Raw genomic sequence first — 56,688 nt, 5'->3', positions numbered from 1 at the left:
ACCACCGGCACGCACGTCGAGCGGTCCGAGGACGTGACCGCCGCGCTGAAGACCGCGTTCGAGGCCACCGGCCGGATCGACCACGTGGTGGTCACCGCCGGCATCCTGGAGAAGGGCGCGCTGGCCGAGATGGACTCCGAGACGATGGACCGTCTCCTGCACGTCAACTTCGTCGGCCCGGTCACCATCGCGCGCCAGTCCCTGCCGTACCTCCAGCAGACCAAGGGTCAGCTGCTGCTCTACACGTCCAGCTCCTACACCCGGGGCCGGGCCCGCTACGCGCTCTACTCGGCCACCAAGGCCGCGCTGGTCAACCTGACCCAGGCGCTCGCCGACGAGTGGGCCGAGTTCGGCGTACGCGTCAACTGCGTCAACCCGGAACGCACCGCCACCCCGATGCGGACGCGGGCGTTCGGCGAGGAGCCGGAGCACACGCTGCTCTCCTCCGAGGCGGTCGCGCAGGCGTCCCTGGACGTGCTGATCTCCGATCTGACCGGCCAGGTGGTCGACGTGCGCCGGTCCCCCGGCGAGCAGGTGGCCGCCGTACCGGCCCAGCCGGGCCCGGACCGGTCCGAGCTGTCCACCGACGCCTGAACCCGACGGGACGTACCAGATGCGTGGTGACCTGGTCCGCAAGCTGCTCGCCCGGGTGCTGACCACCGGGCTGGCGGTGCTGGCCTTCCTCGTCGTGGCGCTCACCGGGGCCACCGGCTGGGGCCTGGCCCTGGCGGTGGCGGCGCTCGCCGCCACCGCCTGGGAGCGCCGGGTCCGGCCGTCGGCCGACGGCCTCGCCGAGACGGTGCTCGTCGCCGCCGGCATCCTGGTCGGCTACGCGCGGCGCCTCGACGACGGCTTCGACCCGGCGCTGGCCGCCACCGCGCTGGTCCTGCTCGGCCTGGTGCTGCTGGTCGGCCCGCTACGGCAGGCCGGCGCGCTGGAGATCCGGGCGGCGAACCTCCCGGTCCGTACGTGGACACCTGTGGTCGCCGCCCGGCTCGGCGACGCGCTGCTGGTGCTGCTCGCCGTGGTGGCGCTCGCCGCCGCCCTGGCACTGCCCGCCTGGGCGGCGCTCGCCGCCGCGCTGCTCGTCGGCGCCGGCTGCGGTGCGGTCGCGCTGGACCTCGCCCGGCGCCGGTTCCGGCCGCCCGCCGGAGGTGGACCGGTCGGCCGGGCACTGCGCCGCCACCAGCCCGAGTTCGTGCTGCACTTCTCCGCGCCGCCCGGCTCGGAGTACCAGGTCACCATGTGGCTGCCGTACCTGGAACGGATCGGCCGCCCGTTCGTGGTGGTGCTGCGCGAGCCGGAGTTCCTGCCGGCGGTGGCCGCCGCCACCCGCGCCCCGGTGGTCCTCTGCCCCACGCTGAAGGCGCTCGACGAGGCGCTGGTGCCGAGCCTGCGGGTGGCGTTCTACGTCAACCACGGTGCGAAGAACGCCCACGTGATCCGGTTCAACCAGCTCACCCACGTGCAGTTGCACCACGGCGACAGCGACAAGGCCCCGAGCGCCAACCCGGTCTCGGCCATCTTCGACAAGATCTTCGTGGCCGGGCAGGCGGCGATCGACAGGTACGCCCGCGCCGGCGTGGAGATCCCCGCCGACAAGTTCGTCGTGGTCGGCCGTCCCCAGGTCGAGGCCATCGAGGTACGCCGGGAGCCGGTCACCCCGCCGGCGCACCCCACGGTCCTCTACACCCCGACCTGGACCGGGCACCACGCCGACGCGAACTACTGCTCGCTGCCGGTGGCCGAGACGCTGATCCGCCGGCTGATCGACAGGGGGGCCGCGGTGATCCTGCGCGCCCACCCGTACACCGACAAGAACCCGGCCTCGGCCCGCCAGCTCGCCCGGCTCACCGAACTGCTCGCCACCGACCGGGCGAAGACCGGCCGGCCGCACCTGTTCGGCGCCGCCGCGAGCCGCGAGCTGACGCTCACCGAGTGCGTCAACCGCGCCGACGCGCTGGTCTCCGACGTGTCAGGGGTCATCTCCGACTGGCTCTACTCCGGCAAGCCGTACGCGGTCACCGACACCGGCGCCGACGGCGCGCACTTCGTCGAGCGGTTCCCGCTCGCGGCGTCCGGCTACGTGCTGCGGCGTGACATGTCCAACGTGGACGAGGTGCTCACGGAACTGCTCGACGCCGACCCGAAGGCGGCGCAACGCTGGGCGGCCCGGACCCGCTACCTGGGCGATTTCCCCGCCGACGGGTACGCCGAGGCGTTCCTCACCGCCGCCCGCCACGAGCTGGAGCCCGACTGGGCGGTCCCGGCGCCGCGCGCAGCCGGCTGACACGGCGGCGGCCGGTCGTCCGGCCGTCGCGGTCGGCCCGGCCGCTCAGAGGTACGGGTCGAGCAGAGCGAGTACCGCCTCCGGGTCCTCGACGTGCGCGTTGTGGCCCAGCCCGGGCAGCGTGGCCACCGGCACGCCCAGTTCCTTGAGCTGCGCGTCGGTCACCATCGGGTCCAGCTCGCCCCGGGCCAGCAGCACCGGCACGTCGGTGGCGGCCAGCAGCACCGGCAGCCGGGGCTCCCCGACCGCGAACGCGGCCGGGTCCATGGCGAGCCGCCAGCGGCCGTCCTCCCGTCGCAGCCCCGCCTCCACCACCGGGTGGTCCGGGGCGAACAGCCCGGCGAGCCCGGACACCCGCAGGTAGCGGCGGGCCGCCTCGTCCCGGGTGGTGAACCAGGTGACCGGACGGGCCGCCAGCTCCTGCGACTTCGCCAGTTCGGCCGGGGACCAGACCGCCTTGATGCCGAGCCCGACCACCGCGTCGACCGGAAGTCCCCGCTGCCGGGCCGCGAGCGCCAGTGCTACCACCCCGCCGAGCGAGTGCCCGAGCAGCACCAGCCGGTCGTCGGGGCCGAGCCGGACCGGGCCGAGCCCGTCGGCCACGCGCTGGGCCAGGGCTTCGAACGAGTAGCCGGGCAGCGGTGGCGACCAGCCGTGACCCGCGAGGTCGGGGGCGAGCCAGCGGCCGGGCCAGCGGCGCTCCAGCAGCGGCGCCCAGGGCAGCCACACCTCGCCGGTGGCGCCCATGCCGTGCAGGAGAATCAGGTGCCGCTTCCCCGTCGCATCGCCCATTGGCGCAGTCTGCCACCGCCCGCCCCGCCCACGCGAGACCAAACCCCCGCCCCACCCCCTGACGCCCCCCTCGCCCCGGCTCCGGCCGCCCACACTCCGCCCTCCCCGTCGATCTGTGAGTGGGGTTGTCAAGGACTCCCGGCTCCGAGAGATCTTGGTACCAAACGGCCCCCATAGGGGCCCTTTCCTACCAAGATCTCCACCGATCCCACCTCGCGCGCCCGCGCCGCCCCGAACCTCTGCGATCTTGGGGCTGTGGCACCTCCCACATCGGGCGGGCCGGACATGCTGGGCGCCACAAGTCCAAGATCGCGCGCCAAGGGCGCGTGAGGGCAGCCTGAAGGCCGGCACCCCGGGGTGGAGTGCCGGCCTTCGGAGCGTGCGGGACGGTCAGGCGGAGTAGCCGCGGCTGGCGATCCAGTGCGCCAGGTCGATCGTGGTGACCCAGTACGACGGCAGCGACGGGTCGGCCGAGTCGGCGATCCGTACGGTCCGGCCGTCGTCCTTGTAGCCGACCACCGCGACGTAGTGGCCGCCCGGGAACGAGTGCCAGCCGCCGTTGGTGTCGGTGGCGGTACCGGCGACGTTCGCGACGACCCCGCGGCCGTCGTTGATCGCCTCGACCACGTCGGCCTGGAGGCGGTCCATCTGGGCCGGGGTGGCCGAGCCGGGAATCATCCGAGTCCGGTACGGGTTGCCCTTGACCTGCTGGTTGAGCACCCGGGTGGTGTCCTCGGCCGAGTTGGTGCCCATCTCGGTGGTGCCGAGAGGGCCGGCGAGCGCGTCCTGGCTGCGCTCGATGCCGGCGGCGCTGAGCGCGTTGCGCACGGCGGCCGGGCCGCAGTAGAAGTAGTTGATCTGCGCCTGGTAGTCGTAGTCGAGCGACTTGCTCGACGGCGGCTTCGGCTTGGCCTTGGGAGTGGTGTCCGGGTCTGCCGCCGCCTTCGCGGACGGCGAGGCGCTCGGCGACGCGCTGGGCGCGGCGGAGGCGCTCGGCGACGCCTGCGGCACGGCGATCCGGGCCTCGCTGCGGCTGGCGGGCTGCTCGCCGAGGCGGGCGGCGCCGAGATCGGCGACCGCTGCGGTGTTCTCCTGGACCGGGGCGTCGTCACCGGCGGTGGCGACGGTGCCGGCGCCGGCGCCGGCGGCCAGCACGAGCGCGGCGGCCGATCCGGCGATGATCCGGTACGGGCGTTCGGTGACGATCCGTCGCAGCTGACGCTTCAGGTGGTGCTTCACGAAATCCTCCACGGGGCGTGCGGCGCAGGCCGGCCCGGCACGCGGAGGAACTCACACGTGCTGAAGGGCCGGATGGCCGGGGGATCGGGAACGCCCGTGATGCCGGGCGCCCGGGGGGCGGTTTGCCGGTCGCGCGTCAGGCCAGCGCGGGCACCGCGTCGCCGTGGAGGCGGGGGGACGATCGAGGGATGGGCACGAGGGGTACTCCTTCCGTGGCCGCCGACCGGGTTAGCTGACGGATTCGGGCGGGAAGTACGCCCTACCGCGGGCCGTGGCTCGCGGATTCACCCCGATGGTGCTCATGGGTCCCCGGTTCGTGGAACACGATTAGGCGGGTCGGTGCGGCGCCGCCGTCGGCGATCGATTACCGCATCGGACCGCGCCGACACTACCGGCGGGTATGTCCGATGCCAAGCGGTCCCACCTGCGTAAACGTGATCCGCGGTAACGGATTTTCGAACACCCGGTTACTCACTTCGCTCAATGGGACAAGCAGTTTCGACGGCACCGCGCGGCGGAAAGCGGACAGACGGCGACCACCGGGCCGGCGATTGCGCGACTCGATGCCCCGTTCTGCGCACGGCGCCCGTTTCGGTAACGCGGGTGACCGGGCTCACCACATTCCGGGTAACGATTCGGCCGAGACGGCCGTCTCAGCCCACCCGGGCCGGGCGCCACCGGGCGTTGCGGACCGACGCGGGCACCGGCAGAGGGCGCGTCGTCGCGCTCGCGCACGCCGGGGCGGGCCGCAGCGCCACCGCGGCCGCGTACGCCTCGGCGGCGAGCGTCCGGGCCGCTTCGGCGGCCAGTTCCACGTCCCGCCAGGCCGCCCGTTCCCGCGCGTCAGCGATCTCCCATCCGGCGCGGCGCCCGTCCCTGACGGTGCGGGCCAGGATGATCTCCTGCTCGGCCGGGTGCCGGCGCGGATCCCACCCGTTGCGGCGCGCCAGCACGTCGGCGAGCTGACGGGCGGTCAGGTCGTCCCGCCAGTGCGCCGTCATGGCGGCGTGGTGCAGCCAGCGTTCCCGGGCCGCGTACTCCGCAGGGGTGCGTGGCGTGCGCGGGGCGGCCAGCGCGGCGGCCCCGCCCAGGCGGCGGGCCGCGGCGTCCGCCTCGTCGTACGCGGTCCAGGCCCGATCCGCCTCGTCCTGCGCGGCCAGCCACCGCTCGCGGCGGCGACGGGCCGTCTGGGTGGCCCCGGCGGCTGCTACCGCCACCTCCTCGGCGTACCGGATCAGGTCGTCGCGGCGGGCGGCGTCGGGGTCGGCCGGCTCGGGGGCGCCCTCCGGCGCGGGGTCGCGTTCGGGACGGGCGACGAGCGCGGCGAGCAGGCCGAGGGCGAGCAGCAGCAGGAAGGACCAGATGGCGGCGGCCTCGGGCACGGAGATGAGGAAGTGGTACAGAGCGGTCTGCGACATGGTCGGCACCTCACGGGAAGGACCTGGCGGGAGGGCCCGCACGACCTCGCCGGGGCGGGCCTGTGGGAACGGGCCGCCGAGGGCGGGTGCGGGGATGACGTGCGGTGGGTGCGATGAACGGGCGCGGCCCGTGGGCCGGTCAGCGGATGGGCGGGGCCCGCGGGCCGGCCGGTGCGGCGGCCCAGCCGGCCGGGACCGGCTCCGCGACGGCCGGGACGGCCACCCGGGGCGCGGGTGCCGGCGCCCCGGCGGGGCCGGCGTGCCGCTCGGCGACGCGGTCGGCCTCCGGCCGCGCGGCGGTCGAGGCGCCTGCGACGGGGTACGCCGACGCGGCGACCGCCGGAGCCGGGGCGGCAGCGGCGACGCCGGCCGGCAGCGTGGCGGCGCCGAACGAACAGGCGACGACCACGGCGAGACTGGCGAACATCCGGGCGGTCCAGCGCGCCACCCACCACACGGGGCAGGTGAGCGCGATCGGAAGCACGGGTACAAACTACCGCCGATCCCCCACGAACACACCGCCGCACGGCGTGTCGCGGATCGACCGGCAGGCGGTGGCGCGTGTCAGTCCGGGCGACGCCGCCCGGCGTACTCGATGCCCTCGGCCGGGCCGGTGACGGACGTCGCGCCGCCGACGGTGGCCCCGGTGGCGGCAGCCTCGGCGGGCCCGCGCGGAGCCGGCACCGCCGGCGCGCGCGACCCAGCGCGGGCCCGGCGGGACGGGCCGAGCAGGCGCATCATCGGCACCTCCACCCAGCGGTGCAGCGCGGCGGCCAGCGCGAGCGTGACCACCAGGAAGCCGAGCACGGCGACCGGGCCGCGCCAGCCGGGCAGCCCGGTCCCCCAGTACCCGGTGAGCCGCAGCACGGTCACCATGACCAGCACGTGCACCAGATAGAAGGCGAACGAGACCTCACCGAGCCAGACCATCGCCCGGGACCGCCAGGGAGTCGGGCGGCCGCGCACGTCGGCGTCCGCCGCGGCGGCGATGACCAGCAGGTACCCGACAGCGAGCAGGGCCGCCCAGAACTCGGCCGGGATCCACAGCGCGGCGATCACCCAGGTGGCGACGAAGATCCCGGTGGCGGCGGCGAGGTTCGGCCCGCGCCAGCGGTTCCGGCGCATCAGCTCGGCGGCGGCCACGCCCATCCAGAACTCCAGCGACCGGGTCACCGGGAAGATCTGGGTGAACCACCACCGCTGCTCCTCCGGCACCAGGTGCTGGCCGGGCCACAGCGCCAGGATGAGCAGCGGCGCCGCGACCAGCACGGTGCGCAGCACGCCGGTACGGGCCCGGCGCAGCCACGGCACCACGAGCGGCAGGCACAGGTAGAAGGCCAGCTCGCAGGAGAGCGACCAGCTCACGTTGTTGACGCTGTAGAAGTAGCCGCCCAGCGGGATCCACGCCTGGACCAGGAAGAAGTTGGCGATCGCGGCCCACGGCACGACCGGGTCGGCGAACCAGGCCGCGACCGCCAGCGCCGCGACGAACGTCACCACGTGGTTCGGGTAGATCTTGGCGAACCGGCGGCGCAGGAACGTCCACGCGCGCTCCCCGTCCCGGTACGACCAGACCAGCACGAACCCGCTGAGGACGAAGAAGAACTCGACGCCGGACAGGCCCAGGCTGAACGCCTTGTCCACCACCTTCTTCAGGTGCGGCTCGGCGACGATCCCCATGGTGCCGGCGTGGAAGGCGAAGACCAGCAGCGCGGCGACCCACCGCAATCCGGTCAGCGACGGCAGTCGCGGGGCACGGGTGACGGTCGGCGCGCTGGTCATTCCGGGCACCCTACCCCGGGGAACAGGGACGTTCCCGGCGAGCCGACGTCCGCTCGGCTCCGCCGGGGCGGCGGATAGGATTTCCGTTCTGCACGCGCGGGCACCCACCCGGCTCCCGCCCGCACGCCGTGCCGTACGGAAGGTGAGCGAACCGGATGCACCAGCGGATCCTGCTCCGCGCCCGCAAGGGCCCGTTCGACGTCCTCACGCCGGAGGAGACGTTCGCCGGCAACTGGATCGGGGACAACAGCGGCAACCTGGTCTTCAGCCACGCCGCGCACAAGCTGCTCGCCACCTCCACGGCCGAGATCACACCGACCCGTAACCCGGCCGACCCGCGTCTCGCCGACGAGATCAACGAACGGCACGACGTGTTCGTCGTACCCCTGGCGAACGCGTTCCGCCGCAGCTTCGTCCACCGCCTGGCCCCGCTGACCAAGCTGATCGAGCGGCTGAAGATCCCGGTGGTGGTGCTCGGCGTCGGCGTGCAGACGAACGTCGACGGCGACCGTGAGTACCTGCGGCCGATCGACGAGCCGGTCCGCGCGTTCTGCAAGGCCGTGCTGGACCGGTCGCACAGCATCGGCGTACGCGGCGAGGTGACCGAGAGCTACCTCAACGCGCTGGGCATCTCCGCGGTGGAGCAGATCGGCTGCCCGTCGATGTTCCTGCACGGCGAGGAGTTCCAGCTGGAGAAGACCCGGCCGGAGCTGACCGCCGACTCGAAGGTCGCGCTCACCATCTCCCCGTACGTCCGCTCGATGGCCTCGGTGGTCCGCCACCACCAGGAGCGCTACCCGAACCTCTGCTACGTGCCGCAGGACCTGCGGACGCTCGGCACGCTGCTCTACGGCGACGCGCCCGAGCACCGGGGCCAGAGCAGCGACATCCCGCTGCACACCTCGCACCCGCTGTTCGCCGAGGACAAGGTGCGCATGTTCGTCGACCCGTGGACCTGGATGTCGCACCTGTCCGGATACGACTTCGCGTTCGGCACCCGCATCCACGGCACCATCACGGCGCTCGTCGCCGGCACGCCCGGCTACCTGTTCGCCCACGACTCGCGCACGCTGGAACTGGCCCGCTACTTCGGCATCCCGCACCGGATCATGCGGGACGTGCCGGCCGACGTCGACGCCGCCGACCTCTACGCGGAGGCCGACTACACCGCGCTCAACGTCGGCCACAAGGCCCGCTTCGAGACCATCACCGCGTTCCTGGCCAAGCACGACCTCGGCACCTCGTTCGCCGACGGCGACAGCGCCGCGTGCTTCGACCGCCGGGTCGGCGAGACGGTGTTCCCGCCGGCCGTCCGGCCCGCCGCCGCCACCCCGCCGGCCGAACTGCTGACCCGCATCGAGCGGCTGCGCGACGAGAACGCCAAGCTCACCGCCACCGTCGACGCGTTGCGCTCGCAGCAGCTCCGAGAGCGGATCAAGCAGGCCGTCCCGGGCACGGTCCGCCGGATGCTGCGGCGCTGACCGTCGTACGCCTGTTCGAGAGCACGGTACGATCGGCTGCGTGTCCGACGCGTACCAGCCCTCGATGCTCGACCTGGCCGAGCAGGGCCCGGCCCTGGGCCTGCTCGCCGGGGCGCTGCGCCGGCACGAGCTGAGCCGGGGCGCCTGGGTCGACCACCTGCCCGGCTGGGTGCGCGGCTCCGACGAGGTGCTCGACACGCTGCGCCACGACGTGCCCTGGCGGGCCGAACGCCGCACCATGTACGACACCGAGGTCGACGTGCCCCGGCTGCTCTGCTGGTACGCCGCCGGCCGCCCGCTGCCGCACCCGGTGCTCACCGCGGCCCGGGACGCGCTCACCCGCCACTACGCGCCCGAGCTGGGCGAACCGTTCGTGACCGCCGGCATGTGCCTCTACCGCGACGGCCGCGACAGCGTGGCCTGGCACGGCGACACGCTGGGCCGCTCCGCGCACACCGACACCATGGTGGCGATCGTCTCGTTCGGTTCCCCGCGCGCGCTGCTGCTGCGTCCTCGCGGCGGAGGCGGCGGCAGCCTGCGGTTCCCGCTCGGCCACGGCGACCTCGTGGTGATGGGCGGCTCCTGCCAGCGCACCTGGGAGCACGCCGTGCCGAAGACCACCCGGCCGGTCGGCCCCCGGGTCAGTGTCCAGTTCCGTCCCACCGGCGTCGCCTGAGCCACGGGGGGCCCACATCCGGGCAGGGTACGTGCTAGAAACAACTCCCAGGGTCGATCACGCCCCCGTCACCCGATGACGCGAAGGGCGACCGATGACCCAGTCCCCCACCTCCCGCTGGTCCCAATGGACCGTGCACGGCGACGGCCGCCAGGTACGCCCCGGCGACGTGGTCGCGCCCGACGAACGGCTCTCCTGGCCGCGCACCGTCGGCGTGGGCGTGCAGCACGTGGTCGCCATGTTCGGCGCCACCTTCACCGTCCCGCTGATCACCGGGTTTCCGCCCGCCACCACACTGCTGTTCTCCGGGCTCGGCACGCTGCTGTTCCTGCTGATCACCGGCAACCGGCTGCCCTCGTACCTCGGTTCGTCGTTCGCGTTCATCGCGCCGGTGCTGGCGGCGAAGACCGACGGCGGCATCGGCGCGGCCCTCGGCGGCATCGTCGTCGCGGGCGCCGCGCTGGCGATCGTCGGCGTGGTGGTGCAGGTGGCCGGCTCCCGCTGGATCGACGCGCTGATGCCGCCGGTGGTCACCGGCGCGATCGTCATGCTGATCGGCCTCAACCTCGCGCCGGTCGCCTGGGACGGCGACGGCTCCGGCACCGGCGTGAAGGCGCAGCCGCTGATCGCCGTGGTCACCCTCGCCGCGATCCTGCTCACCACGGTACTGTTCCGCGGTTTCGTGGCGCGGCTGTCGATCCTCGTCGGCGTGGCGGTCGGCTGGGTGGCCGCCGCGCTCACCGGCAACCTCGACCAGCAGGCGGTCAGGGGCCTGCGCCAGGCGGCCTGGGTCGGTTTCCCCGAGTTCCACACGCCGAGCTTCGACGCGCGCGCCGTCGTGCTCGTCATCCCGGTGATCCTGGTGCTGATCGCGGAGAACGCCGGGCACGTCAAGGCGGTCGCCGCGATGACCGGCCGCAACCTGGACCGCGACATGGGCCGGGCGCTGCTCGGCGACGGCGTCGCCACCGTGCTGGCCGGGTCCGGCGGCGGTTCCGGCACCACCACGTACGCGGAGAACATCGGCGTGATGGCGGCGACCCGCGTCTACTCCACCGCCGCGTACTGGGTGGCCGGCGGCACCGCGATCCTGCTCGGGCTCTGCCCGAAGTTCGGCGCGTTGATCCTGACCGTGCCGGCCGGTGTGCTCGGTGGCGCCACCACCGCCCTGTACGGCCTGATCGCCATCCTGGGCGCCCGCATCTGGATCGAGAGCCGGGTCGACTTCCACGACCCGATCAACCTGTTCACCGCCGCGGTGGCGGTGATCATCGGCGCCGCCAACTACACGCTGGCCGCCGGTGATCTGTCGTTCAACGGCATCGCGCTGGGCACCGCTGCCGCCCTGGCGATCTACCACGGCATGCGCCTGATCGCCCGCCTGCGCGGCACCACCCCCGAGTCCCGCCAGTCCCCCACCCCCGAACTCTGACCCCTCCCCTCCCCTCCCCTCCCCTCCCCACCCCGGTCACCCGACCCCCTCACCCCGTTGATCATGAAGTTAGCGGCATGAATTGCCCGATTCACGCCCGCCAACTTCATGGTCACCGGGCGATAGGGGTGCGATCGGGGCACCCGGAGCGCCCGACGGTGTCGATCATGAGGTTGACGGCATTCGGTGTCCGTTTTGTCGCTGCCAACCTCATGATCAACCGCGCGGAGTGGGGGGCGAGTGCCCAAGCGCCCGGAACTCGTCAGCCACCCGGGGCACCCGCTGCCGTGATCAAGGAGTTGGTGGTCGGCGGGAGCCGGGAACGGCCGCAAACTCCTCGATCAACCGGGTCGGGCAGGGCCGAGACGGGTAGGGCCGGAGGACGGGTCAGGAGGGCAGGCCGGCAGGTCGGGGCCGGTGGCTGGGCCGCCCGGCCGGGTGAGGCGTGAGGCTGGCGGCCGGGTGCGGCTGCGGCTGGCGAGGCTGCCGGGCCGGGTGCGCGGGCGGGGGCGGGGGGGGCGAAAGACGAGCGGGCGCGACTGAGCGGTAGGGGCGGGGGCCAGGCGCCCGCCCCTACCCTCGTTAGTCGCGGTCGATGTGGTGGCCCACCACGGTGGGGCCGAGCATCACGGCGAAACCGGAGCCGTCGCGGCGCGGATCGGCCGGGGGCAGCTCCACCGGGTCGCCGGTGGCGGTCGCGCCCACCGGCCGCGGACCGATCCAGGCCACCGACAGCTCCACCTCACCCTTGAGGAACCGCTGCGCGCGTACGCCGCCGGTCGCCCTCCCCTTCGCCGGGTACGCCTTGAACGGCGTCACCTTCACCGTCGCGCCGGTCGAGGTGACCACCATCGGCTCACCGTGCTTCGCGTCGTCGGTGCGGATCGCGCCGAAGAAGACCACCCGCGCGTCGCCGGGCAGGTTGATGCCGGCCATGCCGCCACCCTTGAGCCCCTGCGGGCGTACCACCGATGCGGCGAAGCGCAGCAGCGACGCCTCCGAGGAGACGAAGGCCAGCGTCTCGGCGCCGTCGGTCAGCCAGGTCGCGCCGATCACCTCGTCGCCGTCGCGCAGCGAGATCACCTCGAACTCGTCGGAGCGGACCGGCCAGTCCGGGGCGCACACCTTCACCACGCCCGCCCGGGTGCCGAGCGCCAGACCGGGCGAGCCCTGCGCGGACGGACCCAGCGGGGCGAGCCCCACCACCGTCTCGCCCGGCTCCAGCGGCACCAGTTCCGCCGCCGACATGCCACCGCGCAGCGACACCGTGCCGGACTGCTCCGGCAGCACCGGCAACGGCAACACGTCGATCTTGAACGCGCGCCCGGCGCTGGTCACCAGCAGCACCCGGCCGCGGGCGGTGGAGTGGACGATCGCGCGTACCGCGTCGTGCTTGACCCGGCCGCTGCGCCGGCGCGCCTCGGCGGCCTCCTCCGACTCGGCCGCGGTCCGCGCCACGAGCCCGGTGGCGGAGAGAATCACCTGGCACGGGTCGTCGGCAACCTCCAGCGGACCGGCGGGCACCGAGGCGGCGAGCACCTCCTTGAGGTCGCCGTCGACGAGCGTGGTGCGCCGCGGCGCGCCGAACTGCTTGACCACGGCGGCCAGTTCGTCGGAGACGACCTTCCGCAGCACCTTGGAGTCGTCCAGGATCTTCGACAGCTCGGCGATCTCGCCGCGCAACTTCTCCTGCTCGGCCTCCAGTTCCAGCCGGTCGTACTTGGTCAGCCGGCGCAGCGGAGTGTCCAGAATGTAGGTCGCCTGGATCTCGGAGAGCTTGAACTTCTGCATCAGGCCGTCCTTGGCGGCCTGCGCGTCCTCGCTCGCGCGGATCAGCTTGACCACCCGGTCGATGTCGAGCAGGGCGATCAGCAGACCGTCGACCAGGTGCAGGCGTTCCTCCCGCCTGCGCTTGCGGTACGCGCTGCGCCGGGTCACCACCTCGTAGCGGTGTGCCAGGAACACGTCGAGCAGTTCCTTGAGCCCGAGCGTGCGGGGCTGGCCGTCGACGAGCACCAGGTTGTTCACGCCGAAGGACTGCTCCAGCGGGGTGAGCCGGTAGAGGTCGGCGAGCAGCGCCTGCGGGTTCACGCCGACCTTGCACTCCACCACCAGGCGGGTGCCGTTCTCCCGGTCGGTGAGGTCCTTGACGTCGGCGATCCCGGTGAGCCGCTTGGTCTTGTTCACCTCGTTGGTGATGGCCGCGATGACCTTCTCGGCGCCGACGCCGTACGGCAGCTCGGTGACCGTGATGGCCTGCCGGCCACGGCTGCCCTCCAGCGGGCCGATCTCCACCCGGCCGCGCATGCGCACCACGCCGCGCCCGGTCTCGTACGCGCGGCGCACCTCGTCCAGCCCGAGCAGCAGCCCACCGGTGGGCAGGTCGGGGCCGGGCACGAACTCCATGAGCTTGTCGAGTGTGGCGTCCGGGTGGTTGATCAGCCAGCGGGCGGCCTGGACCACCTCGCCGAGGTTGTGCGGGATCATGTTGGTGGCCATACCGACCGCGATGCCGGACGCGCCGTTGACGAGCAGGTTCGGGAATGCCGCCGGCAGCACGGTGGGCTGGGTCAGCGAGCCGTCGTAGTTCGGCTCGACGTCGACCGTGTCCTCACCCAGCTCGCCGACGAGCAGCATCGCCTCCCGGGACATCCGGGCCTCGGTGTATCGCGCCGCGGCCGGGCCGTCGTCCGGGCTGCCGAAGTTGCCGTGCCCGTCGATGAGCGGGACGTTGAGCGAGAAGTCCTGGGCCAACCGCACCATCGCGTCGTAGATGGCGGTGTCGCCGTGCGGGTGGTACTTGCCCATACAGTTGTGCACCACGCGGCCCTCCGCGACGAACGCGTGTTCGTCGGAGCCGACCTGGATATCGTACGTGGTTTCGGCAGGAATCCGCTCGACCGACACCACCCGTAGGAAGGATCGGCCCGAAAGCGCCTCGAGCCGTCTCGCGAGCGGAGACCCGATGCGCCGGAGCTTTCGGATCCATCCATCCCGCTCGGCACGCCAGAGCGGGAATGAACGCTCCGGCAGCGGCACGCCGTTACGGTCCTTGCCGTAACGGATCTGGCTACCCGCGCCCGAAAGTGATGATCGGAACGCCTTGCCGGCCTCGTCCCGGAACCAACCGCCCCCCTGGTGGGCGTCGGCGAATTCCTTGATCACCCGCGCGTACGGCAGCCGGTCGTTGCCCTGCTTGCCGCCGTACTGATAGGTCAGGTCCACCACCTTTTCCAGACCTGCGATCTTGTAACCGATCCGCACCCAGGGCAGCAGCATCTCGGCCAGAGCGGCGGCATCACGCCCGCTGAAGGACAGGCCGAGAAGGCGTTGAAAGCCGTCTCGCGCGCTGGTCCGGTAGTGCCCGTGCAAGCCCAGGTCGGCCAGCATGGAGTTGATCTGCCGCACGAGCGTCTCGCTGGTACTGACGAAGACGATCTCCCGGAAGCGCTTGCGGACATAACCGTCACCGTCGAAGAAACCGGCAAGGAAGGGGGCCCATGCCGAGCGGTTCTCGAGGACATCACTCGGCACACGCTTGGCACTGCTCAGCGGTCCCCCCGCTTCGAGCAGGCCCTCGTGCCTCGCGAACGTGACGATGTGCTGATCGCGGTGCCGCGGATCAGTCGCCGTCCTCTTGCCTCGGCTGACGTTGAGCCCGTTGGCGATCGCCCAACCATGTGCGACGTCGAGCGGTTCGACGTCACACATGTGCAGGCGCACACGACCGTCAGCCGAGCGAGCCCGGTCGACGGCGGAGCCCTCCGCCACCACCAGCCCACGGACGTAGTCGTAGGGAGTGCCGCCGGGGGCGGCGGCTTTCCTGCGGGCACCGCCGTACGCGAGCGTGAGGTGCCCGGTGAGTTCGGACGCCTCCACCCAACGAACGGACAGGTCCTCGTCGACCACGCGAAAACGCTGACCCGGCGTGACCGACATGGTGTGCCCGTTGTCCCAGGTGACCCGAACCAGCTCCGACTGCGGGTTCCGGTAGGCCGCGACGACCGGAGTGGCGACTCCGTCGCCGTCGAGCACCGTGTCGCCGACCTCGATCGACTCGATCGGCCGAAGACCGGTCGGTGTCGACACGAGCGTCCCCGCGACGAAGCAGTCGCCGACGATCCGGGCGCTCTTGACGTGGCCGCGGTCCGGGCGGTGGCCCTGCTCGTGCATCGACCACAGGATGCGCCGGTGCACCGGCTTCAGCCCGTCGCGCGCGTCGGGCAGGGCGCGGGAGTGGATGACCGAGAACGCGTACTCCAGGTAGGAGTCCGAGACCTCGGTGACCAGCGGGTTGTCGAAGACGCGGGCGCCGGCCTGGTCGAAGGCGGCGAGGTCCGCCTTCGCGCGGTCGTCCTTGCGGCGTGCCATGGTGTGCGTTTCCTTCCAGACGAACCCGTTGGTCAGGCGTCGATGGCGTCGCGGTCGACCCGGTCGGCGGAGTCGATCAGCCAGTTGCGGCGGGGCTCGACCTTCTCCCCCATGAGCAGTTCGAGGATCCGTTCGGCGGCCTCGACGTCGTCGAGCGTGATCCGGCGGACCGCGCGGGTGGCCGGGTTCATGGTGGTCTCCCACAGCTCGTCGGCGTCCATCTCACCGAGGCCCTTGAAGCGCGGGATCGGCGTGACGATCTGCTTGCCGGCCTTCTCCAGCTTGCGCACGGTCGCCTCCATCTCGGCCTGGGTGTAGGTGTAGACGGTCTGCGGGCTGCGCCCCTTCGTGGTGATCTTGTGGAGGGGCGGCATCGCCGCGTAGAGCCGCCCGGCCTCGATCAGCGGCCGCATGTAGCGGGCGAACAGCGTGATCAGCAGGGTACGGATGTGGGCGCCGTCGACGTCCGCGTCGGCCATGATGAGCACCCGGCCGTAGCGCAGGGCGGACAGGTCGAACGTCCGCCCGGAACCCGCGCCGAGCACCTGCACGATCGCCGCGCACTCGGCGTTGTCCAGCACCTGCTGGAGGTTGGCCTTCTGCACATTGAGGATCTTGCCGCGGATCGGCAGCAGCGCCTGGTATTCCGAGGAGCGCGCCATGCGGCTCGTCCCCAGCGCGCTGTCGCCCTCCACGATGAACAGCTCGCTGCGCTCCACGCCGGTGGCGCGGCAGTCGACGAGCTTGGCCGGCATGGCCGCGCCCTCCAGCGCGGTCTTGCGGCGGGCGGCGTCCTTCTGCTGCTTCTGGGTGAGCCGGACCCGGGCCGCGTCGACGATCTTCTGGAGCACGGTGCGGGCCTCGGCCTTGGTCCGGCGGTCGTCCAGCCAGCTCTTGAGGTGCGCCTCGACCAGCCCCTGGAGCACCTTGGTGATGCCGGCGGTGGACAGTTCGTCCTTGGTCTGCGAGGTGAACTGCGGCTCCGGAATGCGCACGTGCACCACGGCCGTCATGCCCTCCAGGACGTCGTCCAGGGTGGGCGCGTCCTCCTTGGGCTTGAGCAGGCCGCGGGCGTTGCGGGCGGCCTCGGCGAGGGTACGGGCCAGCGCCCGCTCGAAGCCCTTGCGGTGGGTGCCGCCGTGGGCGTTGCGGATGGTGTTGGTGAAGCACTCGACGGTGCGCTCGTAGCCGGTGCCCCAGCGGAACGCCACCTCGACCTCGGCGCGGCGCTGCACGTTGGGCTGCATGACGCCGTTGGCGTCGGCGGCGTTCTCCCGGTAGGTGCCTTCGCCGGTCACCAGCAGCGTGCCGGAGACCGGCCGGTCGCCGGCCGGGGCGAGGTATTCCACCATGTCGGTGAGGCCGTCGGGGAAGTGGAAGCGCTCCTCGACGGTCTCCTCGCCGGTCTCGTCGCGCAGGCGGTAGGCGACGCCGGGGACGAGGAACGCGGTGTTGCGCAGTTTGAGCCGGACCGCCTCGGTGTCGAGCGCGGCGCCGGTCTCGAAGTAGCGCGGGTCGTGCCACCAGCGGATCGAGGTGCCGGTGCGCTGGCCGCGCTTCATCGCGCCGACGATCTGGAGGCCGGGGCCGGGGGTGAACGGCGCGTCCGGGCCGTCGCCGTCGAAGACGCCCGGCACGCCGTGGCGGAACGACATGGCGTGGACCTTGCCGCCGCGGCGGACGGTGACGTCGAAGCGGCGGGACAGCGCGTTGACCGCTGACGCGCCGACGCCGTGCAGGCCGCCGGAGGTCTTGTAGCCGGAGCCGCCGAACTTGCCGCCGGCGTGCAGGCGGGTCAGCACCAGCTCGACGCCGGAGATGCCGGACTTGGCGTGCACGTCGGTGGGGATGCCGCGGCCGTCGTCGTCGACCTGGACCGAACCGTCGGCGTGCAGGATCACGTCGACCCTGGTGGCGTGACCGGCGACACCCTCGTCGGTCGAGTTGTCGAGGATCTCGTTGACGAGGTGACCCACGCCACGGCTGTCGGTCGAGCCGATGTACATGCCCGGGCGCTTGCGGACGGCGTCGAGGCCCTCCAGATGCGTCAGGTCGTCGGCCCCGTAGAGGGTCTCAGGCTGTGCGGTCAACTGGTCGTACTCCCAGGTCTCGGCGGTGTGGTGCCGTTCACCGTGTGATCCCCCCACGATGATCGCCGGGCGCGGCGCGCCGGAGCGAGCCTAGCCGGGTGCCCCGACAGGTCGGCGGCACCGGGGCGGTGCGTTGCGCGATCGGCCTGCCGGCCGGGTCCGCGCCGCGGCCGTGTACGGCGGCCTGGCGGGACGGGCTGGGGGTCCGGGCGGCACAACGCCCCGGACGCCGGATGTCTTCCCCGGTGCGGGGCCACTGATGTCGGACCATTGACGTCCGTCACACGCGCGTGATCTGATCGCCCCCCTGAAGAATCTTTCACATTTCGATGTCTGGGAGGTCGGGCATGTCCGTGTTCCGTCGTTCCGTGCTCGCGGCGGCGCTGGCGCTCGCCACGGTGGCGTTACCCGCCGCCGCGGCGCCCGCCCGGCCGGCCGCCGCCGCACTGCCCACCGCAGCGGTGGCGCTGGGAGACAGCTTCATCAGCGGTGAGGGCGCCGGGGCGTACGCGCCGGTGGCTGACGTCAACGGGGTGGCCCAGGGCTTCCCCGGCTGGTCCGCCGCCAACGCCAACGCCTACTTCTGCCACCGCTCGCCGAACGCCTCGCTGTTCCAGGCCGACCTGCCCGGCATCTCCGCGCGGTTCAACCTGGCCTGCTCGGGCGGTCAGCCGTACGACATCGCGAACGCCTCGTCGACGCGGGCCAAGGGGCGGCAGGTGGCCGCCCAGCTCGACCAGCTCCGGTCGGTGGCGCAGACCCACGACATCGACCTGGTGCTCGTCGGCCTCGGCTCGAACAACAGCTCGTTCACCTTCGGCAGCGTGGCGGAGAAGTGCGCCAACCGGTTCATCGCCGACGCGTGGACCGGCTGGTGGGAGTTCTGGGCGTACCTGGGCGGGCCGGTGGAGCAGAAGCCGTGCACCGACGCCGACCTGGGCACGGCCGCGCAGTTCGCCGCCGCCACCGCGGAGACCACCACGGCGCTGCGGCAGTTGCTGGCCACGCTGGACGAGATCGACGCCGACGGCCAGCACCGGGTGGTCTTCCAGGACTACACCAACCCGCTGCCGTACGAGCTGGACCAGCGCTACTGGACCGAGGACAGCCGTGACGACACCCGGGACAAGTTCCGCGCGCTGGGCGCCGAGCGGTACGCGGCCGGGTGCCCGATCCACCGGGCCAGTCTGGCGCCCGGACACCGCTTCTCGCAGGGGCTCGGCACGCTCGTCAGCTCGGTCCGTGGCACGCTCGCCGCTGAGTTCCCGCAGGACGACCTGGTCTACCTGAACGTGCAGCGCGCGTTCGACGGCGCCCGGCTCTGCGAGTCGACCGGCAGCCCGGGTAACGCCCTGGCCACGCCGATCCGGCTGATGGACGGCCCGACCGGCACGTTCGTCACCAGCCTCTCCGGGTACGACAAGCTCGACATCCAGCGGATCGCCAACGCCTGCGGCACGTACTTCCAGACCTGCCAGGAGTCGTGGCACCCGAACGCCGCCGGGCACAAGGTGCTCGGCCGGTGCCTGGCCGGGGCGGCGGCGACCGGCGCCCGTACCGTCTCCTGCGTCCGCGCCCCGGACGGCACGGTGAGTGTGAGCTGAGCGCGCCGGACCGGGCCGGGCAGAACCGGCCCGGTCCGGCGTCAGTGCCGGATCGCGGTGCCGAGGACGTGCGGCGAGGCCGGGCCCGGCAGCCCGGTCGGCGGGAAGCGGAAGCGGTCCAGCGTGGCCACCTCGAAGCCGGCGGCCCCGATCGCGGCCACCGTGTCCCGGGCGGTGTGGCACCCGGCGCAGAACAGCGGCCAGAGTGTGGCGTCGGCCAGGCGCTGGGCCCGCCGCAGGCCGGGTGTCTGGGCCACCACGTGTTCGTAGAAGCGCAGTTCGCCGCCGGTCCGCAGCACCCGGCGCGCCTCCCTCAGCGCGACCGCCTGGTCCGGCACCGAGCAGAGCACGAGCGACAGCACCACCGCGTCGGCGGCGCCGTCGGCGACCGGCAGCGCCTCGGCGAGACCGGCGGCGACGGTCACCGGTACCGGGGCGCCGGGTGCGGCGGCGCGGGCCAGGGCACGCAGGCGTGGTTCCGGTTCGACGGCGACCACCCGGGTCACCCCCGGCGGGTAGTGCGTGAGGTTGCGACCGTTGCCGGCGCCGACCTCGACCACCCGGCCGCGCAGCCCGGCGACGAGGCGGCCGCGGTGCTCGGCCATGCCGGCCTGGTCCATGGCCACGCTGGCGCGGGCGAAGAGCCGGGAGAAGATCGGATGGGAGACGGCCATCAGCGACCGGCCGGTGGCGCGCCGAGGCTGAGCAGGAGCGGGCCGGCGGATCCGTCGACCAGGTCGCCGAGGCGTACCCCGTCGAGCACGGCGAGGAAGGCGGCCTGCGCGCGGCGCAGCTCACCGCGCAGCCGGCACTCCGCGACCAGCGGGCAGACCGGCTGCGCGCAGTCGACCACCTCGCCGTCGCCCTCGAAGGCGCGGACCACCCCGCCGACGGTGATGTCCCCGGCGTGTTCGGCGAAGGCCACCCCGCCGGAGCGGCCCCGGATGGTCACCAGGACGCCGATGCGTTGCAGCCGCTGCACCACCTTGGCGACGTGGCTGCGGGGCAGCGCGAGCCGGGTGGCGAGTTCGTCGACGGTGGCCCGGACCGGGGACGCGGCGGTCAGCATGGCGATGCGCAGCGCCATGTCGGTCGACCGGTTGAGCCTCACGCACCGACCCTAGCCACTCGGCGCCGTCCGGGACACCTGCAGATTCACGGTGACCCATGCCACTGCGGCACCGGGACTTTCGGCCCTGAAAGAGGAGTCAGAGATTCCTGTTTTGTGGGATCGACCTGTTCGAGCCCCGGAAGGAGATTCGGAAGTGCTCTCGGAATCCTCAGCGGCAGTCGTGACCGCCACCCTGCCCGTCGTGCGGGCGCACGGCGAGGCCATCACCGGCCGCTTCTACCAGCGCATGTTCGACGCCCACCCGGACCTGCTGGACCTGTTCAACCGGGGCAACCAGGCCACCGGGGCGCAGAAGGCCGCGCTGGCCTCGGCGGTGGTCGCGTACGCGGCGCACCTGACCGGTGACGCCGGCATGCCGTGGGGACCGGTCCTGGACCGGATCGCGCACAAGCACGCCTCGCTCGGCATCACCGCCACCCAGTACCCGATCGTCGGCCGCCACCTGCTCGCCGCGGTCGGCGAGGTGCTCGGCGACGCGGTCACCCCGGAGGTGGCCGCCGCCTGGGACGAGGTCTACTGGCTGCTGGCCTGCGAGCTGATCGCCCGCGAGGCGCGGCTCTACGCCGGTGCCGGCGTACCCGAGGGCGGTCCGGTGTGGCGGGACTGGCGGGTGACCGGCCGGACCCGGGAGAGCACCGACATCGTCTCGCTCACCCTCGCGCCGGCCGGCGGCGGCGCCGCGCCCGGCTTCACCCCCGGCCGGTACGTCTCGGTCGCGGTCGACCTGGACGGCGGCCGGGGCCGGCAGATCCGCCAGTACAGCCTCTCCGGCCGCCCCGGCGCCGACACGTGGCGGATCACCGTGAAGCGGGTACGCGGCGAGGGCGGCGCACCCGACGGCATGGTCTCCGGTCACCTGCACGACCGGGTGGCCGTCGGTGACACGCTGCGGCTCAGCCCGGCGTTCGGCGAGGTCGACGCCACCGGCGGCGACGGGCCGCTGCTGCTGGTCAGCGCCGGCATCGGACTCACCCCGGCGATGGCGGCGCTGGCCCACCTGGCCGACCGGGATCCCGGACGCCGGGTGACGCTGGCGCACGCCGACCGGGACGCCGGGGCGCACGCGCTGCGCGCGGAACTCCCCGCGCTCCAGCAGCGGCTGCCGAACCTGGCCGTCCACCTCTGGTATCTCGACGCCGCCGGAGCCGACCTGCCCGGCCTGAAGGCGGAGGTGTCCCCCGGGCTGATCGACCCGGAGCGGCTCCCGCTGCCCGCCGGGGTGGCCGCGCACCTGTGCGGTCCGATCGCGTTCATGAATCTGGTCCGGGCCGACCTGCTGCGCCGGGGTGTACCGGCCGAGCGGATCGCCTACGAGGTGTTCGGTCCCGGGATGCTGCCAGGCTGACACCCGGGTCGATGACCTGGCCCGCGCCCGGAGCCTCCACAGCGGAGGCGGCCGGCCCGTGGAGAAGTCGGTGGTCTGCTGGTTAGGGGCGGAACCCGAGGGTAGGGGTCCACCCATGCGCGTCCTCGGCCTCAACGCGATCTTTCACGACCCGGCCGCCGCCCCGGTGGTCGGCGGCCGGGTCGTGGCCGCCGCCGAGGAGGAGCGGTTCAGCCACCGCAGGCACGGTGGACGGGCCGGTGCCGCTCGCCGCGGCGGGTTCGGGCTGGACCGGATCATGAAGGAGGAGACATGCGGATCGCGATGATCTCGGAGCACGCCAGCCCGCTCGCCGCCTTCGGCGAGGAGGACGCCGGCGGCCAGAGTACGCACGTGGCGGAACTCGCGTCCGCGATGGTCGGAGCGGGACACGACGTACGCGTCTACACCCGACGCGACGCCGCCGGACTGCCCCACGCGGTCGACTCGCCGGACGGCTACCAGGTGTGCCACGTACCGGCCGGTCCCGCCCGGCGGGTGCCGAAGGACGACCTGCTGCCGTACCTGGGGGAGTTCGGCAGCTGGCTGGCCGACGCCTGGCGGCACGGCGGCTGGACCCCGGACGTGGCGCACGCGCACTTCTGGACGAGCGGACTGGCCACCGTGCACGCGAGCCGCCGTACCGGCGTACCGACGGTGCTGACGTACCACGCGCTCGGCAGCGTCGAGCGGCGCCACCGGGGCACGCGGGACACCGGTCCACCGAGGCGCGCCGGCTACGAGCGGGCGCTCGGCCGAGCCGTGGACCGGGTCGTCGTGCAGTGCTCGGACGAGGTCGCCGAACTGGTCCGGATGGGCGTACCCCGGTCCCGGATGGCGCTGGTGCCGCCCGGCGTCAACGAGGCCGTGTTCCGCCCGGACGGTCCGGGCGCGCCCCGCGACCCGGCCCGCCCGCGCATCCTCACCGTCGGACGGATGGTCGAACGCAAGGGCTTCCTGGACGTGGTCCGGGCGCTGCCCGCGGTGCCCGACGCCGAATGCGTGGTGGTCGGCGGCCCGCCGGCCCACCTGCTGCCCGCCGACACGTTCGCCCGCCGGCTGTCCGCGCTGGCCGAATCGTGCGGCGTGGCCGACCGGGTGAGGCTGCTCGGCGGCGTGCCGCGCGAGGAGATGGGCGCCTGGTACCGGTCGGCGGACGTGCTCGTCGCCGCCCCCTGGTACGAGCCGTTCGGGCTCACCCCGCTGGAGGGCATGGCCTGCGGCGTGCCGGTGATCGGCACGAACCTGGGCGGCATCGCCGACAGCGTGGTGGACGGGCTCACCGGCGACCTGGTGCCGCCGCGTGACCCCCGCGCGCTGGGCACCGCCCTGCGCCGCCTGCTCGGCGACAACGTGCGGCGCTTCACGTACGCGACCGCCGCGCTCGACCGCATCCGCAGCAGGTACTCCTGGAAGCGGTGCGCCGAACAGCTCGGTGCGGTCTACGGCGCGCTGGCCGGCACGGCCCGGCGGACGCCGGCGGTGGCGTGACGCCCACGTCCGCGCTACCCACCCCGGCCACCCCTACTACCCGCCGGTAGCTTAGGGCCGTAACCTGATCCGGGTGAGCGGGGACTACAGCCAGGAGTTCGTGGACGTCGACGGCGCGCGCATCGGCGTGCAGGTCTACCCGGAGCCGGCCGGCCCGCCCGGCGCGCCGGTGGTGCTGATCTGGCCGGCCATGGGCGTGCGCGCCCGCTACTACCGGCCGTTCGCCGCCGCGCTGCGCGACGCCGGGCTGGCGGTGATCGTGGCCGACCTGCGCGGCACCGGTGAGAGCACACCCGCGCCGTCGCGCGCCTGCCGCTACGGCTACCAGGAGATGGCCGCCGACATCGGCGCCGTGCTCGACGCGCTCAAGCCCCGGCTGGACGGCCGGACCCGGCTGCTGCTCGGGCACTCCCTCGGCGGCCAGGTGGCGGTGCTGCACCAGGCGCTGCACGACGACGGCCGGGTGGACGGGCTGGCACTGGTGGCGGTGGGGCTGCCGTGGTGGCGGCGGTACCCGGGCCTGCGCGGGTGGGGCGTGCTGCCGTACACCCAGGCGATCGCGGCGACGGCCCGGCTGCTCGGCGTCTGGCCGGGCTGGGGTTTCGGCGGCCGGCAGGCCGCCGGCGTGATCCGGGACTGGGCGCACACGGCCCGCACCGGCCGCTTCCCCGCGCTGGACGGGGTGGATGCGGAGGCCGCCGTGCGGCGGATCCGCACACCGGTGCTCGCGGTGAGCGTCGACGACGACCAGTACACGCCGCACGAGACGCTCGACCACCTCTGCGACAAGCTGACCGCGGCGCCGGTGACGCGGCACCGCTACACGGTCGCCGAGGCAGGCGCGCCGCTCGACCACTTCACCTGGGTGCGCACGTCGGCGCCGCTGGCCGCCCGGATCGCCGCGTTCGCGGACACGCTCCCCCACCGCTGAGCCACGCCCGGGCGTGAATCGCCCGATCGTGGGTATGCCGCACCGCCCGAACACGGCGGAGGGGGATCTGATGTCAGAACGGCACACCACGCTGCGCTCGATGCACGACCTGGGCCTGGCGGCCTGGTTCGGCGGTTCCCTGATGGGAGCGCTCGGCGTCAACGGCGCGGCGGCGCGGATCAACGACACGACCGAGCGGCTGCCGGTGGCCTCGGCCGGGTGGGCGCGGTGGACGCCCGTCAACGCGGCCGCGATCGGCGCACACCTGGCCGGCGCGGTAGGTGAACTGGTCACCGAGAGCCCGCGAATGGCCCGCCAGGCGGGCGTGGGGAAGATCAGCGCGGTGAAGACCGCGCTGACGGTCGGCGCCCTGGCGGTGACCGGCTACAGCCGGCTGGTCGGCATGCGGCTGGAGAAGGCCGGCGGCCCGCCGGTCGAGGGAACCACCGAGCCCAACCACCACACCCCGGCGAACGTCGCCGCCAGCCAGCGGCAGATGAAGATGCTCCAGTGGGCGATCCCGGCGCTGACCGGCGCGCTCGTCGTGGTGTCGGCGTACATGGGCGAGCAGCAGAAGCCGGGGCAGGTGTTCCGGGGCATGCTGGACCGCGCGGGCGGGCTGATGTCCGCGCCGAAGAACATCGGCAAGGTGGCCGCCGTGGGCGCGGCCGGACGTCATCTGGTCGGGGCCCGTTGACCACCGCGCGGCCGGCGACCCACAACGGGGTGGGTCACCGGCCGCGCGGTGCCCCGGACCGGACCGTCCGTCGGCGGGCGGCACGGACATCAGCAGCCAGGCGAGGTGACCATGACCAGCAGGGACCGGCCGGGTACGGGTGACGGGCGCGGGCCGGAGTCGGCCGCGCCGTGGGGCACCACCGACGGCTTCGACGCCGACCCGCCGTGGGGCGCGGGTGACAGCGACCCGATGGGCGAGGGCAGCGAGGAGACCGCCGTACCCGAGGGACGGCTCGGCGAACGCCGGGCGGCCGGTTCCGGACCGGGCGGACCGAAGGCGGGCCGACACGGATTCGGGTCCGTGGAACCGACCCGGACGCCCGAGGCCGGGCCGGGCGCGCCGCCGGATCCGGCCCCGTCCGGACGGACGTTCCCGGACGACAGCGCGGACGGCGACCTCGGTGACAACGCGCTGGAGGAGGCGACGGGCATGCATCCGGAGACGCGTCCCTGAGAGGTCAGGAGCCGGTGCCGTCCTCACCCGGCCGGCCCGGCGCCGACGGCTCGTTGTCCGGCACCGGTGACTCGGTCACCGGGTGTCCGGTGTCGTCGACCAGGCCCGGTGCCATGCTGCCGCCGTGCGCCTCCTCGGCCTCCCGGGTCGCTCGCGGATCCCGCTCGTCCTCACCGCGCCGCTTCTCCACAGATCCCCCTTCGCAGCCGTTCCCGCACCCCGGCGGTACCCGGCCGGCGGCTGGGGAAACGTCAGGCGCGCGCGGCGACGGACGTGACGCCGAGCAGGTCGGCCAGGCGGGCGGCGTCGCGCTGCGCCTGGTCGCCGCAGCAGTTGTTCATCAGCACGTGCAGCTCGGCGCACTGGTCGGCCAGTTCACGCAGCAGCACCGACCAGTGCCGCAACTCCCGCTCGCCGTAGGCGTACCGGAACCGCTCCTGCTTGTCGCCGCTCTCCCAGGCGGTGCTGTGCCCGTGGAACCGGATCACAGCCAGGTCGGTGGTGGCGACCAGGACCGGCGGCACCGAGGAGGCGTGCCCCTGCGGCATGTCCACACAGGCGTACCCGAGGTCGTGCTCACGCAGGAACGTGACGGTGTCCGCCATCGCGTCCCCGTCGAACCAGGACGAGTGCCGCAGCTCGACGGTGACCGGCCAGGGGCGGCAGCGCCGCGCGGCGTCCAGGATCCGCCGACGGGCCGCATCGCCGCGGGCCAGCCACGGCGGGAACTGCAACAGCACGGCGCCGAGCCGGTCGGCCGCCGCGAGCGGCGCCAGGGCCGCGTGGAACCGGTCCCACAACTCGTCGTACGCCCCGGCGGGCAGGTCACGCCAGCGGATCCGGCTCGGGCCGCCGGCCGGGCGCAGGTCGCGGGGCAGCGCGTCGACCGGCGTGTGGTGGCCGGTGAACAGCCGGAACGCCTTGACGTCGAAGGTGAACCCGTCCGGGGTCGCCTCCGCCCAGGCCGCCGTGGTCTCCGGCGCCGGCACGGCGTAGTACGACGTGTCCACCTCCACCAGTCCGAACCGCTCGGCGTACCAGCCGAGCCGCCCGGCGGGGGTGTTGACCCCACGCGGATACCAGCCGGAGCGGACCAGCATCTGGTCGGCCCAGGAGGACGTGCCCACCTTGATGACACCCATGTAATTCAGTTCACCGCGACCGCCGGACATCGGCAACCGGAGATGCCGTCCCGGCCGTGACCGGCGCGGGGCGACCGGCCGCACCGGCTCCGCGGCGTGCCGCGCTGTGACGCCCGGCCGGGTGGCGGCGCTGAGGGTCACGAGATGGACGCACCCGGCCTGGACCAGGAAACCGTCGAGCGGCTGCTCGCCGGCCGCTCCGGCGACAGGTCGTCCGCTCCGCCGGGGCTGGTGGCCGTACTCGCAGCGGTCCGGACCGCGGCCGGCACGGGCGAACTCGACGGCGAGGCGGCAGCGGTCGCGGCGTTCCGGGAGGCACGGCGGGCGCGCCGTCACCGCCGCGTCCGCTTCGGCGTCCGGGTGGCCGTGGCGGCGCTGGCCGCGTCCCTCACCGGCGGCGTCGCGCTCGCCGCCACCGGGAATCTTCCGCACGCCGCACGTCCGGCAGCGCCGCCGGTCACCGCATCTCCTACCCCGTCGGCCCGGCCGAGCCCACCGGCCGGCTCGCCGGCACCCCGGACGCCGCACCCGTCGTCACCCCCCGGCCTGTGCCTCGCGTACCGGGCCGTCGCCGAGCCGCAACGGGGACGCGCCCTGTCCACACCCGCCTTCAGCGACCTCGTCGCCGCGGCCGGGGGCCGCGACCGCGTGCCGGACTACTGCGCCGGGCTCCTGGGCGGCGATCCGCCGGGGAAGGCCGACGGCACGCGGCGCGGGGGCCGGACCGAGCACCCGGCACGCCCGTCCGGCGGGCCGCCGGGCGGCACCCCGCCCGGGAACGCCGAGCCGCAGTCCGGGAGCCCGCCCGGGCGGCGTACCGCCTGACGACCGGCTGGTAACTTGCCTCCGTGATCCCCCGGCGTCGCCTACCGGCGATCCTCCTCCGCCTCGCCGTGGTGCTCGCCGTGCTGGCCGGCATCGTGCTCACCGCGCTCGGCCCGGCCACGGTGACCGGCCTGCTGCCGTACTTCACCATCCAGAGCAACGTGGCAGTCGGCGTCCTCGCCGGGTACGCCGCCTGGTGCGCGCTGCGCGACCGGCCGGAGCCGCCGAGCGTCCTCAAGGGCGCGGTGACCCTTTACATCACCATCACCGGCACGGTCTACCACCTGATCCTGGCCAACCCGGCCAGCCCGTTCGCCATGACCCAGCCGGACCGGCAACCGGGTGAGTGGTGGGGCAACCAGTTCCTGCACACGGTGGTGCCGCTGCTGGCGGTCGCCGACTGGGCGCTGTTCGACAGGCGCGGCCGGCTGCGCTTCCGGTACGCCGTCTGGTGGCTGGTGTTCCCGGTCGGATACCTCGGGTTCGCGCTGGTGCGTGGCCCGATCGTGGGCAGCTACCCGTACCCGTTCATCGACGCGGGCGAGCTGGGCTACGACGGGGTGGCGGTCAGCGCGGCCGGGTTCGCCGGGGTGTTCTGGCTGCTGGGCCTGCTGTTCGTGGGCGTGGACCGGCTGCTCGGCCGGGCCGGGCGGGCCGATGCGGTGCAGGCGCCACCCGCGGCCGGGCCGAGGGAGCCGACGACGGCAGCCGGGCCGGGCGCCGCGACGGCAGCCCAGCGGGAGACCAGCGGCTCGGCCTGAGCGGCGGGCAGGCGGCCCGGTCAGGCGGCCCGGTGGGCCGACCGGCCCGCGCGCGTCCGCCGGTCCGCGCCGCGTTCCCGGCCGTACGCGGCGGCCCGCCCCCACCGGCCCGGCACGTCGAGCAGCTCGATCCGCCCGAAGCCGGCCGGGATCGCCGGGTTCACCAGCAGGTTCTCCCCGCACGGGCGCAACCCCAGCATGGTCGCCAGCAGCATCAGCAGCCCACCCGAGGCCCACGACTGCGGTCGTCCGGCCTCCGGCAACTGGACCGGATACTTGGTCACCGCGCGGGGGTAGCCGGCGATCACCTCCGGGACCGAGCCGCCGAGCGTCTCCGCCATCGCGAACATCCCCGCGGCGATGCCGGCCGCCTCCTCGTCGAAGCCGTACCGCCGCAGGCCCGCCGCGACGATCGCGTTGTCCGACGGCCAGACCGCGCCGAGGTGCGCGCCGACCGGGTTGTACGGCCGCTGCCCCTGCGCGTAGGTGCGCACGCCCCAGCCGGAGAACAGGTCCGGCCCGCGCAGGTGCCCGGCCAGCGCGCCGGCCCGGTCCGGTTCCACGATGCCGCTCCACAGCAGGTGCCCGAGGTGGGAGGTGAGCGCGTCGACCGGCTCGCCGTCCGGGGTGAGCGCCAGCGCGTAGTAGCCCTGCTGCGGCAGCCAGAAGTCGCTGTTGAAGCGCTCCCGCAGCCGCGCCGCGTCGGCCTCCAGGCGCTCGGCGTAGCCCGGGTCGCCCCAGAACTCCCGGGCCAGCCGGGCGCCGCGGAGCCGCGCGTCGTACGCGTAGCCCTGAAGCTCGCACGTGGCCCGCGGGTACGGCGGCTCGACGTCGTACCGGTCGACGACTGCTTCCGGGGAGTTGCGCCAGGTCTGGTTGGCGACCCCGCTGTCGGTGTTGCGCGGCCGGTAGCGCAGGTAGCCGTCGCCGCACTGGTCGCCGTAGCGGGTCAGCCAGTCCAGCGCCATCCGGGCCGGGTGCCGCAACTCGTGGACCAGGTCGGCGTCACCGGTCCAGCGCTCGTACTCGTCGAGCAGGATCACGAACAGCGGGGTGGTGTCGGCGGCGCCGTAGTAGATCGCGGTGGGCTGCTCGTCGAACGCGGCCGCCTCGCCGTAGCGCAGCTCGGCGACGATCTTGCCGGGTTCCTCCTCGTGCCGGTCGTCGAGCCGGCCGCCCTGCAACAGCGCCAGCATGTGCAGCGTGGCCGGGGTCAGCTCGGGCGTGAAGGGCAGCGTCTGGAGGCAGGTGAACAGCGCGTCCCGTCCGTACAGCGTCATCGCCCAGGGCATCCCGCCGACCGGCACCGGGTCGGTGTAGGCCAGCGGGATGTAGCGCAGGGCGGCCAGGTCGGTCAGGGCCTGCCGGTACACGGCCGCCGGCCCGGGCCGGTCGCAGACCAGGTGCGGCGCCCGGTCGAGCCACTGTTCGAGGCCGTCCCGCATGTCCTGGCGGACGTGCTGCCGGTGGGACTCGATGTCGGCCCGCAGGTCCCGCCCGCCCGCGCCCTGGATGATCATGGCGACGTGCAGGTCGACGTGCCACTCGCCCTGCGGCTCGACGCGGATCCGGAAGGTCATCCCGCGCGCGTCCACCTCGGCCGGGGCGGTGCTGAAGACGCATGTCTCCCGGACGAACCGCCCGCGCTCGTACCGGATCCGCAACCGCCGCCCCTCCGGGTCGGGGACGACAGTCGGGCGACGCGGGCCGGGCCGCAGGATCTCGGAGGTGTCGGCGAAGTCGGCCGCCATCTCCATCCGCACCGTGTACTCGGCGGTTTCGGCCGAGTGGTTCAGCACAGTGACGCTCTCGTGGTACGCCTCGTCGATCGACCGGTGCCGGATCACCGAGACGTCGGCGTCCACGTAGTGGCTGGCCGCGCCCGGAACCAGCACGAAGCGGGTCTCGAAGTAGGTCAGGTCGTCGCGGGACAACGCATGCAGCCGCTCGCCGTCTATCGTGAGCACCCAGTGGGACAGGAACCGGGTGTCGAAGGAGAACAGGCCGATCGGGGCCCACGGGTCGCGTTCCATGTCGCCCTGCGCGTCGCTCACCGCGAACGCGTTGCCGGCGAGGACGTGGACCAGTTCCTGCCTCATCGGGCCGCCGCCCGCTCGCAGGCCACGTCGCGGGGATCCCGGGCGTCGGGCGGGCCGGGGAAGATCCGGCGCAGCGTCATCAGCAGCTTCAGTTCGCCCCGCGCGGTGAGGTCGTTACGCAGCACCGCGGCGGCCGGGTGCAGGCGCCCCGCCGCGATCCGGTCGAACACCTCCCAGTCCGCGCCGACCACCAGGTCCGCCTCCTCCGCCAGGCGGTCCACCCGGACGTCCTGCCGGTCGATGGTCAGGTACCAGTGCTCGGTGCTGCCACCGTCGCGCAGGTCCAGGCGGATGGTGCCGGAGGTGGTCTCGGGCAGCTCCGGGTGCCGGCCGGCGGTCCCCCGGGTCAGGTGTTCCACGGCCGAGACGCTCATCGGGCCCTCCTCGTCGGTGGTCGCGGCCGCCCGCCTGCCGGCGCCGCCCGTCCCGCAGCTTCCCCGCCCGGCGGGTGAGCCGAACTCACCCGGTCCGGGTGAGACGCAGCGGCGCGGCGGGTATCCGTGCGGACATGCCGACGACCGGAGACGCCACCGCCGACCGGGTGCTGCTCGCGCTGCTGACCATGCAGCGCGAGTCCTGGGAGCAGGGGATCCTCGGTCAGGCGCTACTCGACCTGGGCCTGGACGAGGCCGCCGTGCTGGCCGCCGACGCCGCTGTGACCCGGCAGCGGCCGGACGGGCGGCTCGGGGAGCCGGCCGGCTCGGTGGGCGCGGTGAACGGCGCCGCGTGCGGCGAGGTGGTCCGGCACGCCGCGCGCCGCACCGGCGACCGGCGGTACACCGAGGCGCTGGACGCCCAGCTCGACTGGCTGGACGGCGGGGCGCCGAGGGCCACCGACGGCACACTGTTCCACCTGCTGGACGCCCGCCAGGTCTGGGCGGACACCATCTACATGGTGGTGCCGCTGCTGGCGCTCACCGGCCGGACGGAGGCGGCCGCCGCCCAGGTCGCGGGGCACCGGCGACGGCTGTACGACGCGCGCACCGGCCTGTACGCCGCCCGCTGGGACGAGGACCGGGGCGAACCGGACCGGCCCGGCCCCTGGGGCACCGGCAACGGCTGGGTGGTCGCCGGGATCGCCCGCGCGCTGCGGCTCGCGCCGGAGTGGCCCGGCGACGTCCGCGCCGAGCTGGCCGGGCACGTGGAGGAGGTGCTGACCGCCTGTCTCGCGTACCGCGGCGCGGACGGGCTCTTCCCCGACGTGCTGGACGAGCCGGGCGCGTTCCGCGAGGCCAACACCGCCCAGTTGCTCGGGTACGCGGCCCTCACCGGGGTGGCCGACGGATGGCTGTCCCGGTCCTGGTACGACGTGGGAGCGGACCTGCTCGCAGCCGCAACCCGGCGCGTCGACGCGTACGGCCGGGTGACCGGCGTCAGCGGGGCGCCGGACTTCGAGCGCCCGGGCACCTCGCCCGAGGCACAGGCGTGTCACCTGCTCGGGCACGCCGCGCTGCGCCGGGCGGGTGCGGCGCTCAGCGCAGGATGAGCCCACGCACGTACGCGGCCTGACCGAGGTGCTGGAAGTCGTCGTCGAGCACGCTCACCAGCCGCACCCCGAGCGTCACCGGCGGATCCCAGTTCTCGTCGACCACCCGGTCCAGGTCGGCCGGACGCAGTCCGCGCAGGTATCCCAGGCTCCGGTCCACCACCGCCCGGTGGTAGTCCAGCAGCACGCCGCCGTCCTCCGGGCGTACCCCGGCGATCTGCTCCGGGCCGTGCCCGAAGCCGGTGTCGGCGGGGTCGGGCCGCAGGCCGCACCGCGCCGCCCAGTCGCCGGTGGTCCAGAGCTGCGGTTCCCCCATCACGTCGGCGACGTGGTCGTCCTGGATCCGGGTCAGGTGCCAGACCAGCCAGCCCACCGGGTTCGCCCCGTCGGCCGGCGCCCGTCGCAGTTGGGCCGCGTCGAGCCCGTCGAGCGCCCCGGCGACCAGATCGGGCAACCGCCCGTACGCCTCGGTCAGCACGTCCGTCGCGTCCACGCGTCCCTCACTCCTCTGCCGTTTCCTGCCGTCCCTCGGGCAGTACCGCCCAGCGTGCCCGGCAAACCTCGGCGCGGGCACCGGCTCTAGGGTGGTCGCGTGGTCGCGGCGCTGGAGCTGTATCTGGACACCGACGCCACCCGGCGGATCCGGGTGCTGTGGGATCTGCTGGAGTCCGACGGGGTGCCGAGCATGCGGTCCCTGCTGGCGCAGCGGCACCGCCCGCACGTCTCGCTGGCGGTCGCGCCCCGCCTCGACCCGCACCGCGTCGCCGAGGCGCTCGCCGGAACCGTGGTGGCCGCGCCGCTGCGGCTGGAGTTCCAGCACGCCGGGCAGTTCCTCGGGCGGGTGCTCTGGCTCGGCCCGGCGCCGACGCCCGAGCTGCTGGCGCACCACGCCGCGGTGCACGAGCGGCTGGCGCGGGCCGGTGTCGAGGTGGTGGAGCACTACCGGCCGGGCCGCTGGGTGCCGCACTGCACGCTGTCGATGCGGGTGCCGAACCCGCTGATGGGCGCGGCGGTACGCCGGTGCCTGGAGGTGCTGCCGCTGACCGCGACTGTGGTCGGCGCGGCGGTGGCCGACCACGCCCGCGACATCTCCCACCCCCTGCCCTGACAACCTCCCCACCGCTCCCCGAAGTGGTGCCATCCCACTCCATGATCAACACCAGCTCGGGGAAATGGTGGCATCAGACCACCGTTGATGCAGCCACCTCCCCGAACCGGTGTCGATCTTGGGCGGGGCGGCGCAGGTGAGCCGGAGTCACGTCAGGGGGAGGCGGGGTCGGTGCCGGTGAGGTCGACCAGGAAGGTCGGGTAGTCCGGCTGGGGGCATCTGTCGCCCCGGTGGCCGAGCCGCTCGTAGAACGGCGCCGCCCGCTCGTGGTGGGCCTGCCACTCCAGGTGCCGGGCCCGCCCGCCGGCCCGGTGGCGGACCGCGGTGAACAACGAACGGCCCACCCCGTCCCGGCGGCGGTCCGCCCGGACGTACAGGTCGTGCAGGCGTACGGTGCGGTGCGCGTCGCCGGAGCGCAGGTGCGGCCCGTGGTCCTGGGCGGCGGCGTATCCGATCAGCCCGCCCGCGTCGGTGACGCCGAGCAGGGCCCACCGGCTGTCGGCGAGCAGCGCGGCGAACCGCAGCCGGTGGACCTCCGGCGAGTCGTCGCCCACGCCCATGTCCCGCAACATCGGCCACAGGCTCGGCCAGTCCGGTACGCGCAGGTCCCGCACGATATCGACATTCGTCCAGGATGCGGGCACGACAGCGGGGCGGCGACCGGGTTTCGCGCCATCTGCGGCTGCCCTGACGATCGGGGCCGAACCGAAGCAAGCTGGTAAAAGCGCAGGTCAGAGCCATTCTGGCCACCCGAAGACGTGCGGCTGGAGCGGCAGCGAAGCACGTCGAAGGAGAGCCTCATGGCCGCACCCGTCGTCCGTTCCGTCACCGCCGACCAGACCGTCCTGCTGCCCGGGCAGTCGACCACCGTACGGGTCGACGCCTTCCACCCCGACTCACGGCTGCTGACGCTCACCGGCCGGGTCAGCGACCCCACCGGTGTCACCTGGGACAGCCCGGTCCGGGTGGACCTGAGCGTCCCCCTGACGATCCAGCTCGCCGGCGCCTCGCCGGGGGTGACTGTCACACCGAGCGGCACCGATCCGGGCCGCTTCACCGTCACCGTGCTGGCCGGCCGGGGCACGGTGACGCTGACCGCGACGGCGCGTGACGGCGCCGGCCGCACCGGCACGGGCACCACCACGCTGACCGTGCCGCTGCTGGTCGGGATGAGCGCCGAGAAGGGTGCCCGGACCCAGCGGGCGGTGGCCGACTACCCAGGCATCCGCTACATGCGCGACTTCGGCACGGACAGCCCGGACGCGGACGCGCTGCCGGAGCTGCCCGCGCTGAACGCCGGCAAGTTCGCCGACGCGCCCTCGGCCGTCATGCACGTCAGCTGGAAGGACGACGTCGAGCAGCTGGCCGGCTGGCTCGACGGCGTGAACCGCCCGATCTACCTGACCTGGTACCACGAGCCGATGGGCGACGTGGCCCCGGCCACGTACCGGGCGACGGCGAGCCGGGTGACACAGATCCTGGCCGCGCACCGCAACCGGCGGTGGGTGCTCGGGCACGGGCCGATCGTGACCCGCTACTGGCTCGACGAGGGGCGCGGCAACCCGGCCGACTGGGGTTACCCGGGCATGACCCACTACGGCGTGGACTGCTACTCCCGGGACACCGCCGCGTACTGGCCCGCCTCCCGCATGTTCGGCGTGGCCTTCGGCAAGGTGCGCGCCGCGTACCCGGGCATCCGGCTCCTGGTGCCCGAGTACGGGCTGAGCCGCGTCGCCGCGGACACCACCGGCACGGGCCGGGCGCGGACGATCCGTGAGCACGTCACCTGGCTGCGCCAGCAGAACGACGTGGACGCGATCGCGTACTGGAACAACTGGGCCGAGTTCGAGCTGGGCGACCCGCCGCCCGAGGCCACGGCCTGGCGCGATCTCCAGGTGGGCCCGGCATAGACTGGGCCCATGAGGCGGAGTCGTTGACCGGCGGGAGCGGGTCGCACCCGGGCTACTCACACGGCTGCCTCGCCTACGACGACCCGGTCGCGCTGCGCACGCTGGCGGTCGAGCAGGTCACTGCCGGTCTGGCCGCCGGTGAGCAGGTCTGGGTGGTCTGTCCGCAGGATCGCGCCACAGTCACCGGCTGGTTGGCCTCCGTCCCGGGGGTCGACGCCGCGCGCCGGCGGGACGCGCTACGGCTCGTTCCCGTCGGCGAGGCGTACCGGCACGACGAGGTCGTCGACCCGGAGCGGCAGGTCCGGGCGTACGTGCGGGCCACCACCGAGGCGCTGACCGCCGGGCACACCGGCCTGCGGGTGGTGGCCGAGGCGACCGGCCTGGTCCGGACCACCGCCCAGCGGGACGCGTTCGCCCGCTACGAGCACCGGATCGACCACTGGATGCGGCACCGGCCGATGTCGGCGGTCTGCGCCTACGACCGCCGCCAACTGGACGACGCGGCGATCGCCGAGCTGGCCTGCCTGCACCCGGAGACCAACGCCGACGTGCTGTTCCGCCTGCACGCCGGCGGCGGCGACTCGCTGGTGGCGCTGGCCGGCGAGCTGGACCCGTCCAACCACCGGGAATTCGCCGCCGCGCTGGAGCGGGCCGACCCGCGGCCGGTGGCGGGCCGGCTCGTGTTCGACGGCGCCGAGCTGCGGTTCGTCGACCACCGCAGCCTGCTGCACCTGCGCGACCACGCCCGCCGGCACGGCGCCGTCGCGGTGCTGCGCACGCCGAGCCGCGCCCCGGCCCGGCTGGTCGGCCTGCTCGGTCTGGCCGAGGTACGGGTGGAGGTCGTCCGATGAGGAGCGGCGCGGCCTCCGGCCACGTGGGCTACTTCCACGAGGCGTTCGTCTATAACTCCGACGAGGAGTTGCTGGCGGTGACGCTGCCGTTCCTGCTGGACGGGATCGCGGCCGGCGAGCCGACGGCGGTGAACCTGGACGAGCGCAACGCCGCGCTGGTGCGCCAGGCGCTGCCCACCGGCGCCGAGGTCACGTTCCTGCCGGTCTCCGACGTCTACGCCCGGCCCAGCGTCGCGCTGCGCTCCTACCGGGAGCTGCTCGCCTCGTACGTGGCGGCGGGGGCGGCGCAGATCCGGATGGTCGGCGAGCTGCCTCCGGTGCTGCTCGGCGCGACCTGGGACTGGTGGGCGCGCTACGAGTCGGCGATCAACCACGCCTACGACGACTTCCCGCTCTGGGGCATCTGCGCCTACGACCGCCGGGGCACGCCCGCGCACGTGCTCGCCGACGTGGCGCGTACCCATCCGCTGGTGGCGCGGCCGGACGGCGGGCACGAGGCGGCCGGTCTCTACACCGAGCCGACGAGCTACCTGACCGAGTTCCGTCCGGCGCCCGCGGACCCGGTGCAGCGGACCACGCCGCTGGTCGAGCTGGTCGACCCGACGCCGGCCCGCGCCCGCGCCGCGGTGCACGCCGCCGACCGTGGCCTGCTTCCACCCGACGGCCTCGACGGGCTGGTCATCGCCGTCAGCGAGGTGGTGAGCAACGCGCTGCGCCACGGTGAGCCGCCGGTGTGCCTGCGGTTGTGGCGCGCGCCGGACCGGATCGTGGCGACCGTCCAGGACCGGGGCACCGGACCCAAGGATCCGTACGCCGGGCTGCTGCCGGCGGGCGACGGCTCCGACGGCGGGCTGGGCCTGTGGATCAGCCACCAGAGTTGCGACCATGTGACGTACCACAGGGACGCGGGCGGCTTCACCATCCGCCTGACGGCGGGGAACCCGCACTTCCCGGTCTGACCGCGCCGCCGGTCGGCGGGCAGCGGGGCGGGGCGGGGCGAGCCCCGCGCGCGGACGCGGTACCGTAGCGCCTCATCGTGCCCTGCGGGGCGGTCATCCGCCGGCCTGGCGCTGGCGAACCGACGGAGGATGGCGCATGTCAAACGGTGCCGAGCCGTTCGCACCCCACGACGACCTGTCGGCGCGACCGCGGTTCGATCCCGCGTTGCGCGGCTACGACAAACGTCAGGTGGATCGGTACGTCGAGCAGGTCGACGCCGAGGTGAGCGCGCTGACCTCCGCGCGGGACCGGGCGTACGCGCAGGTGCGCGACCTGACCGCGCAGGTGCAGCGGGCGCAGGCCGAGGCGGTGGAGCTGCGCGACCGTCCGTCGTCGGTGGACCGGGCGTCGTTCCGCGACCTCGGCCCGATGGTCGACCAGATCCTGGACCTGGCCGAGAAGCAGGCCGGCCAGATCACCGACGTGGCCACCCGGCGCGCGGAGGAGGTCCAGGGGCAGGCGGAGAAGCTGCTCGCCGCCGCGCACGAGCAGGCCGCGCGGGAGCGGCGGGAGCTGGACGAGGAGCTGTCCGCCCGCCGGGGCGAGCAGGAGCGGGTGGACGAGGAGCGGCGGGCCGCCGCGCAGGCGGAGCTGACCGCGGTGCGGGAGCTGGCGGAGAAGCTGCGCGTCGAGGGTCAGGCCGCGCACGACCGGGCCCAGCAGGAGGCGAAGCGGATCACCGAGCAGAGCGCCCAGCAGGTCGAGCAGGCGCGCTCGGCGTCCGAGGCGCTGGTGAAGGCGGCGCGGACGCAGATCCAGCAGGAGGTCCAGGCCAACCGCAGCAAGGCCCAGCAGGAGCTGGCCCAGTGGCAGGCCACGATGGCCAAGGAGCTGGACGAGCGGCGGGCCGCCGCCGAGCAGGAGCTGGCCGACCGGGCGGCCGCCGCGGAGAAGGACATCGCCGCGCTGGTGGCCGAGGCGCAGCAGTACGCGACCGAGGTCCGGGAGCGGGCCGACGAGGAGACGGCGGCGCACCAGGAGCAGCTCGCCGGTGTGCAGCGGGAGATCCAGCAGCGGCAGGAGACGCTGACCCAGCTCAAGTCGGAGCTGGAGACGGTTTCCCGGCAGCTGGAGGACACCCGCCGGGAGATCGCCACCATCGAGCGGACCGGCGCGGAGGTGGAGGAGCGGCTGGTCGGCGTACGCCGGGAGCTGACCGCGGAGAGCAAGCGGCTCGACGAGGCGCGGCGCGCGGCGGACCTGGCCGAGCAGCACGCCAAGGAGACCCGGGCCCGGGTGCAGCGGGAGGCCAAGCGGGTCGCCGACCTGGCTGCGGCGGCGGTCATGGCGGCCGCCGCGGGCGGCGGGGAGACCGCCGAGTACCCGCAGGTGGCGGCGCGCCCGCCGATCACCGTTCCGGCCGAGGTGACGCCCCGGGCCGTCGACGGGCGGACCGGGCCGGACGCGATCGAGCCGGACCGGTCGGAGCCGCCCGCCGTGGAGCCCTTCGTCGAGCGGCTGGACGGGCCGAGCTTCGACGCGTTCGCGGTCCGCACGCCGGCCCCGCGCGGGGTGCCGGAGGCGGAGACCACGGGTACCGACAACGGCGTGCCGGCCACCGCCTGAGCGATCGGCGCCGCCGGTCCGGGCCGGCGGCGCCGCCTTGCCCATCGACCTTGCTATATGCAAATATTTGGATCGATCTGCTGGTGCATCTCGATCTTTATCCGGGGGTTGACGGGTATGCGGAAGATTTCCTCGATCGGCGCCGCCGTGGTCCTGACCGTCGCCTCGGCGGGCGCCGTGGTGGCCGGCACGGCCGGACCGGCCAGCGCCGGGTGCAGTCACTCGCACTCCAACGTGGACAGCAAGTTCGGCCAGCTCTTCAACGCCACGAACGTCAACATCCGCACCGGCCCGCACACCAGCTGCGGCTCGGTCGGGTACGGGCAGCTCAGCCACACAGTCGACTTCCACTGCTTCGGCAGCGGCGACCGGGTGACCGCGAACGGCCACACCACCTACACGTGGACCTACCTGCGGGACGTCACCACCGGCAGGTCCGGCTGGGTCGCCGACGCGCTGCTGGACAACCTCGGCGGCAACGTCGCCTGCTGACCGGGCGGCCGAGCGGGACCGCGGCGGGCAGAATGACCCGGGATGACCGGCCTGGGGGCGGTGGGAGGCGGTCAACTCGTCGCTGCGGCCCGACCCGGAGCTGCTCGCCCACTTCACCGCCGACGACCACGCGCTGCCTGTCGCCCGGATCCTGTCGCACTACGCGGTGCACGGCGGCTTCCTCGCCGAGGGCCAGTTGCTCGACGGGGTGGACCGGATCCGGCACCTGCCCGCCGTGATCGTCAACGGCCGCTACGACCTGTGCTGCCCGCCGGTGTCCGCGTTCGACCTGGCCCGCCGGTGGCCGGAGGCGACGCTGCGGATCGTGCCGGACGCGGGGCACTCCGCCGCCGAGGCGGGCGTGATCCGGGAGGTGCTGCGCGCGCTCCACGAGGTGACCAGCGAGGGTCGGCTGACCGGGCGGCGGACCCGCACCGGTCCGCGCCTGGTCATCGGCGACCGCCGCTGGCAGGATCGGCCGGGTGACGGGTGCGCTGTACGCGGTCAGTGACCTCCACGTGTCGTACGCGGAGAACCGCACGGTGGTCGACGGCCTGCGGCCGCAGACGGCGGACGACTGGCTGATCGTGGCCGGCGACGTCGGCGAGGTCTTCGCCGACGTGGAGCGGACGCTGCGGCTGCTGCGCGACCGGTTCGCGCGGGTGGTGTGGGCGCCGGGCAACCACGAACTGTGGACCCACCCCAACGACCCGGTGACGCTGCGCGGGGTGGCCCGCTACGACGCGCTGGTGGCGATGTGCCGTGAGCTGGGCGTGCTGACCCCGGAGGACGACTATCAGGTGTGGCGGGGCGCGGGCGGGCCGGTCACCGTGGCGCCGCTGTTCCTGCTCTACGACTACTCGTTCCGCGCGCCCGGCACCACGACGAAGGAGGAGTCGCTGCGCGCGGCGTACGACGCCGGTGTGGTGTGCACCGACGAGATGCTGCTGCACCCCGATCCGTACCCGGACCGGGAGTCCTGGTGCGCGGCGAGGCTGGCGGTTACCGGGCGGCGGCTGGAGGCCACCGATCCGGCGCTGCCCACAGTGCTGGTCACCCACTGGCCGCTGGTGCGGCAGCCCACCGAGGTGCTCTGGTTCCCGGAGTTCGCACAGTGGTGCGGCACCGATCAGACGGCTGACTGGCACGTGCGTCACCGTGCCGCCGTCGCGGTATACGGCCATCTGCACATCCCGCGCACCACGCACTACGACGGCGTGCGGTTCGAGGAGGTGTCGCTGGGTTACCCGCGCGAGTGGCGGCGCCGCGGCGGCGTACCGGCACCGATGAAGCGGATCCTCGGATGATCGAGGTACTGCTGCCGGCCGGGACGCCGGCCGTCGAGGCGTTCACCGACGTGCCGGACGAGGCGCCGTACCCGGGCGAGGAGGACCTGGTGGCGCGCGCGGTGGCCGCCCGCCGCCAGGAGTTCGTCACGGCTCGCCGCTGCGCGCGGGAGGCGCTGGCCTGCCTCGGGTATGCGCCGGCACCGATCCGGCCCGGCCCCCGGCGGGAGCCGGTCTGGCCGGACGGCGTGGTGGGCAGCATCACGCACTGCACCGGCTACCGGGCGGCGGCGGTGGCACCGGCCGGCGCGCTGGCCGGGCTGGGCATCGACGCGGAGCCGCACGAGCCGCTGCCCGACGGGGTGGCGGGCGTGGTCCTCACCGCGGGCGAGCCGGACCGGCTGGCCGCGCTGCGCGCCGCCGACCCGGCGACGCACTGGGACCGGCTGCTGTTCAGCGCCAAGGAGTCGGTCTACAAGGCGTGGTATCCGCTGACCGGGCGCTGGCTCGGATTCGAGGAGGCGGAGCTGACGTTCGACCGGTCCGGCCGGTTCACCGCCCGGATCCTGGTCGACGGCACCCGCACCGACGGCGGCCCGGCGCTGGACGTCCTGGACGGCCGCTGGCTGGTCGCCGGCGGGCTGCTGCTCACCGCCGTGGTCGTGCCGCACCGGCAGTGACCGGCGATACCGCGATTGTTCCGGTTTGCCCGCCCCGAGCGAGGGTAGGGCCGAAGGGGCCTGGACATTTCGCTGTAGGAGGACAGGTCCTGATGGAATCCAGCAAGCCCACCCAGATCGTCAAGGGTGTCGTCGAAGCCGCCGTCGAGAAGGTCGGCGACGCGCTGACTCCGGACGTGCCGGGCGCTCCCGGCAGCGCACCGCCGTCGTTGGAGGAGCCGACCACGCCGCACGGGCCGCTGCCGCCCAAGGACGAGCAGGGCGCGCCGGACACCCGGACCCCGACCGGCGCCGAGACCGGCGTGCCGAAGATCGCCAAGGGGCAGCAGGGCGCGTACCTCACCACCGCCAACGGGGCCCGGCTGCGCGACACCGACCACTCACTCAAGGCCGGTCCGCGCGGCCCGGTCCTGCTCCAGGACCACCACCTGCGGGAGAAGATCACCCACTTCGACCACGAGCGGATTCCGGAGCGGGTGGTGCACGCCCGGGGCGCGGGCGCGCACGGCGTCTTCGTCGCCAACGGCGCGGCGGAGAAGGTCACCCGGGCCGGGTTCCTGAAGAAGGGCCGCGAGACGCCGGTCTTCGTCCGCTTCTCCACGGTGCTGGGATCGCGCGGGTCGGCGGACACGGTCCGCGACACCCGTGGCTTCGCCACCAAGTTCTACACCGACGAGGGCACGTTCGACCTGGTGGGCAACAACATCCCGGTGTTCTTCATCCAGGACGCGATCAAGTTCCCGGACGTCATCCACGCCGGCAAGCCGCACCCGGACCGGGAGATCCCGCAGGCGCAGAGCGCGCACGACACGTTCTGGGACTTCGTCTCGCTGCACACCGAGGCGCAGCACCACACCATCTGGAACATGTCCGACCGGGGCATCCCGCGGTCCTACCGGACCATGGAGGGCTTCGGCGTGCACACGTTCCGCCTGGTCGACGAGGCCGGGGCGACGGTGCTGGTCAAGTTCCACTGGAAGCCGAAGCTCGGCGTGCACTCCCTGGAGTGGGAGGAGGCCCAGCTGATCAGCGGCATGGACCCGGACTTCCACCGCCGCGACCTGTACGACGCGATCGAGGCCGGCGCGTACCCGGAGTGGGAGCTGGGCATCCAGGTCTTCCCGGACACGCCGGAGGAGACGTTCGCCGGGGTCGACCTGCTCGACCCGACGAAGATCGTGCCGGAGGAACTGGCGCCGGTGCAGCCGATCGGCACGCTCACCCTGAACAAGACGCCGACCAACTACTTCGCCGAGGTCGAGCAGGTGGCGTTCCACGTCGGGCACCTGCCGCCGGGCATCGACGTCACGAACGACCCGCTGATGCAGGGTCGGCTGTTCTCGTACGTGGACACGCAGCTCACCCGTCTGGGCGGGCCGAACTTCACCCAGATCCCGATCAACCGGCCGCACGCCGACGTCAACGACATGCTGCGTGACGGCTTCCACCAGCACGCGGTGCACGCGGGCGTGGCGCCGTACCGGCCCAACTCGCTCGACGGCGGCAACCCGTTCCCGGCCGGTGACCGGGAGCACGCGTTCGTGGACACGCCGGTGACGGTGGCCGAGGCGCCGAAGGTGCGGGCCGCGCCGGCGTCCTTCGACGACCACTACAGCCAGGTACGCCTGTTCTGGCAGAGCATGTCACCGGTGGAGAAGGAGCACATCATCCGGGCGTACACGTTCGAGCTGGGCAAGTGCTACCACCAGGCGATCAAGGAGCGGCAGCTCCAGTGCCTGGCCAACGTCGACCCGGTGCTGTGCGAGCAGGTCGCGACCGGCCTGGGCCTGCCCGTGCCGCAGCCCACCGTGCCGCCGGCGGAGGTGCAGCCCAGCCCGGCACTGTCCCAGGTGGGCCGGGAGTGGCCGGCCGACGGCCGGATGGTCGGCATCGTGGTCGACGCCCAGGGCGACCTGGGCGACGTGCACGAGGTACGCCGGGCGGTGTTCGACGCCGGCATGGTGCCGCTGCTGATCGCCGCGCACGGCGGCACCGTCGACGGGCTGCCGGTGCAGCGCACGTTCGCCACCGGCCGCTCGGTCGAGTTCGACGCGGTGCTGCTGGCGGGCGCACCGGCCCCGGCGCCGGACGCGCTGCCGGCCCGCGACGCCAAGGCGGGCGCTGCGGGCTCCCCCACCGTCGACCCGCGGGTGCTGCTGCTGGTCGAGGAGGCGTGGCGGCACGCCAAGGCGATCGGCGCCTGGGGCGCGGGCGCCGAGGTGCTGCACCAGGCCGGTGTGACGGGCACGCCGGGCGTGGTGACCGGTGGCTCCGGGGCCGAGGTGCTCACCGAGGTGCAGCGGCTGATGGCGGCGCACCGGGTCTGGGAGAGGTTCCCGGCCTCGGTCGCCTGAGCCCGAGTCGCGCGTGGGGCGGTCCCGGACGGGGCCGCCCCACGCTGTGCGTACACCGCCGGTCACTCATCGACGATTGTCGTTAACGCCTTAGTTGATACTCTTTGATATTTGGGCCACCTTGAGGAAGACCCCCAATCCGCCCCCGTCCCCGGGAAGGCCCTCGATGCCCAGACCTCACCTCCGGCGGCGCCTCGCCACCGGTGCGCTCGCGCTGGCCACCACCGCCGCGACGCTCACCCGGTCGCAGATCTGGGGCTGCTTCGGAGGCGCCAACCAGGTCTGGCGGCTGCCGGCCTGATCGGGGCCTCCCCGCCGGGCGGCCCGGCCCGGCGGGGACCGGTCTCACCAGCGGTTGCGGGCCTCCTCGGCCCAGCCGACCAGGCCGTCCAGATCCACGCGCTCCCCGTCGCCGGTCGCCGCCCAGCCGGTGAAGTGCCCGAAGCACTGATGCGTCTCCCCGGCCAGCACGACCAGATTGGTGCGGGCCACCCGCTCGTGGAACGGGTGGAACGTCACGTCCACCCGGTCGCCGGTGATCCGCCACGGCCGCAGCCAGTCGGTGCGGTCGTACTCCCAGGCCAGTTCCGCGCCGATCTTGTGCAGCCGCCCGTCGACGAACACCGCGTTCTCGGTCGAGCCGGTGCCGTCGGTCCACGTGCCGCCGAGCTGGATCGCCCGGCCCGGTCCGCTGCCCGCCGCCCAGTTCCACCGCACCGCGTACCGCCACTTGCCCCGGCCGTGGTCGAGCGCCGCGTACGACCCCTCCCCCACCGGGTACGCCGTACCGTCCACCGTGATCGTGCCGTGGACCGGCCGGCCGATGTCCTTGACCGTGTACTGGAACCGGCGGGTGCTCCACGGGACCACCACGCCGAGCGACTCGTGCCCCGGCGGCAGCGGCACGGTCAGGTCCACCTCGACGCCGGGCGCGGTGGCCCGCACCGTGCTGCCGTCCGGGCCCTGGTCGACGGCGACTGTCAGCTTCCCGCCCCGGGCGCGGACCGCACCGGAGCCGCTGACCGGCGGCAGCACAGTGCCCCGGGCGAACGGCACCACCGCCTCCACCGTGGTCTCCCGGCCGGTGCGCCGGTCGAGCAGGTAGAGACTCTGCACCCCGGCGTAGTCCAGCGACGACGCGACCAGGCCGAGGATGTGGGTCGGGGTGACCACGCCCCAGTGCTCCCACCGCTTGGCCCGGCCCCAGCCGCGCAGGTTCGCCCGGTGCAGCGGCCGGCGGCTCCAGCCGACCGCGTCCGGGTTCAGCCGCCCGTCCGGCCGGCACAGGTCGACCGGCTCGGTGATCTCCCGCTCATGCGTCATCGCCGCAGGCTACCGGCGACGGCGGGGGCCCGGCGGGCGGCCTGGGCGGCCGTCCCGCCGGGCCGTCGCGTCAGCGGCCCCGCTTGGCGCGGCAGATCTCCACCGGCACCGCCGGGGCGCCGTCGACCGGAGCCGGATCCTCAGGGGTGGGCGCGATGCCGCCGGCCGAGATCCGGTCCAGCGTGGCCAGCCCGGACGCGTCGACCTGACCGAACACGGTGTAGTTGGGGCGCAGCGCCGAGTCGGCCTGCACCAGGAAGAACTGGCTGCCGTTGGTGTCCGGACCGGCGTTGGCCATGGCGAGCGTGCCGCGCGCGTACAGGCGGCGCACGCCGGTCGGGTCGGTCGGCGCGGGCGGCAGGTCGGTGGGCAGCTCGTCGCGGTAGTGGTAGCCCGGGCCACCCTCGCCGGTGCCGGACGGGTCGCCGCACTGGAGGACCGTCAGCGTCGGGTACGCGGTGAGCCGGTGGCAGGGCGTCCGGTCGTAGAAGCGCTTCCGGACCAGGTGCAGGAAGCTCTGCACCGTGCACGGCGCCTGCTCGCGGTCCAGCGTCAGCCCGATCGGCCCCTGGTTGGTGCGCAGCGTGACCCGCACCGTGCCCCGGTCCGGCGTCCGCCGCGGGTCCGGCGGCAGCGGTACCGGCCGGGCGGCCGGCTCGTCCGGCGTGGGCGTGTACGCGCACGGCCCCTTGGTCGGCGCGGGGTCGGCGGCGGGCGCCGCGGTCGCGGCGACACCTGCGGCGGCGACGATCGTGGCGGCGGCCACGCTCACCCCGGCGAGGCGGGCCAGCAGGGGTAGGGCGGCGTGCGTTCGGGTCTCGCTCGACACGGTGGTCCTCCCTGGACTCGTGGTACCAGAACGACCGGAGTCTATGGATCGGGTCACCCGATGTCGACGCGGGCGCTCCGGCGGGTCGAAAGTCGGTTGCCGGCCCGCGCCTGCTTCCGAGAAGGTGATCGGCATGACGTTCTGACGGATCGCATCCCCGCCCGCAGGCCCTCGCCGCCTGCCGTCTCCCGCCTCTCTTTCCGCAGAAACGAGCGTCTGTGTCCGCGCCCCCCTCCGGGCGGGCCGTCGTGCCCGCCACCGTCTCCGTCTTCTCCTCCCCCGGTAGCTGGATCGAGTCCGCCGCGCTCGACCAGTGCCGCCAGGTCGCCGCCCTGGACGGCATGGCGCACGTGGCCGCCATGCCGGACCTGCACCCCGGCAAGGGCGCCCCGATCGGCGCCGCGATGTCCTCGACGGTGCTCTACCCGTTCCTCGTCGGCTCCGACATCGGGTGCGGCATCGCGGTGTTCCCGATCGCGCTGCGCCGGGTCGTACCGGAGCGGCTCGCGGCCCGGTTCCCCGACCTGGACCGGGCGCTCGACCCGGACGCCGACGACCCGGCCTGGTCGGTGCTCGACGGCGACGTGCCGGGCGGTCACCTCGACGGGCTCGGCACGGTCGGGCGCGGCAACCACTTCGTCGAGCTGGCCCGCGTCGGGCCGCTCCTCGCGCCGGAGCACGCCGCACGGCTCGGGCTGGACGCCGGTGACCTGGTGCTCGTGGTGCACTCCGGGTCGCGCGGGCTGGGCGAGCGGATCCTGCGCGAGCACACCGAGACGCACGGCGCCGGTCCCGCGCCCGACCCGGACGCCTACCTGGCCCGGCACGACACGGCCGTGCGGTGGGGTTCGCTCAACCGGCGGCTGCTGGCCGCACGGGTCGCGTACGCGCTCGGCGCCGAACCCACCGAGCCGGTCGTCGACCAGTGCCACAACCTGGTCGAGATCCGCGACGGGCGCTACCTGCACCGCAGGGGCGCGGCGCCGGGCGACGGCCGGGACGTGCTGATCGCCGGCACCCGTGGCACACCCTCCTACCTGGTGGCGGCGCACGCCGGGCCGGACGCCGGCTACTCGGTGGCGCACGGCGCCGGACGCAAGATGTCCCGCGCCGACGCGCTGCGCCGGGGCCGGGCCAAGCACACGGTCGAGGAGCTGCGCCGGACGCCGGTCGGCTCGATCGTGGTGTGCGGCGACCGGCAGTTGCTGTTCGAGGAGGCGCCCACCGCGTACAAACGCATCGAGCAGGTGATCGGCGACCTGGTGGCGCACGATCTCGCCACGCCGATCGCCACCACGGTTCCGCTGGTCACGTACAAGACGCCGGACCTGGGCCGCCGGGACGAGCGCCGGAAGGGCCGCCGGTGACCGAGCTGCTGCTGTCCGCCGGGCGCGGACCGGCCGAGTGCGCGTGGGCACTGGCCCGGCTGCTGTCCCGCCTGGAGGGTGCGGCGGCCCGGCGGGGCCTGCGTACCGAACGGGTCGAGACGGTGCCCGGCGACCGGGCCGGCACCTACCGGTCGGTGCTGGTCCGGATCACCGGTGCCGGGGCGGAGGCGTTCGCGGCCGGGTGGACCGGCACGCTCTGCTGGCAGGCGCCCAGCCCGTACCGGACGGGGCACGGACGGAAGAACTGGTACGTCACCTCGCGGACGTGCCGGACCAACGTGGTGGTCACGCCGTTCCACGAGGCCGACGTCGAGTTCGTGCCGTGCCGCACCGGCGGGCCGGGCGGCCAGCACCGCAACAAGGCGAGCACCGCCGTCCGGGCTACGCACCGCCCGTCGGGCCGGACCGTCGTGGTCGACACCGAACGGCACCTGCACCTCAATCGCCGTATCGCCGCCGAGCTGCTGCGGCAGCGGATCGCCGCCGACGACGAGGCGGCCCGGCGCGCGGGTGTCGACGCCCGCTGGCGGATCCACGACGAGCTGGTCCGCGGCGACCCGGTACGGGTGGAACGGCCGTAGGGCGGCCGGGCCGGTGACCCGTGCCCGCCCGGCCTCAGCCGACGAAGACGCAGAACGGGTGGCCGGCCGGGTCGGCGTACACCCGGAGCGGCTCGTCCGGGTCGTCTGACCGGTCCCGCAGCAGCCGCCCACCCAGCGCGAGCACCCGCTCGTGCTGCCGGTCCAGCTCGGTCACGGACGGCACGGTCAGGTCGAGGTGCAGCTGCTGCGGCACCTCGCCCTCCGGCCAGGTCACCTCCGGCAGCCGGTCGACCTGCTGGAAGGCCAGTTGCGGCACGCCCTCCGCGGTCCGCAGCACCAGCCAGTCCCGGCCGCGCTCGTCCGGTTCCCCGGCGGCCGGGGGCTCGTCACCGGGCCGGTAGACCAGGCCCAGCAGTACGCGGTAGAACTCGGCCAGGGCGCGTGCGTCGGTGCAGTCCAGCACCACCTGGCACAGCCGCAGGCCCGGTCCGTCGGTCACCATGACGTTCTCCTGCCCGCGCGGGGCCCGGCCCAATCCTGCGCGTCAGCGGCCCCGGCTACGGTGGGGCGCGGCGCGGGCGGCCGGCGTCCGGCGCAGTCAGGGAGGCAACGGATGCGCCTGCACGTCGGGTGTGCGATGTGGACGCACAAGTCCTGGTCCGGCCGCTTCCTGCCGCATCCACTGCCCGCGCACGAGCGGCTGCGCGCGTACGCCGGGTGGTGCGACGCCGTGGAGGGCAACACCACGTTCTACGCGACGCCGGCCCGGGAGACGGTGGCGTCCTGGGCCGAGCAGACCGGCCCGGGCTTCCGTCTCCTGCCGAAGCTGCCGAAGGTGGTCACGCACGAGCGCCGGCTCACCGGCGGCGAGACGGAACTGCGGGCGTTCCTGCACGCGATGGAGCCGCTCGGTCCGCGGGCGGACGCGCTCTGGATCCAGTTGCCCGGCTCGTTCGGCCCCGGTGACGTGCCCGACCTCGACCGGTTCCTGCGCACGCTGCCCGCCACCCACAGGTACGCCGTCGAGGTTCGCCACCCCGCCTTCTTCACCGAGACCGGTGCGGTCCGCGAGCTGGAGGCGACGCTGCACCGGGCCGGCGCGGAGTGGATCCCGTTCGACACCACGGCGTTCTTCCGGACGCCGCCGACCAGCGACGCGGAGCGGGAGGCGTGGACGCGCAAGCCGCGCCTGCCGCTGCGTACCCGGGTGCTGACCGACCGGCCGATCGTGCGCTACCTCGGCCGGGACGACCCCGCCCGCACCGTCGAGGGCTGGCAGCCGTGGCTGGACGTGGTCACCGGCTGGCTCCGGGAGGGCCGCTCGCCGACCGTGTTCGTGCACACGCCGGACAACGCCGACGCGCCCGAGCTGGCCCGCCGCTTCCACGATCAGGTCCGCGAGCGCGTGCCCGGGCTCGCGCCGCTGCCCGAGCCGGAGCCGGTCGGTCCGGCCACGCTGTTCTGAGCCCAGTGCGGGTTCCACCGCGTGTGACGGTAGGACTGGTCGCCGGGCGGTCACCTGACCTCCCACTTCCTGGTCAACGACGTGTCCGACAGCGGCCGCCGGCCGGCCATGTCCCCCGGCCCACCCGCAGATCTTGGTAGGAATGGCCTCTGTAGGGGACATTTCCTACCAAGATCTACCGGCATCTCAGAATGCGCTCCGCGACTCCCGACTGACGGGAGGCGCGACCCATCCGGGGGCGAGCGGACGACCCCGACAGCGGCGATCTTGCACTTTCGGCCCGGGCAGAAGGGATATTCCCGGCATCTACCGGGCCGCAAGTGCAAGATCGCGAAGAGCGGGCGGGGGCGGGGCCGGCGGGGGTGTGAGGATCGGGGGTATGCATGCGGTGGTGTTCGAGCGGTTCGGGGTGCGGCCGGAGGTCCGGGAGGTGGACGACCCGGCGCCGGCGCCGGACGGCGTGGTCGTCCGGGTCGGCGCGACCGGCCTGTGCCGCAGTGACTGGCACGGCTGGCAGGGCCACGACCCGGACATCCGCCTGCCGCACGTACCGGGGCACGAGTTCGCCGGTGTCGTCGTGGCGGCCGGCGCGGACGTCAGCGGCTGGCGGCCCGGCGACCGGGTGACCGCGCCGTTCGTCTGCGCGTGCGGGCGATGCCCGTCCTGCCTGGCCGGCGACCAGCAGGTCTGCGAGCGGCAGACCCAGCCGGGCTTCACCGGGTGGGGCTCGTTCGCCGAGCTGGTCGCGGTGCGGCACGCCGACGTCAACCTGGTCCGGCTGCCGGACGAGCTCGACGAGGCGGCCGCCGCCGCGCTCGGCTGCCGCTTCGCCACCGCGTTCCGGGCCGTCGTCTCGCAGGGCCGGGTGGCGGCGGGCGAGTGGGTGGCCGTGCACGGCTGCGGCGGCGTCGGCCTGTCCGCGGTCATGGTCGCGGCGGCGAGCGGCGCGCGGGTGGTGGCGGTGGACGTCTCACCGGCCGCGCTGGAGCTGGCCCGCCGCAGCGGCGCCGCCGTCTGCCTGGACGCGGGCCCGCTGGACGGTCCCGGCGAGGTGGCCGCCGCGATCCGGGAGGCCACCGGCGGGGGCGCCCACCTGTCGCTGGACGCGTTCGGCAGTCACGCCACCTGCGTGGCGTCGATCGAGGGCCTGCGGCGGCGCGGCCGGCACGTGCAGGTCGGGCTGCTGCCCGCCGCGCAGGGCCGGCCCGCGCTGCCGATGGACCTGGTGATCGCGCACGAGCTGGAGCTGCGGGGCAGCCACGGTATGCCGGCGCACGCGTATCCGGAGATGCTGCGGCTGGTCACCGCCGGGGTGCTGCGCCCGGCCGAGCTGGTCACCGGAACGATCGACCTGGCTGCCGCGCCTGACGCGCTGGCCACGATGGACCGGCCGGCAAACGCCGGGATGTGCCTGATCCGTCCCTGAACGGGCACGGGCCGGCCCGGCCGGGAGACCCGGCGCGGACCGGCCCGCGAGGCGGCCCGATCAGTCGGTGACGGTCACCGTGACGGTACGGGGCGGCTGCTGGTACTGCCCCCGGTTGTCCATGCCGCGGATCGTCACCGTGTACGTGCCGGCCGGGATCACCGGCGACGTGTACGCGAAGTTCGACCCCGGCGAGCCCGGGCTGGTGAGGAACGTGCCGATCCACGGCCAGCTGGTCGGCGCGCCCGCGCGGCCGAACGTGCCGGCCGAGTTCATGCCCTGCCCGGCGCTGTTGCCGATCTGCACCTCGACCTTCTGCATCCCGCCGTCGTCCACCGCGCGGCCGGTGATCACGATCCGGCCGCCGGTGTACGCCTCACCCTCGACCGGCGTGATGCTCGGCTCCAGCGTCGGGTCGGTGTCACCCGGGTAGACCAGGTAGCGGGCGGTGGCGCCGCTGGTCGAGTTGTCCTGCTGACCGGCGGTGTCCACGGCCCACGCCTCGACGCTGTACGTGCCCCGGGTGGGCAGGTCGATCGGGAGCGTGAACGCCGTGCTTGTCGCGCCGGGCGCGGCGAGCGTCGCGTCGACTGTGGCGAACGCGGCGGCCATGGTGCCGTCGGGCTGCACGTACCGGCCGGTGTCCAGGTCGCGCAGCGCGATCCGGACCGCCCGGACCCCCTTGTCGTCGGTGGCGGTGCCGGCCAGGTCCAGGTGCAGCTGGTCGATGTCCTGGTTGGTGCCGGTGAAGCTGAGCAGCCCGTTCGGGAAGGCGTCGCCGGGCACCTGGGCGGTGACGGTGAGCCGGCCCATGTTGCTGCTGGACGTGGTCAGGCCGAGCTTGTCGGTCGCCCGTACCCGGAAGTCGTAGACGCCCGGGGTGAGCGGCACCGTGGTGAACGACCAGTCGAACGTCGCGGCGTCGAGATTGGTCGGGGAGATCCGGTGGTAGCCGGCGACCGAGTCGGCGCCCCACGTGCCGTCGCTGGCGAGCGCCTCGCGGGTGGTGTTGTTGCGCAGGTAGATCTCGACCGACTTCAGGGCGTCGTCGTCGCTCGCCGTCCCGGCGAACGTCACGGCGCCCCCGGGCGCGACGGTGAACGGCACGGCGTTGCCCGGCGGGGTCATCGCCACCGGCGAGGTGATCGCCACGGTCGGCGGTACGCCGTTGGCGGAGACGGTCCAGTCGCGGGTGTCGCCACGCAGGTCGCTCTGCCCGGTCGTGTCGACGGCGGTGGCGGTCATCCTCCACTGTCCCTCGATCGGCAGTGTGACCTCGTACTGCCAGGTGGTGGACGTCGCGCCGATCACGTCCGGCTCACCGCGGAAGGTGTTGTAGACGGCGGCGACGGTGCCGTCGTCCTGGAGGTACCGGTTGTCGGAGGTGCGGAACGAGTAGATGAGCGAGTTGACGCCCTTGTCGTCGGTGGCGGTGCCGGAGGCCACGAACGTCTGCGTGGCGAGCAGGCCGGCCGCCGGCGCGCTGATCCGGGTCGTCGGCGGCAGGTCGTCGAAGCGGAACGCCTCGATCTTCTTGACCGCCTTCGTGGTGTCGCCGGCTCCCTTGCGGTCGAACGTCTTCGCCTGCAACTGGTAGACGCCGGCCGGCAGCGTCACCGGCAGGCTCCACGTGGTGGAGGTGGCGTTCGGCGCGGCCACCGTCGTGTTGATCGCCTTGAACGCGCCCCAGGTGGTCAGGTCGGCCTGGAGGTACTTGCCGCTGTTGCGGTCCTGGATCTCCAGCTGGACGCGGGCCACGCCGGCCGGGGCGAGCGCCTGGCCGCTGATCGTGAACGACTCGCCGGCCGGCTTCACCGCGCCCTCGATCGGCGTGGTGACAGTGGTGTCCAGCGCCGCGGGCGCGGGCTGCTTGGACAGGTCGAAGAAGGCGACCCGGCCGGTGGTCTTGCCGCCCTTGACGTTGCCGTCACCGCCGACGAGCAGGCCGCGCGAGGTGGCGAGCATCGCCTTCTCGCCCTCGTACGAGTTGGATCCGGGGTTCCACTCCAGCGCGGTGCCGGTGAGCGGGTCCAGCGCGCCGAGGTGGTCACGGCGGACCACCTGGTCGCCGAGGCCGTAGCCGCTGAGCCCCTGGCCGGTGCCGTAGCCGACGTTGTCCAGGCCGGGCCACGGCACGTTCGAGGTGGGCGACTCCTGCCAGCTGAAGTGCCCGCCGACGTAGACGGCGGTGTCGGTGATCGCGACCGAGTAGATGCTGTCGAAGTGCCGGGAGATCCAGAGCGGCTCGACGTGGTCGTTTCCGGTCAGCGGGTATGCGATGGCGGTGTCGTTGATCGGCGGGCGGTCGCCACCGGAGCCGCTGGTGACCACGAAGTACGAGTCGTCCGGCGCGATGTCGCCGGCGAAGACCCGCTGGATGCCGCCGACGAAGGACAGGTTGTCCTCCCACAGCCGGGTACGCCAGGGCAGCAGCGCCTTGCTCGCCGTGCCGATGAGCGCCACGCCGTAGCGGTCCTGGCCGGCGATCTGGCGGCCGGTGTGCACGACCAGCAGCTTGCTGCGGTCGTGGGTGAGTTTGAGCTGCTGCACGGTGAGCATGCCGCCGACGCCGATGCCGCCGGTGACCGGCAGGTTGAATCCGGTGTCGACGGCGCCGGTGGTGGGGTTGAGCGCGGCCAGGCCGCTGCGGCCGACCCCGTTGACGGTGGCGAACTGGCCGCCGACGTAGACGGTGTTTCCGCTCACGGCGAGCGCGGTGGCCCGCGAGTTGGCGGTGGCGGTGAACGCGGCGACCGGCGCGCCGGTGGCCGGGTTCAGCCGGGCGATCTTGCGCTTGGTGACGCCGTTGATGGTGTTGAACGAGCCGGCGATGTAGAGCGACGAGCCGTCCGGCGACGCCTCCACCGCGGCGACCGCCCCGTCGATGACCGGCTTGAACCCGGTGTCCACCTTGCCGGTGTCCAGGTTGTACGACGCCAGGGACCGCTGCGCGATCGCTGATCCGCCGACGTTGGCGATCGAGGTGAACGTGCCGGCGATGAAGACGCGGTTGCCGATCACCTCGATGTCGGTGATCTCGCCGTTGGTGATCCGCGGCGTGTCGGTGCGGGGCGTGGCCGGCATCAGCCGGGTGTCCCCGGGGGTGGCCAGCGCACGGGTCGCGGTGGTACGCGCGGCGCCGAGCGCGGCGCTGCTTCCCGTCGCCTGTGCGCCGGTGTGGCCGGCCACGCCGGCGTCCCGCACGGTGACGGTGGCGGCCACCGCCGGCACTCCCGCCACCACTGTCGCGCCGGCGGCGACGGCCGCCACCGCGCGAAGCCAAACTCGCATCGAGACAACTCTCCCTGTCCGCCGGGACGGCCCCCTCGGGTGATTCCCGGGTCCCCTCCGTCCGCGTGCCGGACGCCACCGTAGGAGGCAAGGACTTCTCGCGATACGTGCCGCACCGGTAATCGACCGGTCGCCATCAATTTCGGCCACACCGGCGGTGCGGCTCCGCCGATCGGGTCACCGGCTGTCACCGTCCGGCCGTGCGTGCCGTCCGGTCCGGGACACCATCGTCCCGGCGGGCCTCAGGGCGCCTCGCTGCCGCGCTTGTCCTCCTGCGCCAGCACCGCGTCGCGCCGCTGCGGGTCGTCGCGCCCGGCGAGCGCCGCCGACAGCGTCGGGTCGGCCGCGAGCCGCTCCCGGTTGCGGTGCCAGAACGCCTCGAAACCGCCCGTGTACGGGCACGCCGTGTCGCCGAGCGCCACGTCGGGTTCGTACCGGCAGCCGGCGCAGTGGTCGCCGATCCGGTCCATGTGCGTCCCGTCGAACGCCCACGGCCGGGTGTCGACGCGGGCCAGGTCGGCGTACTGGCTCATGCCGATGACTGTGGCGTTCATGACCCAGTCCGCGCCGTCGACGAAGCTGCGCCGGAACCAGTCGGCCAGCTCGGCGGGACGCCAGCCGCGTTGCAGGCCGTAGTTGCCGAGTACGGTCAGCCGGGCGGTGTGGTGCGCCCAGCCGGTGTCCCGGACGCCCGCGAGCACGTCGGCCAGGCAGCGGGCCTCCACCGCGTCGGCGTCGAGCCGGTCGAACCACTCCGGCAGCGGCTGGGTCGCGGCGAGCCAGCCGGCGCCCCGGAACTGCGGCGCGAAGTACCAGTAGAGCTGCCACAGGAACTCGCGCCAGCCGAACAGGCCGCGCACGAACCGGTGCACCGCCGCGGGTGGCGCGGCGCCGTCCCGGGCGGCGCGCTCGGCGGCCCGGATCGCCGGTTCCGGGTCGAGCAGGCCGCTGTTGAACGCAGACGACAGCGCGCTGTACGCGAGCAGCCGGTCGCCGTCGCGGAGCAGGTCGTGGGTGTCGGCGTACGCCGGCAGCCGGTGGGTCAGGAAGTGCGTGAGCCGGGCCTGCGCCTCGGCGTGCGTGGCCGGGTGGCGGCGCGGCCCGTCCCGGCCGGTGAACCGGATCCCCTCGTCCGCCCAGCGGTCCAGGTCCCGGCGGACCTGCGCGTCGATGTCGTCCTCGACGATCGGCGGGGGCGGCGGCACGTCGACAGGGGTCCGGGCGCGGGGACGGCGGGCGGGCGCGGGCAGGTCGCGCAGCACGTCGTGACGCTCGCGGGCGTACCGGTAGAAGTCGTCCATCCGCAGCCGGCCGCGCCGCCGGTCGGCCCAGGCGGCGAAGTCGGCGCGGTCGGTGACGAATCCGCGCGGCGGCAGCACGGTCAGCCCGTCCACGGTACGGGCGAACGCCAGCGCCGCCCGGGACGCCGGGTGCACCACCTCGACCGGCTCGTCCAGCCCGGTGAGCGCGGCGCGGAACGTGCCGGCCCGCACCAGCCGCGCCCGGTCGCCGAGTTCGGCGGCGCGGTGCCGCAGCGTGGACAGGATCAGGTGTGCCTTCTGCCGGTGCATCGGCCGGGCGGCGAACAGCGACCGGGCCTCCACCAGCAGGACGGGCTGCGTGTCGTCGTCGAGGAAATGCGGTCCGACCTGATCCGCCAGGAGCCAGCGCCAGGGTGCCAATGCCATCCCTTCACAGTGGACGTACGGTCAGTCGCCCCGTACCCGGGGGTGGCGGTGGTCGGTGAGCCGCAGGCCGACGCCGCGTACCGCCGCGATGGTGACGCCGGTGCCCAGTTCGTCGAGTTTACGGCGCAACCGCTTCACCAGGGACTGCACGTCGGCCCGGCCGTGCGTCGGTGCGTCGTGCCAGACCGCGTGGTGCAGTTCGGCGTAGCTCCACACCCGTACCGGCTCGGCGGTCAGGCAGGTGAGCAGGTCGCGCTCCAGGCGCGTCAGGGCGGTCTCCCGGATGCCCCACCGGGCGCTCGACCGGGCCGCGTCGATCACCAGCGCGCCGTCCGGCGCGGGCTTCGCCGGGGGTACGGGCGGGGCCGGCGCGTCGGCCGGGGCCGGCCCTTCCGTGATCAACTCGCGCAGCTCGTCCAGATCGGCGACCATCAGAAGGGGCGCGACGCCGTCCAGCAGCTCGGTCAGCCGCAGCCGCTCGGCCGGGGACGACGTCACCCCGATGACGAGCGAGAAGGGGCGCTCCGACGGGTCGGTGCCGGAGTTCGCCGCGTTCGTGCCGTCAGTCGTCACCGCGCCCCACCGTGACAGAAACTGTCAACAGGCCACCCGATCCGGGGGCCTGTTGGTGACATGTTGCTCACGTACGGTCATTGATCGTTCCTTACTGTCGATCATAGTGTCCACTCAGGCGTCCGGCGCAGACCCGCACGGCGCCCAGGGGGCCTGGGGGGTTCTTTTCACACCGGTCTAGCAGTCGGGAGAGCACATCTCCTGGCCCTTCTGCCATGGCTCGATCATCCGCGGGTCATCGGAACAGGAGGCAGCACCGATGCTGAGACGTCCACACAGATGGGGCCCGGCCCGGCGGCTGGTGAGCGCGGGCGCCGCCCTGGTGCTCGCCGCCACCGCGCTGGCCGCGACCGGCACGGCGGCACAGGCGGAGACGGGCGCGTCGGCCGGCGACAAGATCCGTCCCGAACTCACCCGCCAGCTCCAGGGCAAGAGCGAGGGCGACTTCTGGATCCACTTCGGCGCCAAGGCGGACCTGAGCAAAGCTTCCGCGATCAAGGACTGGAACGAGCGCGGCGCCGCCGTCGCGGCGGCGCTGAAGAAGACCGCCGCCGACAGCCAGTCGAAGATCCGCGCCGAGCTGGACCGCTCGGGCACGAAGTACCAGACCTTCTGGGCGACGAACGCCATCAAGGTCACCGACGGCTCACTGGCCATGGCGCAGAACTTCGCCGCCCACTCCGAGGTGGACGGCCTGTACGCGCCGGTGGAGTACAAGCTGCCGGAGACCACCCCTGGTACCGACGAGAAGTCGGCGAACGCCCTGGAGTGGGGCATCGCCAACATCAACGCCGACGACGTCTGGTCCCAGTACGGCGTCAAGGGCGCCGGGATCACCGTGGCGAGCATCGACAGCGGCGTCCAATTCGACCACCCGGCGCTGGTCAACGCCTACCGGGGCAACAACGGTGACGGCACCTTCGACCACGACTACAACTGGTTCGACGCGGCCGGCGACTGCGCCACCGCGCCGTGCGACTCCGACGGCCACGGCACGCACACCATGGGCACCATGGCCGGCGCCGACGGGGCCAACCAGATCGGTGTCGCCCCCGAGGTCAAGTGGATCGCCGCGAACGGGTGCTGCCCGACCGACGCCGCGCTGATCTCCTCCGGGCAGTGGATGCTGGAGCCCACCGACCTCGACGGGCAGAACCCGGACGCGAGCAAGCGGCCGAACATCATCAACAACTCGTGGGGCACCACGGCGCCGTCCAACGAGCCGTTCATGGAGGACGTCACGAACGCGTGGACCGCCTCCGGCATCTTCGGCGTGTGGTCCAACGGCAACAACGGCCCGTCCTGCCAGACCAGCGGCTC

The 56,688-nt window shown here is 73.8% G+C and carries 52 protein-coding genes, 2 pseudogenes and 1 riboswitch (2 of these 55 only partly in view); of the genes and pseudogenes, 31 read left to right on the top strand and 23 right to left on the bottom strand.

Annotated features, from left to right (window positions below; all coding sequences use genetic code 11):
* On the top strand, positions 1-594 hold the 3' portion of the coding sequence (locus tag KSK32_RS22035; protein ID WP_216932910.1) for a bifunctional cytidylyltransferase/SDR family oxidoreductase. It extends 909 nt beyond the left edge of the window; only the last 594 of its 1,503 coding nucleotides appear in the window; its start codon lies off the left edge, out of view; its stop codon occupies positions 592-594.
* Positions 595-613: 19 nt separating this feature from the next.
* Positions 614-2,290 (top strand): CDP-glycerol glycerophosphotransferase family protein, encoded by a 1,677-nt coding sequence (locus KSK32_RS22030; RefSeq protein ID WP_216932909.1) that lies wholly within the window; start codon positions 614-616, stop codon positions 2,288-2,290.
* Between the two features lie 45 nt (positions 2,291-2,335).
* Here KSK32_RS22030 and KSK32_RS22025 read toward each other — a convergent pair whose 3' ends face one another.
* From KSK32_RS22025 to KSK32_RS22005, 5 genes are all read right to left on the bottom strand, one after another.
* Positions 2,336-3,082 (bottom strand): alpha/beta fold hydrolase, encoded by a 747-nt coding sequence (locus KSK32_RS22025; RefSeq protein ID WP_216932908.1) that lies wholly within the window; start codon positions 3,080-3,082, stop codon positions 2,336-2,338.
* Between the two features lie 390 nt (positions 3,083-3,472).
* Complete coding sequence (locus KSK32_RS22020; protein ID WP_216932907.1) at positions 3,473-4,333, bottom strand: C39 family peptidase; 861 nt, start codon at positions 4,331-4,333, stop codon at positions 3,473-3,475.
* 190 nt (positions 4,334-4,523) lie between these two features.
* Positions 4,524-4,665: riboswitch (cyclic di-AMP (ydaO/yuaA leader) on the bottom strand.
* Positions 4,666-4,974: 309 nt separating this feature from the next.
* Positions 4,975-5,739, bottom strand: coding sequence for a hypothetical protein (locus KSK32_RS22015; RefSeq protein WP_216932906.1), 765 nt, complete (start codon positions 5,737-5,739; stop codon positions 4,975-4,977).
* A gap of 139 nt (positions 5,740-5,878) precedes the next feature.
* Positions 5,879-6,223 (bottom strand): hypothetical protein, encoded by a 345-nt coding sequence (locus KSK32_RS22010; RefSeq protein ID WP_216932905.1) that lies wholly within the window; start codon positions 6,221-6,223, stop codon positions 5,879-5,881.
* Between the two features lie 80 nt (positions 6,224-6,303).
* Complete coding sequence (locus KSK32_RS22005) at positions 6,304-7,521, bottom strand: acyltransferase (protein ID WP_216932904.1); 1,218 nt, start codon at positions 7,519-7,521, stop codon at positions 6,304-6,306.
* A gap of 155 nt (positions 7,522-7,676) precedes the next feature.
* Between KSK32_RS22005 and KSK32_RS22000 the strand changes: the two genes are divergently transcribed.
* The 3 genes from KSK32_RS22000 (at position 7,677) to KSK32_RS21990 (ending at position 11,110) form a co-directional block, all read left to right on the top strand.
* On the top strand, positions 7,677-9,002 hold the full coding sequence (locus tag KSK32_RS22000; RefSeq protein ID WP_216932903.1) for a polysaccharide pyruvyl transferase family protein: 1,326 nt from the start codon (positions 7,677-7,679) through the stop codon (positions 9,000-9,002).
* 40 nt (positions 9,003-9,042) lie between these two features.
* Complete coding sequence (locus tag KSK32_RS21995) at positions 9,043-9,678, top strand: alpha-ketoglutarate-dependent dioxygenase AlkB (RefSeq protein WP_216932902.1); 636 nt, start codon at positions 9,043-9,045, stop codon at positions 9,676-9,678.
* A 94-nt stretch (positions 9,679-9,772) separates the two neighbouring features.
* Positions 9,773-11,110: a uracil-xanthine permease family protein gene (locus KSK32_RS21990; protein ID WP_216932901.1), complete on the top strand. Its 1,338-nt coding sequence runs from the start codon at positions 9,773-9,775 to the stop codon at positions 11,108-11,110.
* Between the two features lie 582 nt (positions 11,111-11,692).
* Here KSK32_RS21990 and KSK32_RS21985 read toward each other — a convergent pair.
* The 4 genes and pseudogenes from KSK32_RS21985 to KSK32_RS21980 form a co-directional block, all read right to left on the bottom strand.
* Positions 11,693-14,389, bottom strand: a complete 2,697-nt coding sequence (locus tag KSK32_RS21985; RefSeq protein WP_308163805.1) for a DNA topoisomerase (ATP-hydrolyzing) — start codon at positions 14,387-14,389, stop codon at positions 11,693-11,695.
* A 60-nt stretch (positions 14,390-14,449) separates the two neighbouring features.
* Positions 14,450-15,232, bottom strand: a pseudogene (locus KSK32_RS34610) (LAGLIDADG family homing endonuclease); the annotation flags it as partial.
* Positions 15,221-15,481: pseudogene (locus KSK32_RS34605) on the bottom strand (DNA gyrase subunit A); the annotation flags it as partial. The pseudogenes KSK32_RS34610 and KSK32_RS34605, both read right to left, overlap by 12 nt.
* 32 nt (positions 15,482-15,513) lie before the next feature.
* A complete protein-coding gene (locus tag KSK32_RS21980; RefSeq protein WP_216932899.1) occupies positions 15,514-17,628 on the bottom strand; it encodes a type IIA DNA topoisomerase subunit B in 2,115 nt (704 codons plus the stop codon).
* A 290-nt stretch (positions 17,629-17,918) separates the two neighbouring features.
* Between KSK32_RS21980 and KSK32_RS21975 the strand changes: the two genes are divergently transcribed.
* Complete coding sequence (locus KSK32_RS21975; RefSeq protein WP_216932898.1) at positions 17,919-19,175, top strand: hypothetical protein; 1,257 nt, start codon at positions 17,919-17,921, stop codon at positions 19,173-19,175.
* 41 nt (positions 19,176-19,216) lie between these two features.
* Here KSK32_RS21975 and KSK32_RS21970 read toward each other — a convergent pair whose 3' ends face one another.
* A complete protein-coding gene (locus KSK32_RS21970) occupies positions 19,217-19,849 on the bottom strand; it encodes a class I SAM-dependent methyltransferase (protein WP_216932897.1) in 633 nt (210 codons plus the stop codon).
* Positions 19,849-20,286: an Rrf2 family transcriptional regulator gene (locus KSK32_RS21965; protein ID WP_216932896.1), complete on the bottom strand. Its 438-nt coding sequence runs from the start codon at positions 20,284-20,286 to the stop codon at positions 19,849-19,851. Before KSK32_RS21965 ends, KSK32_RS21970 begins: the two co-directional genes overlap by 1 nt.
* 154 nt (positions 20,287-20,440) lie before the next feature.
* Between KSK32_RS21965 and KSK32_RS21960 the strand changes: the two genes are divergently transcribed.
* The 6 genes from KSK32_RS21960 (at position 20,441) to KSK32_RS21935 (ending at position 25,284) form a co-directional block, all read left to right on the top strand.
* Positions 20,441-21,652, top strand: coding sequence for a globin domain-containing protein (locus KSK32_RS21960; protein WP_216932895.1), 1,212 nt, complete (start codon positions 20,441-20,443; stop codon positions 21,650-21,652).
* Positions 21,653-21,767: 115 nt separating this feature from the next.
* Positions 21,768-21,959: a hypothetical protein gene (locus KSK32_RS21955; RefSeq protein WP_216936520.1), complete on the top strand. Its 192-nt coding sequence runs from the start codon at positions 21,768-21,770 to the stop codon at positions 21,957-21,959.
* Positions 21,944-23,161, top strand: coding sequence for a glycosyltransferase (locus KSK32_RS21950; RefSeq protein WP_216932894.1), 1,218 nt, complete (start codon positions 21,944-21,946; stop codon positions 23,159-23,161). Before KSK32_RS21955 ends, KSK32_RS21950 begins: the two co-directional genes overlap by 16 nt.
* A gap of 73 nt (positions 23,162-23,234) precedes the next feature.
* The gene (locus tag KSK32_RS21945; protein WP_216932893.1) at positions 23,235-24,092 is read left to right on the top strand and encodes an alpha/beta fold hydrolase; all 858 of its coding nucleotides are present in this window, start codon (positions 23,235-23,237) and stop codon (positions 24,090-24,092) included.
* 70 nt (positions 24,093-24,162) lie between these two features.
* A complete protein-coding gene (locus KSK32_RS21940; RefSeq protein WP_216932892.1) occupies positions 24,163-24,789 on the top strand; it encodes a hypothetical protein in 627 nt (208 codons plus the stop codon).
* A gap of 111 nt (positions 24,790-24,900) precedes the next feature.
* Positions 24,901-25,284: a hypothetical protein gene (locus tag KSK32_RS21935; RefSeq protein WP_216932891.1), complete on the top strand. Its 384-nt coding sequence runs from the start codon at positions 24,901-24,903 to the stop codon at positions 25,282-25,284.
* Positions 25,285-25,288: 4 nt separating this feature from the next.
* Here KSK32_RS21935 and KSK32_RS21930 read toward each other — a convergent pair whose 3' ends face one another.
* Together KSK32_RS21930 and KSK32_RS21925 are read right to left on the bottom strand one after the other, a co-directional pair.
* Positions 25,289-25,474, bottom strand: a complete 186-nt coding sequence (locus KSK32_RS21930) for a GTPase activator (protein ID WP_216932890.1) — start codon at positions 25,472-25,474, stop codon at positions 25,289-25,291.
* 61 nt (positions 25,475-25,535) lie between these two features.
* Positions 25,536-26,426 carry a DUF72 domain-containing protein gene (locus KSK32_RS21925; RefSeq protein ID WP_216932889.1) on the bottom strand — a complete coding sequence of 297 codons (891 nt, stop codon included), beginning with the start codon at positions 26,424-26,426 and terminating at the stop codon, positions 25,536-25,538.
* A gap of 144 nt (positions 26,427-26,570) precedes the next feature.
* On the opposite strand from KSK32_RS21925, the gene KSK32_RS21920 reads away from it, so the two are divergent.
* Both KSK32_RS21920 and KSK32_RS21915 read left to right on the top strand, forming a co-directional pair.
* Entirely contained in the window at positions 26,571-27,251 is a 681-nt protein-coding gene (locus KSK32_RS21920; RefSeq protein ID WP_216932888.1) for a hypothetical protein, read from the top strand.
* 23 nt (positions 27,252-27,274) lie between these two features.
* Complete coding sequence (locus KSK32_RS21915; protein ID WP_216932887.1) at positions 27,275-28,012, top strand: Pr6Pr family membrane protein; 738 nt, start codon at positions 27,275-27,277, stop codon at positions 28,010-28,012.
* 20 nt (positions 28,013-28,032) lie between these two features.
* On the opposite strand, the gene KSK32_RS21910 is transcribed toward KSK32_RS21915, so the two are convergent.
* The gene (locus tag KSK32_RS21910) at positions 28,033-30,111 is read right to left on the bottom strand and encodes a glycogen debranching N-terminal domain-containing protein (protein ID WP_216932886.1); all 2,079 of its coding nucleotides are present in this window, start codon (positions 30,109-30,111) and stop codon (positions 28,033-28,035) included.
* A complete protein-coding gene (locus KSK32_RS21905; protein WP_216932885.1) occupies positions 30,108-30,485 on the bottom strand; it encodes an SCP2 sterol-binding domain-containing protein in 378 nt (125 codons plus the stop codon). The genes KSK32_RS21910 and KSK32_RS21905 overlap by 4 nt, the downstream gene beginning before the upstream one ends.
* A gap of 134 nt (positions 30,486-30,619) precedes the next feature.
* On the opposite strand from KSK32_RS21905, the gene KSK32_RS21900 reads away from it, so the two are divergent.
* Complete coding sequence (locus tag KSK32_RS21900) at positions 30,620-31,597, top strand: glycoside hydrolase family 88 protein (RefSeq protein WP_216932884.1); 978 nt, start codon at positions 30,620-30,622, stop codon at positions 31,595-31,597.
* On the opposite strand, the gene KSK32_RS21895 is transcribed toward KSK32_RS21900, so the two are convergent.
* On the bottom strand, positions 31,584-32,090 hold the full coding sequence (locus KSK32_RS21895; protein WP_216932883.1) for a DinB family protein: 507 nt from the start codon (positions 32,088-32,090) through the stop codon (positions 31,584-31,586). The two genes, KSK32_RS21900 and KSK32_RS21895, sit on opposite strands and share 14 nt — an antisense overlap.
* A 99-nt stretch (positions 32,091-32,189) precedes the next feature.
* Here KSK32_RS21895 and KSK32_RS21890 point away from each other — a divergent pair, with 99 nt between their 5' ends.
* Positions 32,190-32,705 carry a 2'-5' RNA ligase family protein gene (locus tag KSK32_RS21890; protein WP_216932882.1) on the top strand — a complete coding sequence of 172 codons (516 nt, stop codon included), beginning with the start codon at positions 32,190-32,192 and terminating at the stop codon, positions 32,703-32,705.
* Between the two features lie 152 nt (positions 32,706-32,857).
* On the opposite strand, the gene KSK32_RS21885 is transcribed toward KSK32_RS21890, so the two are convergent.
* Positions 32,858-33,319: a GNAT family N-acetyltransferase gene (locus KSK32_RS21885; protein ID WP_289256359.1), complete on the bottom strand. Its 462-nt coding sequence runs from the start codon at positions 33,317-33,319 to the stop codon at positions 32,858-32,860.
* A 186-nt stretch (positions 33,320-33,505) separates the two neighbouring features.
* On the opposite strand from KSK32_RS21885, the gene KSK32_RS21880 reads away from it, so the two are divergent.
* The 10 genes from KSK32_RS21880 (at position 33,506) to KSK32_RS34220 (ending at position 43,144) form a co-directional block, all read left to right on the top strand.
* Positions 33,506-34,615: a hypothetical protein gene (locus KSK32_RS21880; RefSeq protein ID WP_216932881.1), complete on the top strand. Its 1,110-nt coding sequence runs from the start codon at positions 33,506-33,508 to the stop codon at positions 34,613-34,615.
* Between the two features lie 23 nt (positions 34,616-34,638).
* Positions 34,639-35,466, top strand: a complete 828-nt coding sequence (locus tag KSK32_RS21875; protein ID WP_216932880.1) for an MEDS domain-containing protein — start codon at positions 34,639-34,641, stop codon at positions 35,464-35,466.
* Positions 35,463-36,425, top strand: coding sequence for an anti-sigma factor RsbA family regulatory protein (locus KSK32_RS21870; protein ID WP_216932879.1), 963 nt, complete (start codon positions 35,463-35,465; stop codon positions 36,423-36,425). The genes KSK32_RS21875 and KSK32_RS21870 overlap by 4 nt, the downstream gene beginning before the upstream one ends.
* 136 nt (positions 36,426-36,561) lie before the next feature.
* Entirely contained in the window at positions 36,562-38,031 is a 1,470-nt protein-coding gene (locus KSK32_RS34385; protein ID WP_216932878.1) for a hypothetical protein, read from the top strand.
* A 117-nt stretch (positions 38,032-38,148) separates the two neighbouring features.
* On the top strand, positions 38,149-38,523 hold the full coding sequence (locus KSK32_RS21860; protein ID WP_216932877.1) for a hypothetical protein: 375 nt from the start codon (positions 38,149-38,151) through the stop codon (positions 38,521-38,523).
* Between the two features lie 166 nt (positions 38,524-38,689).
* Positions 38,690-39,034 (top strand): hypothetical protein, encoded by a 345-nt coding sequence (locus tag KSK32_RS21855; RefSeq protein WP_254187144.1) that lies wholly within the window; start codon positions 38,690-38,692, stop codon positions 39,032-39,034.
* Positions 39,006-39,830, top strand: coding sequence for a metallophosphoesterase (locus KSK32_RS21850; protein ID WP_216932876.1), 825 nt, complete (start codon positions 39,006-39,008; stop codon positions 39,828-39,830). The genes KSK32_RS21855 and KSK32_RS21850 overlap by 29 nt, the downstream gene beginning before the upstream one ends.
* A complete protein-coding gene (locus tag KSK32_RS21845; protein WP_216932875.1) occupies positions 39,827-40,489 on the top strand; it encodes a 4'-phosphopantetheinyl transferase in 663 nt (220 codons plus the stop codon). Before KSK32_RS21850 ends, KSK32_RS21845 begins: the two co-directional genes overlap by 4 nt.
* 92 nt (positions 40,490-40,581) lie before the next feature.
* Positions 40,582-42,843: a catalase gene (locus KSK32_RS21840; protein ID WP_216932874.1), complete on the top strand. Its 2,262-nt coding sequence runs from the start codon at positions 40,582-40,584 to the stop codon at positions 42,841-42,843.
* Positions 42,844-43,009: 166 nt separating this feature from the next.
* On the top strand, positions 43,010-43,144 hold the full coding sequence (locus KSK32_RS34220; RefSeq protein ID WP_256451501.1) for a hypothetical protein: 135 nt from the start codon (positions 43,010-43,012) through the stop codon (positions 43,142-43,144).
* A 44-nt stretch (positions 43,145-43,188) separates the two neighbouring features.
* On the opposite strand, the gene KSK32_RS21835 is transcribed toward KSK32_RS34220, so the two are convergent.
* Positions 43,189-44,166 (bottom strand): DUF2804 domain-containing protein, encoded by a 978-nt coding sequence (locus KSK32_RS21835; protein WP_216932873.1) that lies wholly within the window; start codon positions 44,164-44,166, stop codon positions 43,189-43,191.
* A gap of 70 nt (positions 44,167-44,236) precedes the next feature.
* On the bottom strand, positions 44,237-44,995 hold the full coding sequence (locus tag KSK32_RS21830; protein WP_216932872.1) for a peptidylprolyl isomerase: 759 nt from the start codon (positions 44,993-44,995) through the stop codon (positions 44,237-44,239).
* Between the two features lie 218 nt (positions 44,996-45,213).
* Between KSK32_RS21830 and KSK32_RS21825 the strand changes: the two genes are divergently transcribed.
* Together KSK32_RS21825 and prfH are read left to right on the top strand one after the other, a co-directional pair.
* Positions 45,214-46,362: an RNA ligase RtcB family protein gene (locus tag KSK32_RS21825; RefSeq protein WP_216932871.1), complete on the top strand. Its 1,149-nt coding sequence runs from the start codon at positions 45,214-45,216 to the stop codon at positions 46,360-46,362.
* Entirely contained in the window at positions 46,359-46,964 is a 606-nt protein-coding gene (gene prfH, locus KSK32_RS21820; protein ID WP_216932870.1) for a peptide chain release factor H, read from the top strand. Before KSK32_RS21825 ends, prfH begins: the two co-directional genes overlap by 4 nt.
* Before the next feature lie 34 nt (positions 46,965-46,998).
* On the opposite strand, the gene KSK32_RS21815 is transcribed toward prfH, so the two are convergent.
* Positions 46,999-47,427, bottom strand: coding sequence for a VOC family protein (locus KSK32_RS21815; RefSeq protein ID WP_216932869.1), 429 nt, complete (start codon positions 47,425-47,427; stop codon positions 46,999-47,001).
* Between the two features lie 135 nt (positions 47,428-47,562).
* Between KSK32_RS21815 and KSK32_RS21810 the strand changes: the two genes are divergently transcribed.
* Positions 47,563-48,390, top strand: a complete 828-nt coding sequence (locus tag KSK32_RS21810; protein ID WP_216936278.1) for a DUF72 domain-containing protein — start codon at positions 47,563-47,565, stop codon at positions 48,388-48,390.
* A 379-nt stretch (positions 48,391-48,769) separates the two neighbouring features.
* Positions 48,770-49,816, top strand: coding sequence for a zinc-dependent alcohol dehydrogenase family protein (locus KSK32_RS21805; RefSeq protein ID WP_216932868.1), 1,047 nt, complete (start codon positions 48,770-48,772; stop codon positions 49,814-49,816).
* Between the two features lie 60 nt (positions 49,817-49,876).
* Here KSK32_RS21805 and KSK32_RS21800 read toward each other — a convergent pair whose 3' ends face one another.
* The 3 genes from KSK32_RS21800 to KSK32_RS21790 all read right to left on the bottom strand — a co-directional run bounded on the left by KSK32_RS21800 (position 49,877) and on the right by KSK32_RS21790 (position 55,368).
* Positions 49,877-53,107 carry an Ig-like domain-containing protein gene (locus KSK32_RS21800; RefSeq protein WP_216932867.1) on the bottom strand — a complete coding sequence of 1,077 codons (3,231 nt, stop codon included), beginning with the start codon at positions 53,105-53,107 and terminating at the stop codon, positions 49,877-49,879.
* A gap of 242 nt (positions 53,108-53,349) precedes the next feature.
* Complete coding sequence (locus KSK32_RS21795) at positions 53,350-54,795, bottom strand: cryptochrome/photolyase family protein (protein WP_254187143.1); 1,446 nt, start codon at positions 54,793-54,795, stop codon at positions 53,350-53,352.
* A gap of 21 nt (positions 54,796-54,816) precedes the next feature.
* The gene (locus KSK32_RS21790) at positions 54,817-55,368 is read right to left on the bottom strand and encodes a winged helix-turn-helix domain-containing protein (protein WP_216932866.1); all 552 of its coding nucleotides are present in this window, start codon (positions 55,366-55,368) and stop codon (positions 54,817-54,819) included.
* A gap of 259 nt (positions 55,369-55,627) precedes the next feature.
* On the opposite strand from KSK32_RS21790, the gene KSK32_RS21785 reads away from it, so the two are divergent.
* Positions 55,628-56,688, top strand: partial view of a S8 family serine peptidase gene (locus KSK32_RS21785; protein ID WP_216932865.1) — the 5' portion only. 3,331 nt of this gene lie beyond the right edge of the window; the window shows 1,061 of its 4,392 coding nt (coding positions 1-1,061); the start codon lies at positions 55,628-55,630; its stop codon lies off the right edge, out of view.

Origin of the sequence: Micromonospora sp. WMMB482, from assembly GCF_019038635.1 — a bacterium.
Classification (GTDB): Bacteria; Actinomycetota; Actinomycetes; order Mycobacteriales; family Micromonosporaceae; genus Micromonospora; species Micromonospora marina.
The sequence above is the reverse complement of the archived record's forward strand: the minus strand, read 5'-3'. Positions and strand labels throughout refer to the sequence as shown.

Coding starts and splice junctions, on each gene's coding strand:
- KSK32_RS34220 (WP_256451501.1), top strand. CDS start 43,010: ATGCCCAGACCTCACCTCCGGCGGCGCCTCGCCACCGGTGCGCTCGCG.
- KSK32_RS22005 (WP_216932904.1), bottom strand. CDS start 7,521: ATGACCAGCGCGCCGACCGTCACCCGTGCCCCGCGACTGCCGTCGCTG.
- KSK32_RS21975 (WP_216932898.1), top strand. CDS start 17,919: ATGTCCGTGTTCCGTCGTTCCGTGCTCGCGGCGGCGCTGGCGCTCGCC.
- KSK32_RS21845 (WP_216932875.1), top strand. CDS start 39,827: ATGATCGAGGTACTGCTGCCGGCCGGGACGCCGGCCGTCGAGGCGTTC.
- KSK32_RS21940 (WP_216932892.1), top strand. CDS start 24,163: ATGTCAGAACGGCACACCACGCTGCGCTCGATGCACGACCTGGGCCTG.
- KSK32_RS21800 (WP_216932867.1), bottom strand. CDS start 53,107: ATGCGAGTTTGGCTTCGCGCGGTGGCGGCCGTCGCCGCCGGCGCGACA.
- KSK32_RS21910 (WP_216932886.1), bottom strand. CDS start 30,111: ATGAGGCAGGAACTGGTCCACGTCCTCGCCGGCAACGCGTTCGCGGTG.
- KSK32_RS22000 (WP_216932903.1), top strand. CDS start 7,677: ATGCACCAGCGGATCCTGCTCCGCGCCCGCAAGGGCCCGTTCGACGTC.
- KSK32_RS21835 (WP_216932873.1), bottom strand. CDS start 44,166: ATGACGCATGAGCGGGAGATCACCGAGCCGGTCGACCTGTGCCGGCCG.
- KSK32_RS21935 (WP_216932891.1), top strand. CDS start 24,901: ATGACCAGCAGGGACCGGCCGGGTACGGGTGACGGGCGCGGGCCGGAG.
- KSK32_RS21925 (WP_216932889.1), bottom strand. CDS start 26,426: ATGGGTGTCATCAAGGTGGGCACGTCCTCCTGGGCCGACCAGATGCTG.
- KSK32_RS21810 (WP_216936278.1), top strand. CDS start 47,563: ATGTGGACGCACAAGTCCTGGTCCGGCCGCTTCCTGCCGCATCCACTG.
- KSK32_RS21955 (WP_216936520.1), top strand. CDS start 21,768: ATGCGCGTCCTCGGCCTCAACGCGATCTTTCACGACCCGGCCGCCGCC.
- KSK32_RS21805 (WP_216932868.1), top strand. CDS start 48,770: ATGCATGCGGTGGTGTTCGAGCGGTTCGGGGTGCGGCCGGAGGTCCGG.
- KSK32_RS21815 (WP_216932869.1), bottom strand. CDS start 47,427: ATGGTGACCGACGGACCGGGCCTGCGGCTGTGCCAGGTGGTGCTGGAC.
- KSK32_RS21970 (WP_216932897.1), bottom strand. CDS start 19,849: ATGGCCGTCTCCCATCCGATCTTCTCCCGGCTCTTCGCCCGCGCCAGC.
- KSK32_RS21905 (WP_216932885.1), bottom strand. CDS start 30,485: ATGAGCGTCTCGGCCGTGGAACACCTGACCCGGGGGACCGCCGGCCGG.
- KSK32_RS21990 (WP_216932901.1), top strand. CDS start 9,773: ATGACCCAGTCCCCCACCTCCCGCTGGTCCCAATGGACCGTGCACGGC.
- KSK32_RS21840 (WP_216932874.1), top strand. CDS start 40,582: ATGGAATCCAGCAAGCCCACCCAGATCGTCAAGGGTGTCGTCGAAGCC.
- KSK32_RS22030 (WP_216932909.1), top strand. CDS start 614: ATGCGTGGTGACCTGGTCCGCAAGCTGCTCGCCCGGGTGCTGACCACC.
- KSK32_RS22015 (WP_216932906.1), bottom strand. CDS start 5,739: ATGTCGCAGACCGCTCTGTACCACTTCCTCATCTCCGTGCCCGAGGCC.
- KSK32_RS22025 (WP_216932908.1), bottom strand. CDS start 3,082: ATGGGCGATGCGACGGGGAAGCGGCACCTGATTCTCCTGCACGGCATG.
- KSK32_RS21950 (WP_216932894.1), top strand. CDS start 21,944: ATGCGGATCGCGATGATCTCGGAGCACGCCAGCCCGCTCGCCGCCTTC.
- KSK32_RS21795 (WP_254187143.1), bottom strand. CDS start 54,795: ATGGCATTGGCACCCTGGCGCTGGCTCCTGGCGGATCAGGTCGGACCG.
- KSK32_RS21985 (WP_308163805.1), bottom strand. CDS start 14,389: ATGCTGCTGCCCTGGGTGCGGATCGGTTACAAGATCGCAGGTCTGGAA.
- KSK32_RS21880 (WP_216932881.1), top strand. CDS start 33,506: ATGGCCGCACCCGTCGTCCGTTCCGTCACCGCCGACCAGACCGTCCTG.
- KSK32_RS21870 (WP_216932879.1), top strand. CDS start 35,463: ATGAGGAGCGGCGCGGCCTCCGGCCACGTGGGCTACTTCCACGAGGCG.
- KSK32_RS21920 (WP_216932888.1), top strand. CDS start 26,571: ATGGACGCACCCGGCCTGGACCAGGAAACCGTCGAGCGGCTGCTCGCC.
- KSK32_RS21860 (WP_216932877.1), top strand. CDS start 38,149: ATGCGGAAGATTTCCTCGATCGGCGCCGCCGTGGTCCTGACCGTCGCC.
- KSK32_RS34385 (WP_216932878.1), top strand. CDS start 36,562: ATGTCAAACGGTGCCGAGCCGTTCGCACCCCACGACGACCTGTCGGCG.
- KSK32_RS21900 (WP_216932884.1), top strand. CDS start 30,620: ATGCCGACGACCGGAGACGCCACCGCCGACCGGGTGCTGCTCGCGCTG.